General features: G+C 38.6%; 45 protein-coding genes and 1 pseudogene (1 of these 46 running past the window's edge). 28 read left to right on the plus strand and 18 right to left on the minus strand.

What is annotated here, in order from left to right:
• On the plus strand, positions 1-105 hold the final stretch of the coding sequence (locus tag B0B05_RS05490; protein WP_076782478.1) for an ABC transporter permease. It extends 1,206 nt beyond the left edge of the window; the window shows 105 of its 1,311 coding nt (coding positions 1,207-1,311); the start codon falls outside the window, past its left edge; the stop codon is at positions 103-105.
• On the opposite strand, the gene B0B05_RS05495 is transcribed toward B0B05_RS05490, so the two are convergent.
• Genes B0B05_RS05495 through B0B05_RS05505 form a run of 3 tightly spaced genes read right to left on the minus strand, consistent with a single transcriptional unit; the run spans position 95 to position 3,590 of the window.
• Positions 95-1,030: an MBL fold metallo-hydrolase gene (locus B0B05_RS05495; RefSeq protein ID WP_076782479.1), complete on the minus strand. Its 936-nt coding sequence runs from the start codon at positions 1,028-1,030 to the stop codon at positions 95-97. The genes B0B05_RS05490 and B0B05_RS05495 overlap by 11 nt on opposite strands.
• A 9-nt stretch (positions 1,031-1,039) precedes the next feature.
• Positions 1,040-2,392, minus strand: coding sequence for a DEAD/DEAH box helicase (locus tag B0B05_RS05500; RefSeq protein WP_076782480.1), 1,353 nt, complete (start codon positions 2,390-2,392; stop codon positions 1,040-1,042).
• Between the two features lie 31 nt (positions 2,393-2,423).
• On the minus strand, positions 2,424-3,590 hold the full coding sequence (locus B0B05_RS05505) for a sensor histidine kinase (RefSeq protein ID WP_076782481.1): 1,167 nt from the start codon (positions 3,588-3,590) through the stop codon (positions 2,424-2,426).
• Positions 3,591-3,737: 147 nt separating this feature from the next.
• Here B0B05_RS05505 and B0B05_RS05510 point away from each other — a divergent pair, with 147 nt between their 5' ends.
• From B0B05_RS05510 to B0B05_RS05520, 3 genes are all read left to right on the plus strand, one after another.
• Positions 3,738-4,604 carry an aldose 1-epimerase family protein gene (locus B0B05_RS05510; protein WP_076782482.1) on the plus strand — a complete coding sequence of 289 codons (867 nt, stop codon included), beginning with the start codon at positions 3,738-3,740 and terminating at the stop codon, positions 4,602-4,604.
• Positions 4,605-4,674: 70 nt separating this feature from the next.
• Complete coding sequence (locus B0B05_RS05515; RefSeq protein ID WP_076782483.1) at positions 4,675-5,877, plus strand: Pycsar system effector family protein; 1,203 nt, start codon at positions 4,675-4,677, stop codon at positions 5,875-5,877.
• Between the two features lie 73 nt (positions 5,878-5,950).
• Positions 5,951-6,763, plus strand: a complete 813-nt coding sequence (locus B0B05_RS05520; protein ID WP_076782484.1) for a 5'-nucleotidase, lipoprotein e(P4) family — start codon at positions 5,951-5,953, stop codon at positions 6,761-6,763.
• A gap of 22 nt (positions 6,764-6,785) precedes the next feature.
• Here the strand turns inward: B0B05_RS05520 and B0B05_RS05525 are convergent, their stop codons facing one another.
• Positions 6,786-9,116, minus strand: coding sequence for a hypothetical protein (locus B0B05_RS05525; RefSeq protein ID WP_076782485.1), 2,331 nt, complete (start codon positions 9,114-9,116; stop codon positions 6,786-6,788).
• A gap of 310 nt (positions 9,117-9,426) precedes the next feature.
• Between B0B05_RS05525 and rlmN the strand changes: the two genes are divergently transcribed.
• The 6 genes from rlmN to B0B05_RS05555 all read left to right on the plus strand — a co-directional run bounded on the left by rlmN (position 9,427) and on the right by B0B05_RS05555 (position 13,803).
• The gene (gene rlmN / locus B0B05_RS05530) at positions 9,427-10,461 is read left to right on the plus strand and encodes a dual-specificity RNA methyltransferase RlmN (RefSeq protein WP_076782571.1); all 1,035 of its coding nucleotides are present in this window, start codon (positions 9,427-9,429) and stop codon (positions 10,459-10,461) included.
• Between the two features lie 101 nt (positions 10,462-10,562).
• The gene (locus tag B0B05_RS05535) at positions 10,563-10,802 is read left to right on the plus strand and encodes a hypothetical protein (protein ID WP_076782486.1); all 240 of its coding nucleotides are present in this window, start codon (positions 10,563-10,565) and stop codon (positions 10,800-10,802) included.
• Between the two features lie 15 nt (positions 10,803-10,817).
• Positions 10,818-11,078, plus strand: coding sequence for a Txe/YoeB family addiction module toxin (locus tag B0B05_RS05540; protein WP_262488140.1), 261 nt, complete (start codon positions 10,818-10,820; stop codon positions 11,076-11,078).
• A 72-nt stretch (positions 11,079-11,150) separates the two neighbouring features.
• On the plus strand, positions 11,151-11,663 hold the full coding sequence (locus tag B0B05_RS05545) for a 5' nucleotidase, NT5C type (protein WP_076782488.1): 513 nt from the start codon (positions 11,151-11,153) through the stop codon (positions 11,661-11,663).
• A gap of 9 nt (positions 11,664-11,672) precedes the next feature.
• Positions 11,673-12,554: a hypothetical protein gene (locus tag B0B05_RS05550; protein WP_076782574.1), complete on the plus strand. Its 882-nt coding sequence runs from the start codon at positions 11,673-11,675 to the stop codon at positions 12,552-12,554.
• Positions 12,555-12,825: 271 nt separating this feature from the next.
• Positions 12,826-13,803 (plus strand): polyprenyl synthetase family protein, encoded by a 978-nt coding sequence (locus tag B0B05_RS05555; protein WP_076782489.1) that lies wholly within the window; start codon positions 12,826-12,828, stop codon positions 13,801-13,803.
• A 3-nt stretch (positions 13,804-13,806) separates the two neighbouring features.
• Here B0B05_RS05555 and B0B05_RS05560 read toward each other — a convergent pair whose 3' ends face one another.
• Together B0B05_RS05560 and B0B05_RS05565 are read right to left on the minus strand one after the other, a co-directional pair.
• Positions 13,807-14,019, minus strand: coding sequence for a helix-turn-helix domain-containing protein (locus tag B0B05_RS05560; protein WP_076782490.1), 213 nt, complete (start codon positions 14,017-14,019; stop codon positions 13,807-13,809).
• A 3-nt stretch (positions 14,020-14,022) separates the two neighbouring features.
• A complete protein-coding gene (locus B0B05_RS05565) occupies positions 14,023-14,559 on the minus strand; it encodes a DUF2975 domain-containing protein (protein ID WP_076782491.1) in 537 nt (178 codons plus the stop codon).
• Between the two features lie 136 nt (positions 14,560-14,695).
• Between B0B05_RS05565 and B0B05_RS05570 the strand changes: the two genes are divergently transcribed.
• The 5 genes from B0B05_RS05570 (at position 14,696) to B0B05_RS05590 (ending at position 20,085) form a co-directional block, all read left to right on the plus strand.
• A complete protein-coding gene (locus B0B05_RS05570) occupies positions 14,696-15,976 on the plus strand; it encodes a replication-associated recombination protein A (protein WP_076782492.1) in 1,281 nt (426 codons plus the stop codon).
• Positions 15,977-16,069: 93 nt separating this feature from the next.
• A complete protein-coding gene (locus tag B0B05_RS05575) occupies positions 16,070-16,750 on the plus strand; it encodes a DedA family protein (RefSeq protein ID WP_076782493.1) in 681 nt (226 codons plus the stop codon).
• A gap of 212 nt (positions 16,751-16,962) precedes the next feature.
• Positions 16,963-17,937 carry a 2-hydroxyacid dehydrogenase gene (locus B0B05_RS05580; RefSeq protein WP_076782494.1) on the plus strand — a complete coding sequence of 325 codons (975 nt, stop codon included), beginning with the start codon at positions 16,963-16,965 and terminating at the stop codon, positions 17,935-17,937.
• A 66-nt stretch (positions 17,938-18,003) separates the two neighbouring features.
• Positions 18,004-18,300, plus strand: a complete 297-nt coding sequence (locus B0B05_RS05585) for a hypothetical protein (RefSeq protein WP_076782495.1) — start codon at positions 18,004-18,006, stop codon at positions 18,298-18,300.
• Positions 18,301-18,669: 369 nt separating this feature from the next.
• Positions 18,670-20,085: an APC family permease gene (locus tag B0B05_RS05590; RefSeq protein ID WP_076782496.1), complete on the plus strand. Its 1,416-nt coding sequence runs from the start codon at positions 18,670-18,672 to the stop codon at positions 20,083-20,085.
• A gap of 141 nt (positions 20,086-20,226) precedes the next feature.
• On the opposite strand, the gene B0B05_RS05595 is transcribed toward B0B05_RS05590, so the two are convergent.
• The 6 genes from B0B05_RS05595 to gldB all read right to left on the minus strand — a co-directional run bounded on the left by B0B05_RS05595 (position 20,227) and on the right by gldB (position 26,626).
• Positions 20,227-22,410, minus strand: a complete 2,184-nt coding sequence (locus B0B05_RS05595) for a DUF2339 domain-containing protein (RefSeq protein ID WP_076782497.1) — start codon at positions 22,408-22,410, stop codon at positions 20,227-20,229.
• Between the two features lie 44 nt (positions 22,411-22,454).
• Complete coding sequence (gene pheA / locus B0B05_RS05600; RefSeq protein ID WP_076782498.1) at positions 22,455-23,321, minus strand: prephenate dehydratase; 867 nt, start codon at positions 23,319-23,321, stop codon at positions 22,455-22,457.
• A 26-nt stretch (positions 23,322-23,347) separates the two neighbouring features.
• On the minus strand, positions 23,348-23,842 hold the full coding sequence (locus B0B05_RS05605) for a GNAT family N-acetyltransferase (protein ID WP_221406969.1): 495 nt from the start codon (positions 23,840-23,842) through the stop codon (positions 23,348-23,350).
• A gap of 60 nt (positions 23,843-23,902) precedes the next feature.
• Complete coding sequence (locus tag B0B05_RS05610; protein ID WP_076782500.1) at positions 23,903-25,063, minus strand: cystathionine gamma-synthase; 1,161 nt, start codon at positions 25,061-25,063, stop codon at positions 23,903-23,905.
• Positions 25,064-25,156: 93 nt separating this feature from the next.
• Positions 25,157-25,483 (minus strand): gliding motility protein GldC, encoded by a 327-nt coding sequence (gldC, locus tag B0B05_RS05615; protein WP_076782502.1) that lies wholly within the window; start codon positions 25,481-25,483, stop codon positions 25,157-25,159.
• A 159-nt stretch (positions 25,484-25,642) separates the two neighbouring features.
• Positions 25,643-26,626 carry a gliding motility lipoprotein GldB gene (gldB, locus tag B0B05_RS05620; RefSeq protein WP_076782504.1) on the minus strand — a complete coding sequence of 328 codons (984 nt, stop codon included), beginning with the start codon at positions 26,624-26,626 and terminating at the stop codon, positions 25,643-25,645.
• Between the two features lie 280 nt (positions 26,627-26,906).
• Between gldB and nadE the strand changes: the two genes are divergently transcribed.
• From nadE to B0B05_RS05675, 10 genes are all read left to right on the plus strand, one after another.
• Positions 26,907-27,698, plus strand: coding sequence for an NAD(+) synthase (gene nadE / locus B0B05_RS05625; protein WP_076782507.1), 792 nt, complete (start codon positions 26,907-26,909; stop codon positions 27,696-27,698).
• A 217-nt stretch (positions 27,699-27,915) separates the two neighbouring features.
• On the plus strand, positions 27,916-28,566 hold the full coding sequence (locus B0B05_RS05630) for a hypothetical protein (protein WP_076782511.1): 651 nt from the start codon (positions 27,916-27,918) through the stop codon (positions 28,564-28,566).
• 487 nt (positions 28,567-29,053) lie between these two features.
• On the plus strand, positions 29,054-30,091 hold the full coding sequence (gene ribD / locus B0B05_RS05640; protein WP_076782517.1) for a bifunctional diaminohydroxyphosphoribosylaminopyrimidine deaminase/5-amino-6-(5-phosphoribosylamino)uracil reductase RibD: 1,038 nt from the start codon (positions 29,054-29,056) through the stop codon (positions 30,089-30,091).
• A gap of 97 nt (positions 30,092-30,188) precedes the next feature.
• Complete coding sequence (locus tag B0B05_RS05645) at positions 30,189-30,761, plus strand: hypothetical protein (RefSeq protein WP_076782520.1); 573 nt, start codon at positions 30,189-30,191, stop codon at positions 30,759-30,761.
• A gap of 48 nt (positions 30,762-30,809) precedes the next feature.
• A complete protein-coding gene (gene ubiE / locus B0B05_RS05650; RefSeq protein WP_076782521.1) occupies positions 30,810-31,535 on the plus strand; it encodes a bifunctional demethylmenaquinone methyltransferase/2-methoxy-6-polyprenyl-1,4-benzoquinol methylase UbiE in 726 nt (241 codons plus the stop codon).
• Positions 31,536-32,348, plus strand: coding sequence for a type IX secretion/gliding motility protein PorT/SprT (gene porT / locus B0B05_RS05655; RefSeq protein ID WP_076782524.1), 813 nt, complete (start codon positions 31,536-31,538; stop codon positions 32,346-32,348).
• A gap of 229 nt (positions 32,349-32,577) precedes the next feature.
• On the plus strand, positions 32,578-32,880 hold the full coding sequence (locus B0B05_RS05660) for a hypothetical protein (RefSeq protein WP_076782527.1): 303 nt from the start codon (positions 32,578-32,580) through the stop codon (positions 32,878-32,880).
• A 2-nt stretch (positions 32,881-32,882) separates the two neighbouring features.
• Positions 32,883-33,170 (plus strand): cell division protein ZapA, encoded by a 288-nt coding sequence (locus tag B0B05_RS05665; RefSeq protein ID WP_076782530.1) that lies wholly within the window; start codon positions 32,883-32,885, stop codon positions 33,168-33,170.
• A 321-nt stretch (positions 33,171-33,491) separates the two neighbouring features.
• Complete coding sequence (gene rny, locus B0B05_RS05670; protein ID WP_076782533.1) at positions 33,492-35,063, plus strand: ribonuclease Y; 1,572 nt, start codon at positions 33,492-33,494, stop codon at positions 35,061-35,063.
• Positions 35,064-35,239: 176 nt separating this feature from the next.
• Positions 35,240-35,695, plus strand: coding sequence for an Hsp20/alpha crystallin family protein (locus B0B05_RS05675; protein ID WP_076782537.1), 456 nt, complete (start codon positions 35,240-35,242; stop codon positions 35,693-35,695).
• A gap of 54 nt (positions 35,696-35,749) precedes the next feature.
• Here B0B05_RS05675 and ggt read toward each other — a convergent pair whose 3' ends face one another.
• Positions 35,750-37,438, minus strand: coding sequence for a gamma-glutamyltransferase (gene ggt, locus B0B05_RS05680; RefSeq protein WP_076782540.1), 1,689 nt, complete (start codon positions 37,436-37,438; stop codon positions 35,750-35,752).
• A gap of 186 nt (positions 37,439-37,624) precedes the next feature.
• Between ggt and B0B05_RS05685 the strand changes: the two genes are divergently transcribed.
• Positions 37,625-40,489, plus strand: a complete 2,865-nt coding sequence (locus tag B0B05_RS05685; protein ID WP_076782544.1) for a TonB-dependent receptor plug domain-containing protein — start codon at positions 37,625-37,627, stop codon at positions 40,487-40,489.
• A 107-nt stretch (positions 40,490-40,596) separates the two neighbouring features.
• Here B0B05_RS05685 and B0B05_RS05690 read toward each other — a convergent pair whose 3' ends face one another.
• Both B0B05_RS05690 and B0B05_RS05695 read right to left on the minus strand, forming a co-directional pair.
• Positions 40,597-41,157: a pentapeptide repeat-containing protein gene (locus B0B05_RS05690; protein ID WP_076782547.1), complete on the minus strand. Its 561-nt coding sequence runs from the start codon at positions 41,155-41,157 to the stop codon at positions 40,597-40,599.
• Positions 41,157-42,080, minus strand: a complete 924-nt coding sequence (locus tag B0B05_RS05695; protein WP_076782550.1) for a bestrophin family protein — start codon at positions 42,078-42,080, stop codon at positions 41,157-41,159. The genes B0B05_RS05690 and B0B05_RS05695 overlap by 1 nt, the downstream gene beginning before the upstream one ends.
• Positions 42,081-42,169: 89 nt before the next feature.
• Between B0B05_RS05695 and B0B05_RS05700 the strand changes: the two genes are divergently transcribed.
• Both B0B05_RS05700 and B0B05_RS05705 read left to right on the plus strand, forming a co-directional pair.
• Positions 42,170-43,474 (plus strand): glycosyltransferase, encoded by a 1,305-nt coding sequence (locus B0B05_RS05700; protein WP_076782554.1) that lies wholly within the window; start codon positions 42,170-42,172, stop codon positions 43,472-43,474.
• A gap of 261 nt (positions 43,475-43,735) precedes the next feature.
• Positions 43,736-43,972, plus strand: a complete 237-nt coding sequence (locus B0B05_RS05705; protein WP_143745953.1) for a YtxH domain-containing protein — start codon at positions 43,736-43,738, stop codon at positions 43,970-43,972.
• Between the two features lie 106 nt (positions 43,973-44,078).
• On the opposite strand, the gene rpsA is transcribed toward B0B05_RS05705, so the two are convergent.
• The 3 genes and pseudogenes from rpsA to B0B05_RS05720 all read right to left on the minus strand — a co-directional run.
• Complete coding sequence (rpsA, locus tag B0B05_RS05710; protein ID WP_076782556.1) at positions 44,079-45,875, minus strand: 30S ribosomal protein S1; 1,797 nt, start codon at positions 45,873-45,875, stop codon at positions 44,079-44,081.
• 323 nt (positions 45,876-46,198) lie between these two features.
• On the minus strand, positions 46,199-46,408 hold the full coding sequence (locus tag B0B05_RS05715; protein ID WP_076782559.1) for a helix-turn-helix domain-containing protein: 210 nt from the start codon (positions 46,406-46,408) through the stop codon (positions 46,199-46,201).
• 131 nt (positions 46,409-46,539) lie between these two features.
• Positions 46,540-46,801 (minus strand): annotated as a pseudogene (locus tag B0B05_RS05720) (IS4 family transposase); the annotation flags it as partial.

Here is a 46,801-nt window from a genome sequence, read left to right on the forward strand (position 1 = left end):
ACTCTACTAATGGTTTATATCGCAGCGAAAATCTACAGGGTCGGAATCCTGATGTATGGAAATAAGGCAACTTTGAAGGAAATCTGGAAATGGATCAGAAACTAAGCAGACTGCCCTGAACAGGATATATATATTGCAATTGCAGCGGATTATTCTGCTGCAATTCCTGTTTTATAATCTCAGGGTTTTTACCGGAAGGTTTGATGTGTGTAATGATGATCTTTAAACCCTTTAAATTCTCTTGGCCGGCAAAGGCTGATAATTTAATAAATTCTTCCTGCAGCAAGTTTGGGGTGAGATGCCCAAATAAAAGATTTTCCGGTTGCGAATTGGGAAAAGACACTTCTATCATAATCGCTTTCAGCTGTTTATTTTTAATCAGCGGAGCGATACTTTTCCATAAAATTTCCAGGTTTTTGCTGTTTTCGATGCGGTCTGCACCAGTGTCGCCCAAATACAGAATGTAATCATCATGAGAACCTACCAGCACTGCAGAACTTTTGTAATCTTTCGTATGGCTGAGTTCAAATGCCTTTATACTAAGTCCTGTACCAGTAACCTGATGTTCTGCTCCAAGTTGTAAGGGTATCAATTGGTATTTGCCTATCGGATTATTGCCTTTATCAGTAAAGTTAACCCAAGTATCTTTGGAAAAATAATAATTGACCAAAATATCCTGTACAAACGGGATTGCATAAATATTTTTCTTAGAGTCTGCCGGCGAGTTAATCACCAAGCCAGACAGATGATCCAGATGCCCGTGCGAAATAAAGTAACCTTTGATATAATCCCGGAGTACTTTTTCTTCCTCAACATCAAATGTTTTTAAAGCGATAGCTTTTCTAATTCCTGCATTGATGGTTCCCGCATCCAGAGCCAAAAATTCGTTTTTTTGATACTGAGAGATCAGATAAGAAGAAAGATTATCTTCCCGCTCTCCGCCGTAAACCCCCAAAGGCACTATATCAAAAGTTTGCGCAGCAGCTGCCAGGTTCAACAAAACGGACGAAGCAAAAAGGAATTTTTTCACGATTTTCTGTTATTTTTTTCGCTTGGCTTTTGATTTTGCCTTCTGTTGCGCTCTGTTGGCCCCGAATTTCTTTGGTGCTTTTCGTTTGGTTGGCCCACCCAGATTAATTTTTTTATTCTTGTCTTTTTTCTCGTGGAAGGCCGATTCGCCTTCGTTAAGTTTGGCGGTAGTAAGATGTTTCATCTTGACCTCATCTTTTTCCGAAGCAATCTTCACTTTGGAGATTACAACTTCTTGCGGGAATTCGGATTTATTGATTTCTTTATCCATCAATAATTCGATATCCAACAGCTGGGATTCTTCTTTCTTTGTAAAGAAACTGATAGCAATCCCCTCTTTATCAGCACGGCCCGTCCTACCAATCCTGTGAATGTACTGTTCAGGGACTTCAGGAATCTCAAAGTTGAAGACATGGGAAATATCAGGGATATCAAGACCTCTTGCCATAATATCCGTGGTAATCACGCCACGCAATTGCTCTTTGGTAAATTCTTGCATCACTCGCAGACGGAAATTCTGAGATTTATTGGAATGGATGACACCAAACTCGCCAGGAAATTCATGATCCAGTTTTTCAAAAATAAGGTCAGCGTGCTTTTTATTATTAGCAAAAATCAGGATTTTCTCCAGATTATCTTCAGTTTTCAGAAGATGGATAAGCAGGTTCAGTTTGGTATTGAAGTTCTCTACCGGGATGGCCGATTGTGCAATTTTCTCCAGAGGTGTACCGGATCTTGCCAGTGAAATTTCTAAAGGGCCTGCAAAATATTCATTCAGCATCTCATCCACAGCATCTGTCATAGTTGCAGAAAACAGAATGTTCTGGCGTTTTTCCTTCATCATTTCAAAAATGTGAGTGAGTTGCGGGCGAAAACCAAGATTCAGCATTTCGTCAAATTCATCAATAATCAGTTTACCCACTTCTCTCAGAGAGATGGCGTTATCAATCGACAAATCCATCACTCGTCCCGGTGTTCCTACCAGAATATCACACCCGTTATTGAACAGCAGTTTCTGCGTATTAATATTTTTCCCACCATATACGCCAATCACTCTTGCCGTTAGATTCTCTGTTAGTTTTTCGATAACTTCTGTTACCTGCACCACCAGCTCGCGGGTAGGAACCAAAACCAAAACGGTTGGGTTTCCTGTTTTGTTGTACTTCCAGGCTTTGAGGACAGGCAGCAGATAAGCCAGCGTTTTGCCGGTTCCGGTCTGTGCAATTCCCATGACATCACGGCCAGATAGTATGGGCTTGATGCTTTTCTCCTGAATCGGCGTTGGCTCAAATAAATCTAAGTCGGCTAAAACATCCAGGACCTTTTCCGGCAATTCGAAATCTGCAAAAGTGGTTTTCTTCATTTTGCAAAGATAAACTTATTTTTTTGTTGGATTACTTCTGCCCTTCCTTCAGGATAATGCGAAAAGTAGTGCCTTTCCCCACCTCTGACTGCGCAATTCTCACCTCGCCATTGTGGTACTCTTCTATCACCCTTTTTGTAAGCGACAGCCCCAGTCCCCAACCCCGTTTTTTGGTGGAAAACCCTGGTTTGAAGGCATTTCTCATCTGCTGCTTGGTCATACCGCTGCCATTATCTTTGACATCGATATAGACATTCCTGTTTTTTTTATAGAGGGATATTTCCAGGCGCCCTTCTCCCTTCATAGCATCCACCGCATTTTTCACCAGGTTTTCTACAATCCAGCTGATCAGGATTTTGCTGTGTGGCACCAGGATAGGCTCATAACTTTTCTTGAATGTGAAATGCACTTTTGTAGAGATCCGACTCTTGAGGTAATCATAGTTCTGCTGAATCGTCTCATTAAGATCCAGATCATTCAGTTCCGGAACAGATCCAATTTTGGAAAATCTTTCTGAGATGGTCTTTAGCCGGTCGACATCCTTCTCCAGTTCTTTTACGCCCAGGCTGTTCTCATCTTCCAGCTTCATAATCTCTACCCAGCCAATCATGGATGACAGCGGTGTGCCAATCTGGTGCGCCGTTTCTTTGGCCAAACCTGCCCATACAAAACCTTCATCGGTTTTCTTGAGCGTTCTTAGAAACCAAAAGGAGAAAAGCAGATAAGCGCCAATAAACAACGCCAATATATAAGGATAATACCGGAAATAATTGAGCAAATCCGAGTTATCATAATAGATATACTGATTTTGTCCCGAAGGTAATTCTACAACAAAAGGCTCGTAAGAGTTTTCCATTTTCTGGATAAGACTTTTGAGTTTAACAGAGTCCTGTTCTACATCTGATGGGATATTAGCCTGGAAAATAGGGGTTTTCTTTTTATCGGTGACAATAATCGGCAGATTGGTATTATCCTGCATTACAGCAAGATACAATTCCTGAATCTTGGGATCTGCCGAGATCTCATCATCTGTGTAAGCTTTAAGCGCTGCCGCAATCAGGTTAACCTTCTGGATCTCCTGCTTACGAAGTTGACTGATCATCAGGAACGAAGAAATGGCAATTCCGAAAACAATCGCGGTAAGTGTCATATAAACCACCCAACTGTTAATCCGCTTCAGAAAATTAAATCCGTTCATCTGTTTTTGCTTATTGTTGCCAAAAGTTACAATTCAAACGGCAATTTAGGGATTTATTGTATGAGAGAAAAATAATGTAGTGTTATGATTTTGTTACCCCATAATCAAAGTTTATTATTGATATTTGTACTGGAAAAATTAAGATAAATGATCACGATTCAAAATGATAAACTCAGGGCAACATTCAACAATTTGGGAGCAGAACTGGTTTCCCTTATCAATATAGAAACCGGAAAAGAGATTATGTGGAGCGGCAACCCGGATTTTTGGAGCGGGATAAGCCCTGTACTTTTCCCAATCATTGGGGCATTGAAGAATGAGCAATATATTTTTGAAAACCAAACTTATGAATTGCCTCGCCACGGTTTTGCAAGAAGGAGAATTTTTGCAGTAAAAGAATCTTCTGAAAATGAAGTTGTTTTTGAATTAACTTCTGATGAAGAATCTCTGAAAATCTATCCATTCCAATTTAGTTTGGAAATCAAATATACTTTGGCTGCTAATAAACTTACTGTGGATTACCTGGTAAAAAACCTTTCCCAAAAACAAATGTATTTTTCTCTGGGAGCACATCCGGGGTTTGCAATTGATACAGAAAACGGATTGAATTATAACGATTACGAAATCGCTTTCTCTAATGATGATGAACTGCAAATCCACCCACTTGTCGACAACCTTATTAGTAATCAAACAAAAACAATAGACTTAGAAAACAAGGTACTTCCTTTGTCCTACGAATTATTCTCAAAAGACGCGCTTGTTATGACCAATATGAGAAGCAAAGAATTGATCCTGAGAAATAACAAGAACCATCATAAAGTAATTTTTATTTTTTCAAACTTCCCTTATTTTGGGATCTGGGCAGCCAAAAATGCCGATTTTGTTTGTCTCGAACCTTGGCAGGGCATTGCAGATCTGGAAAATCATAATCAGCAATTAACAGAAAAATTTGGGATTCTAAGACTAGAAAAAGGCGGAGACTGGACGGCAAACTGGGCTGTTGAGATTATATAAATCTAATTTTTTACAAAAAATTGACTGATTAGCTAAGATGACTTTACTAAATTTGTTTAAATAACTCTTTATGGATATTTTAAAAATCACAGAAGACTATGTAAGAAATTTATTGAAAGATAAGTTATCTTCTTCCTATTCTTATCATAATCTGGAGCACACCATTCAGGTTGTGGATAAGGTGAAAATCCTTAGCAAAGAAGAGCATATTAATCCCGAAGACACAGAAAATCTGCTTTTAGCAGCTTGGTTCCACGATGTCGGCTATATCGTTGACTGCGAAAACCATGAGGAAGAAAGTAAAAAACTGGCAGAAACTTTTCTGAGGCAATATCAGCTGGATGAAGGACGTATCTCAAAAATCAGCGAGTTGATCCTGGCCACAGACAAATTCTATAAACCCAAAAATCATCAGGAAGAGATTATCAAAGATGCAGATTTGTACCATCTGGCCTCGGATGACTATTTCAGGATTGGCGAAAACCTGAGACAGGAGATCAAAGAGGTGCATCATCAGAAATTCAGTAAGTTAAAATGGGCTGAATTAAATATTAATTTCTTTGCAAAACACCAGTTCTATACCAATTTTGCAAAGGAAAACTGGCAACCGGAAAAAGAAAAAAATGTCGAAAAAATACTGGCAAAAATTAAAACCCTGAAACAGGAAAAAAAAGAAAAAGACAATCTGGAAAAGGATAAAGCACTTCTAAACAAAAAAAAGCTTGAGAAGATGGAAACGCCGGAACGTGGCATAGAAACGATGTTCCGCGTGACACTCAGCAATCACACCAAGTTGAGCCAGATTGCCGACAGCAAGGCTAATATCCTGCTTTCCGTTAATTCCATTATTATTTCGGTGGCACTTTCTACATTGGTACCCAAACTGGACGCGCCCAGCAATTCGCATCTTATCATCCCGACTTTTATTATGATCATGTTCAGCGTGGTATCCATCATTCTTTCGATTATGTCAACGCGCCCCAAGGTCTCCAGCGGCACATTTACAAGAAAAGAAATCGAAGATAAAAAAGTCAACCTTCTCTTCTTCGGAAATTTTTATAAAATGCCTGTTGATGAATATGTCTGGGCGATGAAGGAGATGATGAATGACCGGAAATACCTGTACGACGCCATGATAAAAGACCTCTATTACCTGGGGGTGGTTCTCAACAGAAAATACAAATTATTGCGGTTAACTTACACCGTTTTTACCATTGGCATTGTCGTTTCCGTTATCACTTTTGTAGTGGCCTTCAGAAACGTGACCTTGTAATGTATGACCAAAAAATAATCTAGTTGATGACACCTGTTTTCCATTGAGTTAACATCAAAATTTTTAAATCAAAATGAATTATATAAAAAGTATCGCTTTGCTGGGAATTGTAACTGTATATTCCTGCACTTCTCAACAAAACATCCAAAATACGGCTGAGAAAAACAACCAGCTGACTGTCGGAGGCAAACTGTTTACCTCATTTTTTCAGCAGAAGGCGGCAGAATATAAAGCACTGTGCTTTCAGGCCTATAACATTGCCACGCTGCGGCTGGATGAGAACCTGAACAATAATACCGACAAGCGCCCAAAGGCCGTTATCACAGATATTGACGAAACGGTTTTGGACAATTCTCCCTACGCTGTACACCAGTCATTACTGGGAAAAGATTATGATGCGGACTCTTGGCGTGACTGGACCAGCCGGGCCATAGCAGATACTGTTGCCGGCGCTCCAAAATTTTTTAAATACGCTGCATCCAAAAATGTAGAAGTTTTCTATGTGTCCAATCGGGACGAGAAAGAAAGAACAGGTACACTGGCAAACCTTAAAAAATTTGGCTTGCCTTATGCTGACGACTCGCACCTTATCCTGAGAACCACGGCTTCCAGCAAAGAAGAAAGACGGCAAAAACTGGAAAGCTCTTATCATATTTTACTTTACATTGGTGATAATTTGGCGGATTTCAGCAATCTTTTTGATCATAAAACCGAAGCAGAAAGAACAGCCAATACGCAAAAACTGGCCAGCGAATTTGGCAAAAAATTCATCGTCTTGCCCAACCCTAACTATGGTGACTGGGAAAGTGCACTGTATCAATATAATTACAAATTATCACCTGCACAAAAAGAGGCTGCGATCAAAGCTGAACTGAAAAATTATTAAGCTATTTTTTCCGCTTATTTAATTATAGATTTTCCACAAAATCGTACGTTACGTGTTCCGCTTGATAATTCACGGCGACACGCAAAGCCCGTAATCCATTAATGCCCTGCAAATCTTCTACTTCCAGCTCTTCGACCTGAGGTTCCAGGATATGCTGGTTTTGTAGAAGTTTGATCAGTTTCAGGTATTCATTACGTTCCTTTTCCTGAGAATAGATGATACTGATTTTTCCCGGCTGGGTAACACGTTCCTGAGAGTTTTTCACGATTGATTTATCAATACGTTTTTTGATCATTTCGTAGCGTGCATTGTAGCTTCCGTCCACATCAAAACGTTTCTCGTCCATACGGAATCTGATGCTGATCGGCGTGCTGTAAACCAAAATCAACGAAGAAACATCCATCGGATAAGTCAGTCGTTTTTTGTGTTTTGCGTAATCTATCTCTGTCTCGCACAGTACACGCAACTGCCATAGGCGCAGGTTTTTAAGAAAAACAGGATCATAACTCAAATCCGGATCTATCGACGAGCCAATGTATATATTATGCTCTACGCCATCCGTTTTGAACCGTTCATAATAAAACGGAAATCGGTGCTGTTGTTCTTCCTGACGTTTATCCAGGATATCAGCCAAATGCTTATTGATGGATGACAAACTTTCATCAAATTTTTGGCGGAAATTATATACCAATCCTGTTTGGGGATCCAGCTGCTTATAATATTCGGTTACGCTATAATTGTAATGGGTATTTTGCAGCTTTATCGATTCCAGCAATGGATGGACTTCTGTCAGAATAAAATTTTGGACTATGCTTTCTGTATCGGCTTTCAGACCATTATTTAACAGATGCTGCGTATTAATCAGTTTTTGATTAACAGCATCCAGGTCATTATCAGAACTCAGATTTTTGAAAAGGTCGGAAATCAGCATAAGATTGATTTCCAAATCTTTTTTTATGGCCAGATTTCGGGAAACCGAAGAATTACGGATGTCCGTTTGCCCAAACAGTGGCGTAAGGTTTTGGAAAGTGATATTGCGGTAAGGCAGATCAAATCCTTCTTTATAAAAACCGATATGGCGCTCGGCTTCCTGACGGAATTTCCAGTAAACACTTGGATGGATGGCCGTATATTCCCTTTGGATAATTGCCTGGATTCTTGTCTCGATGCCGTCGTAAAGCCTGTCCATCGTATCTTCCAGATAAGGCATTACGATTTCCATTTTGTTAGCATTAATGCTGTTCAGCATTTTTTTTCGGGAAACCAGTTCAATAATCCCAAGAATTTTTTTGTCTTTGATAATAGGCGCAAAAATAGCACTTTGAAACCCCGATTTGTAGAACTGCTTTGCCAATTGGCTTTCCGGAAATTCACGATAGGTTTTCTCGACATCAGAAATGCTGAAAAATTTCCTGGATTCTAGCAGGCTGTTGAAATTTTTTTCACATAACAGCTCATTGCTGAAATCTTTTGGCGTACCTGATAGTATAAAGCTGTCAATCACGCCATTTATAGAATTTCTTACAAACTTATTTTCTTCGATATCAATTGCCGTATAACCTAACTCCAAATCCGGAACCTGAAAAATAGAACGGAAGATCTTGTTAAGTTCCGGTTTTAGGTTTTTATCATCTTCCAGATTTATAAGTTTGGTTTTAAGGTTAGAAACAGCAATTTCTGTTGTTGCATCAAAAAAACTGATGACAGCAAAACCCTTGAGCTCCCAGCTTTTAGGTGGGAATTTTTCTTTCCAAAGCTCATAATCATCAAAATTATCCAACAATTCTGCAATTTCGTCCTTGGCCAGATTTCTATAATTATCTAGCGGGTTGACCTCTATAAAATCGACATTATTAAGAAAACGGTAATGGTTGACGACACCTTCTTCATTAGGAATATCAAAGATAAACGGCATCGACAGATTGAGTGGCACTTTGTAAAAATCCCTCAAAATAATACAGCAGCTCATTACATAAAACCGATGCGGATCTAAGCCTTTGATAAACATATCAAAATTTTCTCCTGCACTTTTTATGATCTTTTGAAACCGCTCTGTAGGATTAAAAAAGAAATTATAAAAAGGAAAACCAATGGCTTTGATCTCGTTACCTGTAAGCATTGGCGGGAAAAGATCGCGTAAAAGCTCCTTCATCAGCAACTCATTCTTTTCAAAAAAAACAAGGTTACTGACACCATTGATAAGTTCAGGAAATTCTTTAGCTTTATCCAGAATCCGTTGATGCGAAAGCGCATATTCCTGATTTACAGAAGCTTCAACTTCCATTTTCCGGATGAGTTTTTCAAAAGAAAACTTCAGTACAAAAGGGCTTTCGTAAAAGGCTTGGAATTCCATATCAGTAAAAATCAATGCAAATGTAAAAAATTATCGGATTATAAATAAAGTCGGATTATAATTCAAAATACTTTAAATTGTTTGGCGCTATTTTTCGTCTTCCGCTTCCGCTTTATCACTATGAGCTAGTCGAAGAGTCCGCTCAAATCTAGCAACGAAGTCCATCGATTCATATAGAAAAATACAAAATTAAGATAATCCGGGCGCTTCATACTATTGAAATTTTCTAATAAACCCAACCTTATCATAAATTATCACATTTTTAGTTTATCTCCCTAAAACCTTATCTTTGCAAAAATTTCAGAACGTTTTGAAAGACATCCGCACACTTTCCCTGGACCAGCTCAAAGATTACTTTAGCTCGATTGGCGACAAGCCATTCCGTGCCAAGCAGGTTTATGACTGGCTTTGGAGCAAGAATTTGCATTCTTTTGATGAGATGACGAATCTTTCCAAACCGTTGCGTGAGAATCTGACACGTGATTTTTTCATCAATCCAATTGCGGTTGATTTATTACAAAAATCAACGGACGGGACTATAAAAAACGGCGTCAAACTTCACGACGGATTATTGGTAGAATCTGTTCTGATTCCCACTGAATCCCGAAGTACAGCCTGTGTTTCTTCACAGGTAGGCTGCTCTCTCAACTGTGAATTTTGTGCCACTGCCAAGCTCAAAAGAATGCGAAACCTGGAGGTGGCTGAGATTGTTGATCAGGTTGCGCTGATTGACCGCCAAAGCAAAGAATATTTTGACAGGCCGCTCACCAACATCGTGTTTATGGGAATGGGCGAACCGATGATGAACTACAAAAATGTTGTAGAAGCCATCCATAAAATCACAAAGCCAGAAGGTTTGGGAATGTCACCTAGAAGAATTACGGTTTCTACATCCGGGATCCCGAAGATGATAAAAATGCTTGCTGATGAAGAACTGAAAGTAAAATTAGCACTTTCTCTTCATTCCGCAATTGAGCATAAACGCAACGAAATAATGCCTTTTTCTGAAAAGTTCCCTTTGACAGATATTATGGATTCTTTGCAATACTGGTATCAGAAAACCGGCTCCCCTATTACTTTTGAATATTGCGTCTGGAAAGGCATCAATGATGGTGATGAAGACATCAAAGCTCTGATAAAATATTGCAGACAAGTTCCAAGTAAAGTCAATCTGATCCAGTACAATCCAATTGGTGAAGGGAAATTTGATCACAGAAGCATCGCTGCCGAAGAAAAATACGTGCGCGAACTGGAAAAAGCAGGCATTACGATTGTTGTGCGTAAAAGCCGTGGCAGCGATATTGATGCGGCCTGCGGGCAATTGGCGAATAAATCTGCAGAGTAAAATTCTGTATATAAAAAAATACACCGATTAATTTAATAGTAAACCATTTGGTTTATTTTAACCGAATAGTTTACTATATTTGAGTTTAAATTAAATTCAAAATGGGAACAATCAAAGTAAAATACACGAGTAAAAAACAGCTTTCTACGCTGAAGAAAGTTCTTTCCGCATTGGATTTCGAGTTCTCCGAAGAAGAATTTAAAAACCCAAGCCCAAGCGGTGACAAATGGTTTGAAAATCCGAAGAACCTTGAAATGATTGATATAGGTATATCAGATTTAAAATCAGGAAAGAAAACAGTTCTTACTAAGGAACTTCAAAAGGAACTTTTGGGATTATGAGTTTTTTTATTAATTATTTCCGACGAAGCTAAAGAACACTTGAAAAAGCACAGAAAAGCGGGTTCAATAATTTTATTAAAAAAGATCGACAAAATTTTAGACGAATTAAGAGAAACTCCTTTTGATGGAATAGGAAAACCCGAGCCATTAAAATATGGAAGAATCGGTCAATGGTCTCGCAGAATAGATCAAAGGCACAGATTAATCTATGAAGTTTTTGAAGATGAAGTTCTGATAGAAGTCATCTCGGCATTCGGGCATTACGATGATAAATAATCTCAAAATTCTTTTACAATCTTTTAATCATTTAAATTTCCCGCTCAAAAAATCTCTTCCTATTTTTACAATATGAAGACGATTCTTGTAGATATGGATGGCGTTTTAGCCAATACCAACCAACATTTCATCGATTACGAATACCAAAGAAGTGGTGAAAAAATCCTGTGGGACAACATTTCCGGATTATTGGAGGAGGAAGCTTTCCCTAATTTTTTGGAAGATGTCAATACCAAAAACTTCTTCCGCACTGTTCCTGTGATGGAAAATGCATTCCAAGGCCTTGATTACCTTAATAAAAAATACAATGTTCTTATAATTTCATCTGCAACAGAATTCCCGAATAGCCTGACCGAAAAAGCAGAATGGCTGGCTGAGCATTTCCCTTTTATCAGCTGGAAACAAATGATGTTCTGTGGCAGGAAGGATTTTATAAAAGGTGATATTATGATTGATGACCATCCAAAAAACCTGAATATTTTCCCCGGACAAAGAGTCCTGTTTTCTCAGCCCCATAACAGCAATCGGGATGTAGAAAAGGCCACAAGAGTTACAGGCTGGGATGATATCATTAATATCCTTTAAATGACTGCGATGAAAAAACAGATTCTATTTTTTTTATTAATCCTGCTCAACGTTCCGCTTTTTGCACAAAGCGTTAAAAAACTAAATCTCAAAAAATACCATATTGCAGTGCTTAGCGATTCGTTGAGGGAAAGCTCTGGCCTGACCAATTTTGACGGGAAGCTATTCTCCTTCAATGACAGTGGTAATAGCAGCGAAATATTCGAAATAAAACCAGGAAGCCCGCATATTGAAAAAACCTTCCAAACCGGTCTTGCCAACATCGACTGGGAAGCCATTACCAATGATGGCAAAGATTTTTACATAGGGGAATTTGGGAATAATTTGGGAAACCGAAAAGACTTAAAAGTTTATCAGATCCCTTTCAGAAATGATTCTTTGGTTGTTGATTCAATTAAAACCATTCCGTTTTTTTATCCTGAACAAACTGATTTTACGCCCAAAAACATTAACAATAATTTTGATGCTGAGGCGATGATTTTTTTGGATGCCAACATTCATCTTTTCACCAAAGAATGGGTGACAAACACCGTTACTCATTATTTGATTGATAAAAATCTGAAGGAAAATCAACCGGCGCAAAAGCTGGAAAGTTATAATACCGGATTTGTTGTGACAGATTCATCGCTATGGGAAAACAAACTGTATGTGGTGGGGTATACCAAAAAAGCAATGGTTTACCTGATGATTTTTGAAAAAGATGATACTGGCAACCTTTTCTTTAACCAACCCGCTAAAAAATATTTTCTGGGAAGAGCTTATAATATAGGCCAGATTGAAGGCGTTACCGCCACCGAAAAAGGAATCTATATCTCCGGCGAACGTTTCTCTATCAAAATCAAAAAAGTGCCGCAAAGTCTTTATTTTATACCGTTTAAAGATTTAGAATAATTATATTTGTAGGATAATAAATAGATGTAAGACGTGAAATATTAGATGTTAGACACCTGTATTTCTCTCAATTTCATCTATCATTTTGGGGGCGACCGACAGACAACACCTGAACATAGCCCCGATGGAAGCGGCATCCTTTTTTATAAATTGTCATTCTGAGGCTCTCGAAGAACAATTTATAAAAAAGATACAGCGGACAGCGGGTTGGGAAGTTCATTAAAAGTTGAATGTTCTTGCTCCAAAAAACATCAATCTATAAACGCAAAACGTGGCAAATACAGTAGAACTCATCAAAGCACCGATCTCTGACGAAATGAAACTTTTTGAACAGAAGTTTTATGAATCTATGAAAAGTAATGTGCCGCTGCTGGACAAAGTGACACGTTTTATTGTAACCACAAAGGGTAAACAGATGCGCCCAATGTTTGTTTTTCTCTGTGCGAAGCTGGTGGGTAATGTGAACGAAAAAACCTTCCGCGGCGCCAGTATGATTGAGCTGATCCACACGGCAACACTGGTGCACGATGATGTGGTGGATGAGAGTTTTAAACGCAGGAATTTCTTCTCGATTAACGCCCTTTGGAAAAACAAAATCGCTGTATTGGTAGGCGATTACCTGCTATCGAAATCGGTTTTACTTTCTACAGACAACCGTGATTTTGACCTTTTGGCTGTGATTGCGAGAACCATCCGGGAAATGTCTGAAGGTGAACTGCTGCAGTTGGAAAAGGCTCGAAAACTGGACATTACAGAAGATGTCTATTACGAAATTATCCGTCAGAAAACAGCCACGCTAATTGCTGCCTGTTGCGAAGTGGGCGTTTTATCCAATGGTGTAGATGAGGCAACGGCGAAAAAAATGCAGCAATTCGGGACTTATACCGGGATGGCGTTCCAGATTAAAGATGACCTTTTTGATTATCAGACGAGCAACATCATTGGGAAACCGGTCGGGATCGACATCAAGGAACAAAAGATGACTCTGCCGTTGATCTATACGTTGAAAAATGCCAATCCAGAGAATTACAAAAAATATTTTGCCACCATCAAACGATACAACAACGACAGCAAAAAAGTGCGTGAACTGGTCGAATTTGTAAAGTCATCCGGCGGTATGGATTATGCGATAACAGTGATGAAAGACTACCAGCAAAAAGCATTGGATATCCTTGCGGAGTTCCCCGATAACGAAGCCAAAAAAGCAATGAAACTAATGCTGGATTATGTGATTGCGAGAAAATTGTAAATCTTATTTTTCTTCTTCTCGATATTCTAAAATATCTGCAGGCTGACAATCCAGAGCTTTGCAAATCGCTTCTAACGTACTGAAACGAACAGCTTTAGCTTTTCCTGTTTTCAGGATTGAAAGATTAGAAAGCGTTAAATCTACTTTTTCGGACAGCTCATTCAATGACATTTTCCGTTTTGCCATCATCACGTCTAAATTTACAATTATTGGCATAACTTAAATGGTAAGGTCGTTTTCATTTTGTAATTCGATTCCTCTTTTGAAGATCTGTGCTATAACATAGATGATTCCGGCAAGGAAAATGAAACTTCCTGCAGAGTCTAAATGATTTTTGATTGTAGAAACATCGTAACCACTTTTGACCAAACCTTCTATATATTGGTCAATAACTACCCAAACAATCCAAATTTCAAAAGAGACGTAGCTGATTTTTAAAATCAAATCTGAGATAATTTTATTGAATGGATTTTCTAAATTAATTTTCTTCAAAATTTCAGTAGTCAGATAAAATAAATAAGCTTTTGATGCTGAAAAGAAAATAAGAATAGAAATGAGGTAGATAAAATTGGTTTTGGTCTGAAAATGTAAATCTGAGAAATCATAACCAATCACTGCAATTTTTGATTGACTAGTTCCTTCAAACATAAGACCTGTAATACCTGCAATCAGAAAAGTTCCTGTTTGGATACATAGCCCTATAAATGCTATCCAAGCAAGTACATTCAGAATAGAAAGAATTTGTTTTGTTTTCATTCAAAATAATTTTAATCTTACAAATATCAAAAAATATTTATTGATAAACAATAAATATTTCATCTTTAACATTAAAATCAACTATTGCTTTAATTTATATTTTTCGAAAAGTATATAATTTCCGTAATTTTGAAAGATGAACAATTCGCCTCTTGCCGAAATTCTGCGCCCAAAAACGCTTGATGATGTTTTGGGACAGGAACATCTGACCGGAAAAAACGGGACGATCCGCAAAATGCTGGAAAATGACACCATCAATTCCCTTATTTTCTGGGGACCTCCGGGAACGGGTAAAACCACGCTTGCAGAGATTATCTCAGAAAAATCAGGGCGTAAATTTTACAAACTTTCTGCAGTATCATCCGGTGTAAAAGATGTAAGAGACATTATCGAAGAAGCCAAAAAACAGAATCTTTTCTCCGGCAAAAGCCCGATTCTGTTCATTGATGAGATTCATCGTTTCAACAAATCCCAACAGGACTCCTTGCTTCACGCCGTAGAAAAAGGATGGATTGTCCTGATTGGTGCTACTACAGAAAACCCGAGCTTTGAAGTGGTTTCTGCCCTACTTTCCCGTTCGCAGGTTTATATCCTGAAGGCTTTGACTTTTGAAAAACTGGAGGAACTGGCCAACATCGCCACAGCAAAATATAACGAACTCAACAACACCAAATTTTACCTCGAAGAGAAAGAAGCCTTCATCCAATATTCCGGTGGTGACGCGAGAAAGCTGATCAACTCTGTAGAATTGGTTCTTAATCAATACAAATCTGCTGAGAAAAATAAAATCACTAATAAGAATGTGCTTTCTGTTTTGCAGGAGACTATGGCCCTGTATGACAAAAATGGTGAGCAGCATTATGACATTATTTCGGCTTTTATCAAATCAATGCGCGGCTCAGATCCCAACGGTGCCGTTTATTGGCTCGCGAGAATGCTGGCTGGCGGTGAAGACATCAAATTTATTGCCCGGCGGATGCTGATTCTGGCCGCAGAAGACATTGGACTTGCCAACCCCAATGCACTGGTAATGGCTAACAATTGTTTTCAGGCCATTAACATCATCGGTAATCCCGAAGCCAGAATTATCCTGAGCGAAACAGCGGTTTATCTGGCCGTTTCACCAAAAAGTAATTCAACATACAATGCGATTAACCAGGCTCTGGCTTTTGTAAAAAAAACCGGAAACCTGCCCGTGCCGCTCCATCTGAGGAATGCGCCAACCAAACTGATGAAAGATCTGGACTATGGCAAAGATTACCAGTATGCACACTCATACGAAGGTAATTTTGTAGATCTGGAGTTTCTGCCGGATGAGATCAAAGGAACCGCTTTTTACCAGCCCGCCAATAACTCAACCGAGAAAAAAATCAAAGAGCAGCTGAAAGAAAAATGGGGAAAAAAATATGATCTCTAAGCTACCATTATTTCGCAAAATAAATTGTAAAAATCGCATCTGAACCGGGTTTTTCAATTTGGTTTTTAATATATTTGCGAAACACACAATTATATGGATCACTTTGAAAGTTGGAAAGACTTACTTAACCCCGAATTTTATATTCAATTAGGCGGATTTTGGCTGATATTATTTATCATTTTTGCTGAGACAGGCTTATTCATTGGTTTCTTTTTGCCTGGCGACAGTTTGCTGTTTATCTCCGGTATCTATGCCGTGGATATTATCAGCACAACATTCGGTTCTACAGGCTCAGATTTTCTGGATACTACAATTTTGGCGACTGCCGTAGCATTGGCAGCGGTTATTGGGAACGAGATTGGATACTGGTTTGGATACAAAAGCGGGCCTATGCTTTATGAGAAAAAAGATACTTTCCTCTTCAAGAAAAAATACCTGTTCAAAGCGCATGATTTTTTTGAAGACCATGGGACAGTTGCCGTTATATTAGCCCGTTTTCTCCCAATCGTAAGGACTTTTGCACCTATTGTTGCCGGGATCGTGAAGATGGACAAAAAGAAGTTCTTTTTACACAACATCATTGGCGCAGTGGCGTGGTCTTATATTCTCATTTTTGCAGGACATTACCTTGATAAATTATTTATGGACCAGTTTGATATCGATCTTAAGAAAAAACTGGAACTGATTATCATCGTCATTGTTTTGGTAACCACCCTGCCAATCGTCATCAAGTTCTTTTTCACAAAAGATAAAGAAAGACCAACACAAGACTAAATTTGACAATACAATAATAGAAACCGGGATTCATTTTCCGGTTTTTTTTTATTTGGGCAGCTTATCCGTCCTCCATTCCCGCTATCCCAAAAACTCAGCCGCCAATCCCCAGCTGATTTTCGTGATGAGCTCCATTCAGGCCGGGCTGCACAATTCGATGCTGAAAAAACAGCCTGTGGTAGACTATTTGATAACATTTGTAAAAAATTAAAATGAAAGTATTCATCAACAAAAAAATCCCGCAAGTAGGAATCGACATACTGAGAAAAGCACAATTAGACCTGGTATACCCCGAAAACCGAGATTTTTCTAAAGAAGAAATACAGCAGCACCTTCAAACCGCTGAGGCCTTCCTGAATGTAGGCGGAACAAAAATTGACTCAAACTTTTTGGAAAATTACCCGAATATAAAAGCCATCGCGCTCTTCTCCGTGGGTTATAATAATGTGGATATTGCAGAAGCTTCCAAAAGGAAAATCCCTGTGGGCAACACACCGGAGGTTCTCAGCAGAGCAACATCAGACGTCGCTTTCCTCCTGCTGCAAATGGTTTCCCGAAAAGTAAACTATAATATAGAGAAAGTCAAATCCGGCAACTGGAAAGACTTTGATGCGCTGGAAGAACTCGGTCAGGAATTATACGGTAAAACGCTTGGTATTTTTGGATTGGGCAGAATTGGTTTTGAGATGGCAGAAAAGTGTAAAGCTGCTTTTGGGATGAAGATTATTTATCATAACAGACATCAAAACAATGATGCAGAAAAAGAACTCGATGCAGAATATGTGAGTTTTGATCAATTGATTCAAAAATCTGATGTGATCAGCATCCATGCCAATTATACGCCAGACCAGGCCAATCTCTTTGACCAAACTGTTTTTGAAAAGATGAAATCCAATGCCATTTTTGTCAATACTGCAAGAGGCGGTTTTCATAATGAAGATGACCTGTATCAGGCACTCATCACAAACAAAATATGGGGTGCTGGTCTGGATGTTACCAATCCTGAGCCGATGAAAAAAGCAAACCCGTTACTTTTGCTCCCTAATGCCTGTGTGCTGCCTCATATAGGTTCTGCAACAGTAGAGGCACGCGATGGCATGGCCAGATTATCTGCTGAGAATATTGTTGCCTTTGCATCGGGCAAAACAATGCCAAATTGTGTCAATCCGGAAGTTTATAATATTTAGTTGACAGAATCCAATAATGGAACTATATTTGTCTTAATCAATAAAAATTAATCAAACAATATTATTATGATACCAGAAGATAACATTAATGAACAAAACAGGAATCTGAAAGAAATGAACTATAAATCCAGTGAAGATGTTTTTAACCAGGAAAAACCAATTCCTCTGGATGAAAACGGAAATCCTATCTACGACGAAAATGAAACTAACGAATACGATATGGAAATGGATCTGGATGTTCCCGGATCTGATGCCGATAACGACAGCGAAGAAATAGGCTCCGAGGATGAAGAAAACAATTACTGGAGCGAATCTGACCAGGATGACGATCACGAAGAAGAAAACGACGATCTCTTGGAATAAATTTATTGAGGTCGGAACTTAATTTCATATTGGGAAAACAGTTATCCTCGCTGATTTTACAGATTGAGCATATTCAAAGTTAAGGATCTGCATAATCGTAAGAATCTGCGAGAATTGAAAGATTACCGAAGACTTGCTATTTTTAAATTATCAGGTGAGCCTATAAAATCATAAGACTGCTTTTTTGAGTAGTCTTTTTTTTATTCATTTACAAACCAATGGTATCATACCATTAGATTGAACTATTTTCAAGATTATGTGAACTCATTGACAGTATTTTTATCTTTATTCTATCTTATTTCTTTTGGCTAAAACTATTCTGACACAATCATTCATTAGTTTTTATATATTTGATTTATAAATAAAACTATGGAGAAAAAGCTCAAACTTTGGGACGCCGTGATGATTGTGATGGGATCGATGATCGGGAGTGGGATTTTTATCGTGAGTGCAGACATTATGCGGAATCTTGGTTCCGGCTACTGGCTGATCATTGTTTGGCTAATCACCGCGGTGATGACTGTTGCCGCAGCTATCAGTTACGGAGAATTGTCGGCGATGTTCCCAAAGGCGGGCGGGCAATATACTTATATTACAGAAATCTTTGGAAAACCAATGGGATTCCTTTACGGCTGGGGCATGTTCACGGTCATACAAACCGGTACCATTGCGGCTGTTGCGGTTGCTTTTGGGAAGTTTACCGCTTACTTAGTTCCCGCACTTAATGATGCGGCACCCATTTTCCAAAGTGGTGAGTTTAAAATTACCTGGATCCAAATCCTGGCAATATTTGTAATTCTTTTTCTGACGTTTATTAATACAAAAGGCGTTGAAAGTGGGAAAATCCTGCAAAATATTTTCACCTCATCCAAAGTCATTGCATTGCTTGCATTGATTATTCTCGGCTTTGTTTTGATAAAACAATCTAACTGGAGCTCCAACATGAGTTTTGGTTTTGATGCCTTCAATAATCTGGCAAAGGACGACAAAGGTAATTTTCTAAAACTTGGCTGGCAGCAGATTACCGGGACAACGATCTTGAGCGGCATTGCAGCGGCGATGGTAGGTTCTGTATTCAGTTCGGTGGCATGGGAAAATGTGACTTTTATTTCTGGTGAGATCGAGAATCCGAAAAAGAACGTGGTAAAAGCAATGATCCTGGGAACTTCTGCCGTAATGTTGCTGTACCTACTTGTTAATTTTGTTTACCTGAATGCATTGGACAGAGACTCGATCGCATTTGCGGCGAATGACAGAGTGGCAGTTGCCGCGGCAGAAAAAATGTTTGGTAATGCCGGAACGGTGATTATTGCCATCCTCGTAATGATCTCAACATTTGGCTGTGTAAACGGCATTGTTTTGGCCGGAGCCAGAGTTTTCCAAACCATGGCCAAAGACGGCCTATTCTTAAAACCAGCCATCGAAAACAATAAAAATGGTGTCCCTGAAAAATCACTTTGGATGCAGGGCATTTGGGCGAGTTTGCTTTGTTTAAGCGGCCAATACGGCGACCTGTTGGATATGATCTCTTTTGTAATCGTTCTGTTTTATATGATTACGGTTTTTGGTGTGATCTATCTGAGAATCAAAAAGCCTGATCTGGAAAGAGGATACAAAACTTTTCTTTATCCCTTCACGCCGATTCTTTATCTTTTGATCGGAACGGGATTTTGCATCCTTCTATTCATTTATAAGCCTCAATATACCTGGCCGGGATTAGGATTGATTTTACTCGGTTTGCCGGTTTATTTTCTGATTAACAGAAGAAACAGAGAGAAATTATAAGTTAAGTTTATACGCCTGAATTATTGTAAAAGGAAGTTTAAGTTTTTTACAATTGTTTTGATTTTGAAGATGCTAATTATTACTTTGACAACCATATCAATATCATTAATTTTGATTTGATATGGCAGGTCGCCAGATCAGTTATGATTCGCTATTTTTATCTTTATCGATAACCTTTCTCAGCATCAATTTCAACTTTTGAAATGTGAATGAGCTAATCAACAAAATCAATCCAAGCGCAATAAATGCGATGATTCTGGAAATATTATCCATCTTCCAAATATCATAAGCATACAGCTTAATAATCATCAATCCTATCAAGGCAAATCCGCATTTCGTCAATTCCGGCAGAGATCTTCGGATGCCAAAGTATATCATAGAGACACCCAAAACTGCCCATATAATTGGCAGGTAGAAGACAACAAAACGCTCCTGCAGATGCACTATTTCCTGTAGTTTCCCGATAGAATAAACCAAATACAGATGATTGATTTCGCAGCAAATCACAAATATGACAGTGAACATCAACAGCCAAACGTTGTAATCTGCTGTCAGAAATGCTTTGTTTCTGAAAAGCTTCTGAATAAGATAAACCAACGGGATAAGATACAACAGGTATAATCCAAAAAAGCCATTGGAAGCCCTAAAAACCAGTATGGAATCGGTAACTGTTGCAAAGCCTGACAAACCGATAAACAATCCTAAAAGCAAATAACCCAGACCCGAATCCCAATAATCGCCAATCTTAACAAAAGATTGTAAAACCAAAACTGCAGCAGCATAGTAAACGCTGTAAAAAAGCATCAATATGATGATCCTGTTGTTTTCGAGTTCCCGAATATGATAGTATAATTCAAACAAAAATATGAAGTAGAATAATAAAAATGCTGCCAGACTAAGCAACCCAAAAGCTCTCCCGGATCTTGATTCTTTATTTTTATCGAAATAATTGACCACTATCAAATTAGCAATAACGGACAAACCTGTCCAGAAGCTTGTTATAAATACCTTATTAGCTATCAATGGCAAATTGTCGGAATCATAATAATGGCTCCACGTAAAAATCTGTGCAATGATCATCAAACAGAAAATGTATTTGAAAAACCGTTTAAAGATGGATTGCCCTGTTTTTTGCCAAAGAAACATCAGCAAGACGCTCTCTGTTGCCCAAAAACTTGTCATGACATAATTATTGAGATAGACGGCTACCGAAAAAGTCAGAAGACTAATAATCAATCCCGAAAAAACAGAGAAGTTGGTATCGTAATTTTTCGACTTGATTTCTCTTAATAAAAATACCGCATTGATCACCGCAAAAGATATCGGAATAAGAATGACAGGTTCATAGTCAAGCACTTTGAATACATAAACCAATGCTGCAACCACAAAAATATTGATCAAAACCAGCATCAGTATATCGAATTTTTGTAATACTTTCTGCCTGAACATATCTGCCAGCGCAAAGGCATAAAATGTGAAATAAAAAAGATAAAGATAAATTGTACTAATCATTTGCGGTTCAGAAAAAACCCAGCCAGAAAAGTAAAGACTGCTGAGAACGAAACAAACCCAACCAAGGCTTTTCCAGTTTTTCAGGAACGTAATAGCCAACATCCCAAAATTGAGTAAGGTGATATAACCGAAGAGAAATGGATAATTGCTCTCGCCAGTGCTCACCATCAATGGCGCACAAAAACCGCCGATGGTTGCGATGAGAATCAGAACTTCGCTGCTGTAAAAATAGGCCAGAGCGATTGCGAAAAGCGTAATACCAATCAGAACAATAAAAGCGGAAGTTTGAGAAAATAAATGATATTCTCTAAACCCAAGGGTAATACTGAAGTAGAGCATCACGACTGCGCCACCTGTAAGAATGTAGGAATAAATCCTGTAATTTTTGCGCAACAGAAAACCTGTAAAAGCAATAGCCAATCCCGCAAAAATACCTATAGAAACTCGCGCCGTCTCCCCTATCCAGTTTTTATCAATAGCATATTTTACAAAATAACCGACCCCTAAAATGAGGGTTATAATCCCCAGAACTGTGAGGATATTTTCTCTGATGAAATTGGAAAACAGATCTATCCAATTGGTTTTGTTTTCGGATATCATATCCTCGGAACGTTTGTTTTGGAGAATAACCGGGTGAGAATCTAAGTTCGTAGCAGAAGGCTTTTCTTCTTTTGGAACTTCAGCTGTCGGTTGAGCAGTACGATAACCTTTGAGATCATCAATTTGTTTTTTCAGCTCATCAATCCTGTTCTGTAATTGATTGTAGAAGTAAAATCCGATCAGGAGAAGTAAAAGAAATAGAGCAACAGTCATCCGTTTTTTTTATAAAGATAAAAATATCATTACAAAAACCGAACCTAAGACTCCAGCAAAAACTCCTTATAATTCCCCAGGAACTTAACATCAGCGCCTAAGGCCTGCAATTCGTCAACCGAATTGATGTAAAGCAGGTCATCCCATCCGCCAACAACTGTTACAAAGAAAAAATAATGGCCCAGCCCTGTTTTCAGCGTTCGGGATTCTATTTTACTAAGGTTCATTTTGCGCCATGCAAAGACCGATAAAACCTGATGCAGACCACCGGGATGATCCTGCGGAAGCGTAATGAGAAGACCTGTTTTTTCTCCGGAAGTTTTTAGGTTGCTGTCAAAATTCTCCTCTGTATTGAGTGAAACAGAACTATTTGAAATAACAATGAACCGTGTATGATTCTGCTCGAAGTCGTGGATGTTTTCATTGATAATTTTCAACCCGTATAGCTGGGCTGCAAACTTATTGGCCACGGCGGCCATTTTACGATCCGGATTTTCGGAAACCCGTTTTGCGGCAGCTGCTGTAGATGCAAAATCCTGTTTGGGAACTTCGGGATAATGCTGATTCAGGAAATTAAAAGTCTGCGCCAGTGCCTGCGGATGAGAATAGATTTTCTCAATAGCCTCACCATTATCCTGCCCGGGATGTATCATCAGCTGGTGGGCAATCGGCATGATTGCTTCTGCCTCAACCCTGATATCCGGCGTCTGGAATAGGTAATCCAGCGTCATAGAAACCGTACCTTCTATCGAGTTTTCCAAAGGTACAACCGCCTTATCTACTTCGTTATTCTGAACAGCCAAAAAGCAATCTAATATATTGGCTTTGGCAATCAGATTTTCGTTTGGAAATAATTGCGTGGCTGTTAACTGTGTAAAAGAGGCTTCGGGACCCAGGAATGCTATTTTCATTAATAAAATTAAAAAACAAAACTACGTTATATTAATGATTTCCCAAGAATAACAAGGCTGCTTTTTTCGCCATCCAGTTCTGCGATATTTTTGAGATTGCCCCATAATTCGAATCCAAACTTCTCAAACAGAGTAAGGCTTGCAAGATTATGAGCAAAAATAAAAGCCAAAATATTTTCTATTCCCAAAGCGGGACATTTTTCCAAAGACAGTTCCAGAACCTTCTTTCCAAAACCTTTCCCACGGTATTTCTCATCCAGATAAATACTGATTTCCGCTGTTTTCTGGTAAGCCGGGCGTCCATAAAAATCCTGAAAACTCACCCAGCCCACTGTATTTTTATCCGAATCTAAAACGATCCAAAGCGGACGAAAATCGGGATTATGCTGATGAAACCAACCGAGTTTGCTCTCAACCGAGACAGGTTCAAGATCAGCAGTAACCAGTCGTGATGCCACTGTAGAATTATAAATTTCCACAATTATGGGAAGGTCTTCTAAAGTAGCATCACGAAAAGTCATCTTAATTGGGTGATAGTTGTTGGTTTATAGTTGATAGATTTTTTAGTTTGCTGTCAACAATCAACTGCCAACCGACAACTTAGAAAATGCCTGTTCCAGATCAGCAATCAGATCTTCTGCATCTTCTATCCCAACGCTTAATCTCACCAAGTCATCGGTGATCCCAAGAACGGCTCTTTTATCCGCAGGAATAGATGCATGCGTCATCATTGCAGGCAGATTTGCCAAAGATTCTACGCCGCCCAGAGATTCTGCCAACGTAAATACTTTGATATTTTCTAAGAATTTTATTGCATCTTCTTTTTTCCCGGACTTGAATGTGAAAGAAACCATACCGCCAAATTCGGTCATTTGCCTTGTTGCCAAATCATATTGCGGATGAGACGATAATCCCGGATAGAAAATCTTATCCACCAAAGAATGATTCTCCAGATACTTTGCAACCTCAAAACCGTTATCGGAATGTCTTTGCATTCTCAATGCTAAAGTTTTGATACCTCTCAAAACCAAATAAGAATCGTGAGGTCCCAAAATTCCACCACTCGCAAACTGGATAAAATGTAATTTTTCTCCCAGTTCTGCATCTTTTGCAATCAAAGCACCAGCGATCACATCAGAATGCCCGCCGAGATATTTGGTTGCAGAATGCATTACAATATCAGCCCCCAGATCCAATGGTTTCTGGATATAAGGGCTTGCAAAAGTATTATCTACCGCCACCAGAATATCTTTTCCTTTGACGGCATCAGCAACCATTTTGATATCTACCAGTTTCATCAAAGGATTGGTTGGTGTTTCCAGCCAAATCAGTTTTGTTTTATCTGTAATGGTACTTTCCAGTTCTTCCACATTATCAAAACCGATGAATGTAAATTTGAGCTGATATTTCTCAAATAATCTGGTGAACATCCTGTAAGAACCGCCGTAGAGGTCATCCACAGCAATCACTTCATCACCGGGATTCAGCAATTTCAAAACACAATCGATAGCAGCCAGACCGGAACCGAAAGCCAGACCTCTCGCTCCGTTTTCGATACTTGCCAGAGAGTCTTCCAAAGCCTGTCTTGTAGGATTAGCACCTCGCGAATATTCGTAACCGGAGATGAGTTGCCCTGGGCTTTTTTGTGCAAATGTTGATGTTAAAAAAACGGGAACATTTACGGCACCTGTTACCGGCTCGTGGTGTTGCCCGCCGTGTATTACTTTTGTATTGAATTTCATATTATAATAATTTAGCAATATAACAATGTATCAGTTTACCAATGCTTTAAGATTGTTACATTGTTATACTTTTACATTCGTACATTATTTTTTTTACATTTTTATCGCCGATTTCACAGCAAATTCTTCTGCAACCTCACCCATCCATTCTGCTACATCATCTTCGCTGGTGGCACGCTGATAAGTGTGTCCGATAGAAACTAAAATCTGATGAAAAAACCGCTTCATTTCATCTACAGGCATATCTTTTGTCCAAAGGTCGATCCTAAGCGCTTCCATTGCTTTGCTGTCCCAAACAGAGATCATTGCTGCTTTGGTTTCCTGTCTTTTGATACCGCCATCTTCGGCTTTCCAAAATATTTTTTCCGGGACGTGATTATCGTCCAGCTCTACATCTATAACTATTTTTGATTTTTTCATTGATTTTATTTTTAATATTTACATTCTTATTTGGACACAAAGTCCATAAAGTTTTTTTTAAAATTATTAACTGGTTTTTAGGTTTACAAAGGAGCTTCGACAAACGTAGAATCAACTTCGAACTTAGCAAAAGAAAATTTCTTTCTCAACTCTAAAACTCTACTTTGGCCTGTAATCCGATCCGTTAAAGATTTCAGTTGCATTTTTCTTCAAAAAGACCTGCAGCTTTTCTTCCGGATGCGCTTTCAGGTAATGTTTGCAAATTTGCCAGCCTGTCCAGATGGCAATTTGGGGAGAACTTTCCCTGTCCACTTCTGTATAGAATTTTGAAAATGGCCCAACGGTAATAAAGCGCTCTGCCAAATTAGGATCCGGGCTAAACAACAAATCATTTTCCACAAAATAATTCCAGATGTTGGCTTCGTTGGCGACAGCCCACTGGTATTGTTCTTTGGTATAATTTATCTTGAGATAATCCGGTGTTTTCGGAAGAAATGCATCCTGCAAAATCTGCATCTTGCCCTGATAGATCATCTGATCCAGAAACTTCTGCTGATCTGCCTGCACAGGAACTAATCTGGCGGCAAAAAAAGCTGAAATCTTCGGCACCAAATTATCAGGATTCATTGATTTCTGAAAATATAATTCCAAGCCTTTATAATTGCTGTTGCCGTCTCCCATAAAAGCGGTAATATCTACAAACAGCATATTCTGGTCTTCCCGCAAAAATATAGGATCTGTAACATTCTGAGGATCAACAACGGATGAATACAGATAGACATGAGGCGGGACAAAAGCCGGAAAATAATTCCTGATGCGGGAAAATAGATCATCGAGATCCGTTTTCAGTTGATTTTTATTGATTTTAGCAATAGCTTCTTTATATATTTTGATTTCTGCGGTATCTTTTCTTCGGACCTGGTAATCAGCATCCGGGACAGAACCCTGAAACCACGGATATTTTTTCTTAAAATCGTCCAGATTAACGGAAGGATTATAAAACTCTCCTGACAAATCTGTAACCTTCACATTTTTGACAGGATTTTTGATCTCGACATCCCAGGGATTTACAGAATCTTTTTTGCAAGCCCACAAACTGGAAACAATTATTGCCGAAAAACAGATATATCGGAAAAACTTCATTATTTTTACATTACGATTTTGGAAAAACAAAAATAATGCTTTTGAGACAGTTTAAAAGAAGCGAAAGCTCATAATTTTCGTTAATGTTTCAAAAGTTGCGCAGCGCGTGAGGGCGCAGGGCATTGTTGGAGCTCCTCGCCTAAGCGAGAGCGACTGCCCGGAGCCCGGCCTTTTTGTTTTATCCTCACCCTAAATCCCTCTCCAAAAGAGAGGGACTTGCCCTTCCCAAAACAAAAAGGGCACGCCAAAAAATTGAAATTTTTAATTTGAAAATAAAAGAATGCAGACACAAAAAGTAATCGATCATATCGTCAACTGGCTAAGGGATTATGCGACAAACGCAAAGGTAAATGGTTTTATAATAGGAGTTTCCGGAGGGATTGACTCCGCGGTGGTTTCTACATTAGCGGCGAAAACCGGGCTGAAAACGTTGGTTCTGGAAATGCCAATCCGCCAAAAGGCAGATCAGGTGGACAGAGCGCAGGATCATATCGAATTCCTGAAAGCCAATTTTTCTAATGTGGAAGGTTTTACAGTCAACCTTACAGATGTTTTTGAAAGTTTTGAAACTACTGTCAACGATTACAAGGAAGGAGCCTGGAGCAAAAATCTTGCGCTGGCCAATACCCGCTCGCGCTTCCGAATGGTGACACTTTATTATTACGGTCAGCTGAACGGCCTTCTGGTAACGGGAACAGGCAATAAAGTAGAAGATTTTGGTGTTGGTTTTTACACCAAGTACGGGGATGGCGGTGTGGACATCTCTCCTATTGCAGACCTCTACAAAACTCAGGTTTATGAGATCGCAAAAGAGCTTAATATCCTGGAAAGTATCCAAAAAGCAGCTCCTACAGATGGCCTTTGGGATGCTGACAAAACGGATGAAGATCAGATGGGCGCCACTTACCCGGAACTGGAATGGGCGATGGAACAACAGGCTGACGGGAAAACCGCAACAGATTTTGAGGGCAGGCAAAAAGAAGCGATGGAAATTTACCTGAAACTCAATAAAGCAACGCAACATAAGATGAATCCAATCCCTGTTTGCGAAATCCCGAAGGAACTGAAATAAAAGGTCCATCAACCACAAAAGTGAAAAAGTAAATACTGAAACAGATTTTCCTATAGTTTTGCTTTTGTGGTTGGCCTAATTCGAGATGTACGATATTGCAATGATTGGGGAGTTCCGTTGTCATCGAACTTCGATTTAAAAATATCAAAAGAGTAATATCAACACCAATGAAGATCAGGCGATTGCATATAAGCTTTGAAATAAACAAATATCTAATATGAAAATAAAAAATCTACTTGCAGTTTCTTTCTGTATGGGAATTTCCGCACTGTTCTGCGCTCAGGAAACCCAAAAAGAAGAGAACATTACAAGCCCAACAGAAACTGTTGACCGGCTGAATATCCCAGGGCCGCTGACTTTTGACAGCAATGAATATTTTCTGACATGGAGCAAACAAAACTCGCCAACGTGGGCGCAACAGCAGTATATGTTGCGGGATGATGATTTTAAGAATTACAAAGAACTCATCAATATTTCTTATTTTGATAAAGAAATTGATCTTGATAATGCTGTAAGGCAAAAGGTAGATTATGTCCAAAACCGAAAAGATCGTTCCCAAGACAAATATTCTTTCACTAACGTGACCGAAAGCCCTGATGGCAAAGAGATTATCGTAGATTACCTGGTAACGGTCGTACCAAAAGAAGGCGAATCTTATGCAGAATATAACTTTGATCGTTTTAAAAATCTGGAGACTGCCGGTAAAAAGACATTTGTCATATTTTCGTATTCCAAAAGGTTATCCGGCGATCTGAAATATGCTGTAAAATCCTTATCAAAAGACCGTAGCCGGCTGATGGAAGCGGTGATTAAAACTGCCATTCCCCCAATAACCTACAAACCGACCGCTTTAGAAGCCAAAAAGTGATAGTAATGTGATTTGAATGAAAATATTATTATCTAAAAGTATCATTGCTTTTACAATCATTATTATATGGAATATACTTACAAAATATTTTTTTTCTGAAATATGCTATTATTTTGGTTGGTTTGCTTACGGAAAAGCTATTTTTATTTTGATCAATTTTTTAATATTATTTTTTTTCAACTTATTATATAAGTCTATGAAAAAATCAATTATTTCAAAAATTGAACAGTATTTTATCCTTAATTATATTGTATTTTTATTTTACACATTATTATTGGGGATTTATTTCAGTTTTAATAATGTCGATCGGTTTTGCCACGCGTACGAAGGCGATGCAAAAGTGATATTCTATAACTTTTTCTTTGGAATAATATTTAATAGTTTATTCGTCATTACAGCAACATTCTTTTTTTCAAAACACAAATTTTTCACTAAGGAAAATTCAATAATTTTCTTAGGATTCTTAATCGCTGATTTTATTATATAAATGATTGACAAGCATTACATCAATCGCTGTACAGAACTGGCGAAAAAAGCATTAGGGAAAACCTACCCCAATCCTTTGGTTGGCTCGGTGATCGTCTATAATAACCGGATTATCGGCGAGGGATTTCACAAAAAAGCCGGTGAAGCGCACGCAGAGATCAATGCCATCAATTCTATAAAAGATGAAGATCTACACTTGATCCCCGAATCTACCATCTATGTCTCTCTGGAGCCCTGCGCTCATTTTGGGAAAACGCCGCCTTGTGCAATGAAGATTGTGGAATTAGGCTTTAAAAAAGTGGTAATTGGCGCTATGGACAGCCATGACAAGGTAAACGGAAAAGGGAAAAAGATCATAACAGCCGCCGGGATTGAGGCTGTTGCTGGCATTTTAGAAAAAGATTGCAGAGAACTCAACAAAAGATTTTTCACTTACCACGAGAAAAAACGGCCTTTCATTATCCTGAAATGGGCACAATCTGCGGATGGTTTTATGGATAAAAATTTCAGGCCTTATCAGATCAGCAATTCGCTTTCGAAACAGTTTGTACATCAGTTAAGAAGTGAAGAACACGCAATATTAGTTGGAAAAAACACGGCACTGCATGATAACCCAAGCCTTACGGTGAGAGAAACGGAAGGCAGAAACCCGATTAGGATTTTAATCGATCATAATCTGGAAGTTCCTGAGAATTTCAATATTTATAATGAGGAAGCTGAAACCATTATTCTAAACTCGATAAAGAATTCGGTGGAGAAAAACATCCGCTTTATTAAGATTGAAAAGGAAAATTCTCTTATTACAATCTTAGAAAAACTTTACGAATTACAAATCCAGTCTGTCATAATAGAAGGCGGAAGATTCACGCTGCAGCAATTCATCGATCAAAACCTTTGGGATGAAGCCATTATCCTTAAAAACCCAAACCTGATATTAGAAAACGGAACCCAAGCGCCGGACTTTAAATTTAATCCTCAAAAAACCGAAAACCTGAGAGACACTGAGGTTTTATTTTTCAGTAATTCTGCGTTTGATTAATATCAAATTTTTATCAATCGAGGCTGAAAAAATTTTCCTTAAATTCGCATCTTCAACAGGATGCTTAAAAAACCTGCTGAAATAATAAAATCTTCTTATGAAAAGTCTGAGTGCGCCTGTAAAAGGTTTGATTTTTTCCGTCCTGGCGGTAGTTTTGGCCTTTGGTATCTATTTCCTGTTCCTTGCAAAACGCAATTATTACCTGGTAGACAACCCAACTCCGGAGACTTACTATTTCAAAATCAACAATGGCGAGCAAAAGATCCTTTCGGCCGGCCAGTACCTGAAAGTAGATCTTAACCAGGGTAAAAATAACATTCAGGTTTTTGACCAAAACAAGCGCATGATTTACGATTCTGCCTTTACGGTTGAGAAAATCAGAGGCCTTATCAATATCACTCACAAAGATTATTATATCAACAATCAGTACTATGGCTATGGCCTTAACAAGGATTCTCTGATGGCTACAAAACCCGGGATTGAGATTGATAATAAGATCTATATCGGTGATGTGAAGAAAACCAACCGCCTGTATACAGAGGATTTCTACTACAATCTGGATGAGGATTATGACCGTGTTATCAAGAATGTAGCAAAGGTAGAGAGCCGTTCAAAGATTTTCAGAAAACAGGATTTTATCAATTATTACAAGAATTACTATAAATTTTGATATCAGTGTAAAAAATTTTTCATCACTTATCATCTATCAATAATAAAAATGGATCACAATAAAGTAACACCCTATAATACCGAGTACAGCAAAAAAAGCCAGGTAGAAGATATGTTTGACAATATCGCGCCTAAGTATGACCTTCTTAACCATGTCTTATCAATGAAAATAGATGTGCTCTGGAGAAACAAACTGGTAGATATGCTGAAAAAAGATAAACCTGAACTGGTCCTGGATGTGGCAACAGGCACGGGAGACCTTGCCATTGCTGTGCAAAAAGGGACCAATGCGCATGTAGTGGGGCTGGATCTCTCTCAGCAAATGCTGAATGTAGGAATCGAAAAAATCAAGAGACTGAACCTCGACAGCAAAATCACCATGCAAAAAGGCGATGCAGAGCAACTTCCTTTCGAGGACAATAAATTTGATGGTGTTACCGTTGCATTTGGAGTAAGAAATTTTGAAGATCTGGAAAAAGGATTGTCAGAACTGAGAAGAGTCGTTAAAGAAAACAAAAGCATCTACATTTTAGAATTTTCTAAAGTTGAAGGCTTTCTAGCACCGTTTTACATGTTTTATTTTAAGAATATACTGCCGGCTATCGGGCGACTGGTATCCAAAGATAACAGAGCTTATACTTACCTGCCGGATTCTGTAAATGCCTTTCCTTTTGGAGAAAAAATGAAATCCATCCTTTTGAAAACCGGTTTCAAAAAAGTAGAATACACCAAATTAAGTTTAGGAATAGCCACCATTTATAAAGCCACCAAATAGATGAAGCAGCGCATTATCAAGATCGTCTCATTGTTTGTAATAGTCCTGGGTACCAATGCTCAGGCACAGACCTTCAATAACCTTTTTAAGACAAAAGACAGGCAGGATCACCTGGAGGATTTTGATTTGCAAAAATTCAGCTGGGGATTTTATCTGGCCGGCAACAATTTCGATTACAAGATGGTGCTTAACCCGACTTTTGGGATGGACGGTAACAAAAACCTGGTAGACTCCAAAGCTACTTACAGTTTCGGAGCGGGGCTTATTGGTAAAATGCGCCTTAATGAGTTTTTTGATCTTAGGATAGAACCGGGTTTACATTTTGTACAAAGAGATTTAACCTTCAATACCTTTGATCATGTCAACAACCTCTATCCGGGAGGCTATCCTTTACCAGACGGCACTTACACCGATGTGATAACCAATCCGGATATCACCCATACCAACAAATCCGTTAAATCCACCTATCTGGATGTGCCAATTTTACTGGAAATCCATGGTGACCGCTGGTATAACTCAAGACCCTATGCAGCAGCTGGCATCAATTATCTGATGAACCTGCAATCCAACGAAACCTCAGAAGGAGACAACAGTGTCAATACATTCCGCACCACCACGCACAACTTCGGCTGGTCTGCCGAGATTGGCATCCAGTTCTACTTTAGCCGTTTCAAGCTGACACCGGCCATTAGGGGGACATTTTTCACCAATAACGAGCTGGTACAGGACAAGGCCACTACGCCACCCTACTGGACGCCGGCCATCTCCACCATGCAGACCAGGGCATTTATGTTTGTCCTGAAATTTGAATAACAACCCAAGAGCTTTCCCCGAAGCTCTTTTTATTTGGGCGTGCCCATCCGCTACGCCACATTGTGACCTTGCCCAAAAACAGTTTGTTTTTAATATTATAGATAAGAATTACAAACTTTAAACACTTATCAATCAAACAGAAACAATTCTGTTAACAGAAAAGCGTAATATCCTGTACAATCATCATTAATTTTTCCTATTTTTGTAAAAGTTAGAATTAACTCTGGTGATGCTAAGCGAATTAGAAAACAATTTTTCTGTTTTGGAGAAAAAGATTCTCAGTCTGTACAAAAGCTACAGGAATCTTTCCGAAAAACATGCAGAATTGTCAGACGAATTGCAAAAACTGAAAGAAGATTATGCCGAAGAAAAACGCAGAAACCAGATATTAGTAGAAGAAAATAAAGAATTAAAGCTCTATTCAGCAATATCAGGAAACGCAGAACACAACCGGCTGATGAAAAACCATATCAACAGGCTGGTAAAAGAAATTGACATGTGTGTCTCCGAGTTACAAAACAACGGTTTATAACAATGGATTTTAGAAGAATCACCATCAATATTGCCGGACGTAATTATCCGCTGAATGTCCCTGCTGCCGAAGAAGAAACCCTTCGTAAGGTGGGCAAGCAAATAGAAACAATGATTAAGGATTTTGAGGCCAGCTTTGATGTAAGAGATAAACAGGATGCTCTTGCCATGTGCGCTTTGAAACTGGGAACCAATGCAGAAGTATATTCTTTAAACAACGAGAAAAATATAAAAAATACAAACGAGCGTATTACCAAAATTAATACACTCCTGGAACAGCTGGAAAAGTAATTTATCAGCTTACAAGTTGCCTACAATAGTTCTAACACAAAGAAGTAAACTCAACAATTAAAAATTACCGGACAAAAGTTCATTAGATGGCGTGCTGCCCTGCGCAGATTACAGATAATGAAAATCAGTCCAAATCGTGTTTTTATGGAGTTTACTCTATAACTGAACTGTTGTAGGTTTTTTTATTTTCCGTCAGAGGTCAGAAGCTGGTTGATGGAAGTTTATTAAAAATTGGAAAAAGAAAATCTTTGTAGAAGAATGAAAATCATCTGACTTCAAACAATTAAAAAGAGACAATTAAAACTCAATATATATAAATTTATGGACACAATTACCATTATTATCGGTGTTGTAGCACTTATCATCGGAGCCGTGGCAGGACTTTTCTTTGGGAAAAGCGCCATCAATTCCAAAGCGAAATACATGATAGAAGATGCTAAAAAAAGCGCTGAAAACATTATAGAAAAAGCCAATGTGCAGGCAGAAGCAGTAAAAAAAGAAAAACAACTGCAAGCCAAAGAAAAATTTCTCGAGCTTAAGTCTCAACACGATGCAGACATCCAGCAAAGGGAGAAAAAAATGCAGGATTCTGAAAAACGAATCAAAGACAAAGAAAGCAAACTCAATGATGAGCTGAGCAAGGCCGGAAAACTGGAAAAAGATCTGGAAAGACAACTGGCAGACTACAACAAAAAGCTGGACATTGTACAGAAAAAACAGCATGACCTGGATGTTGCAACGGCACAAAAAGTAGAAATGCTGGAAAAAATCTCCAATTATTCTGCTGAAGAGGCCAAAAACGAACTCGTGGAATCATTAAAAGCGGAAGCTAAAACCAAAGCCCAGGCTCACGTCCAAAGCATTATGGAGGAAGCCCAACTGAATGCGAAAAACGAAGCGAGAAAAATCGTCATCCAAACTATCCAAAGAATTGGAACAGAACAGGCGGTAGAAAACTCGGTTTCTGTATTCAATATCGAGTCTGATGAGATCAAAGGTAGAATTATCGGGCGAGAAGGTAGAAATATCAGGGCGCTGGAAGCTGCAACTGGTGTAGAAATCATCGTGGACGATACGCCGGAAGCTATTTTACTTTCCTGTTTTGACCCGGTGAGGAGAGAGATCGCCAGATTGTCCCTACACAGATTGGTAACCGATGGCAGAATCCACCCGGCAAGAATCGAAGAAGTAGTGGAAAAAACCAGAAAACAAATCGAAGAAGAAATTATAGAAGTTGGTAAAAGAACGATTATCGATCTTGGTATCCATGGTTTGCATCCTGAATTGGTGAAAATTGTTGGTAGGATGAAGTTCCGTTCTTCTTATGGGCAAAACTTACTGCAACACTCCAGAGAAGTGGCAAACATTGCCGCAACCATGGCAGCAGAATTAGGACTGAATGTTAAATTAGCAAAAAGAGCCGGTCTTCTTCACGATATAGGGAAAGTTCCTGAGCAGGAATCTGAATTACCTCACGCACTCTTGGGTATGCAATGGGCTGAGAAATTTGGTGAAAATGCCGAAGTTATCAATGCTATTGGTGCTCACCACGACGAGATTGAGATGACTTCTCTCTTATCACCGATTATTCAGGTAGCGGATGCCATCTCCGGTGCGAGACCAGGCGCAAGAAGACAGGTTTTGGAATCTTATATCCAAAGGCTAAAAGATCTGGAAGCGGCTGCATTAAGCTTTGACGGTGTATCCAGTGCTTACGCCATCCAGGCCGGCAGAGAGCTGAGAGTTATGGTAGAAAGCGGGAAAGTAAATGACGAAAACGCTTACCAATTGTCTTATGACATCTCAGAAAAAATCCAAAATGAACTGACTTATCCGGGACAGGTAAAAGTAACGGTCATCAGAGAAACAAGAGCCGTGAATATCGCAAGATAATCAAAATTTCATAATATAAAAACATTGGGCTTCCGAATAAGGAAGCCTTTTTTCATGAATGACAAATTTTCACCTAAAATGACAGAATTTCATAATAAGAACAGTTGGCATACCATTGGAATTTATGGAATTGAGTTTACAAAAAATATTGTTTAACCTTTTAAAATCAGTTTGTTATGTCAATTGTAAAAAGAAACACTGGCGATTTGTTCCCTGCCAGTCCGAGAACATTGTTCGATGACTTTTTCAGCCGCGAACTTTTTAACTGGGGCAATAATAATTTTTCTTCAACAAGAACCACACTTCCATCTGTAAACATCAAGGAACTTGATGATTGCTTTGAAGTGGAAGTAGCTGCACCGGGATTGGAAAAGGAAGATTTCATGATCACTTTGGAAGGTAATCTTCTGACAATTTCATCTACCAAAAAAAATGAAACAGAAGACAGAACCGGCCAATATATGAGAAAAGAATTCAGCTACCAGTCTTTTTCGCGTAGTTTTGAGCTGGCAAAAGATGTTGTGGATGAGGAACGGATCCAGGCAAAATATGAAAATGGTGTACTGAAACTCAACATCCCGAAAACAGAAAAAGCAAGAAAGCAAGAACCTAAACTTATTGAGATTCAATAATAAAAAGGCTTCCAAAATTGGAAGCCTTTTTTCAATATTAACTCAAACTCTCTCTTATTCTACTCCTACAGAGTCATCGCCTCGCCCATCTGCAACAGCATGGATATTTTGATTCTCATCAACAAGGATGGCTTCTGTCCTGCCAATTTGCTTAATCTTCTCGAATTTATAATTCTTTTTCTCCAATGCTTTAATCGTTGTTTCAGGGAAGTTGTTTTCGACTTTTACAACTTCCGGTAGCCACTGGTGATGAAATTTGGGGGCATTAACAGCAAAATTGGCATTCTGACCAAAATCTACGACATCCACAATCGCCTGAAAAACCGATGTTGGTATAGTAGTTCCGCCCGGTGTACCAACAACCATTTTAACTTTATTATTTTTTAAAACCACTGTTGGAGCCATAGATGATAACATCCTTTTTCCCGCTTGTATTTTGTTGGCTTCGCCACCCACAGCGCCAAACATATTAGGAACGCCCGGCTTGATAGAGAAATCATCCATCTCATTATTCAGGAAAAAACCCGCGCCGGATACCACTGTCTTACTTCCATATAAACCATTAAGAGTGGTCGTTACAGAAACAGCATTTCCAAATTTATCAAGAATAGATATATGAGTGGTTTCCGTGCTTTCTTTCTGAGCGTTCATAATTTTACCGACATCTTTGCTTGGTGTTGCCTGTTTCGGATTGAATGACTTCCATCTGTTTTTAAGATACTCATCCGATATCAGCATTTGGGTTTTATCCTGTATAAAATCCGGGTCGCCCATATATTCCGCACGGTCTGCATAAGCTCTGCGTTCTGCCTCTATCATAATCTGCACTGCTTCTTCAGAATTAAGTTGATATTTTGAAAGGTCTTCATAAGAAGCCATTCTCAACATCTGAGCCAACAGAGGGCCACCGCTGGACGGCAAAGGCATTGATACAATATCATGGCCTTTGTAATCAAAAACCAAAGCCTTTCTCTCCTTCGTTTTATAATTTTTGAGATCAGCAGACTGGATGATTCCGTTGCCATTTTTCATTTCATCAATGATCAGTTGAGCCGTTTTTCCTTCATAAAACTCTTTTTCTCCTGATTTTTGGATTCTTCTAAGCGTCTCTGCCAATTCTGGCTGGATGAGAAGGTCGCCTGTTTTCCAATCCTGATTTTTTACAAAGGCCACTGTATTTTTGTTATGTTTCAGGAAATCATTTTTGTGTGCATTGAGCAAACCTGCCTCCTGCTCTGTGATTGCAAAACCTATTGCAGCCAAATCAATAGCCGGTTCTATGAGTTTTGAGAATGGCAGCTGTGCATATTTCATCGTTTCAAACATCCCGGAGATACTCCCAGGCACTCCTACTGCTAACCTTCCGTTCTGGGAAAGATCCGTGTTGGCATTTCCCTGCTTATCCCAATACATATCGAAACTTGCTTTAGATGGTGCAGTTTCCCTGTAGTCCAAAGCCAGCTTTCTTCCATCAGCCGTTGCAGCAACCAAAAAACCACCACCTCCAATATTGCCGGCCTGAGGATAAACTACCGCCAAAGCTAGCTGCGTTGCGATAGCCGCATCAAAGGCGTTACCACCCTGTTTCAGTATTTTAGCACCAGCCTCACTGGCGAGTGGATGCGCAGAAACTACCACACCTTTGTTTTTAACCTTTACTTCTTTTATAATATTAATATCGGTATACTGGGCAAAGATCCAAGTGGAGTTAAGAACCAGCAATAAAAAGAATTTCTTTTTCATATAATTTTTTATCAAAGATAATCATTGAACTAATAAAATATCAGAACAATTAAAAAAGTTAATTTAACATAAAACATTAGTTATATATTACTAATTATATATATTAATTAAAATTAATTTACTTTTATTTTATTAATATTATTTAATGTATAATTTTATTTATTACTTTTATTTAAAATTTATACTATGAAGAAAAATTACCAAAAGATTATCACATTAGGAATCATCTTTTTTGCTATCTCCGAAGTGTCTGCACAAGTCACAGATTCTACAAAGGATAAAAGTATCGAGGAAGTTGTTGTTTTGGGATCCAGAGCAGGCAGCAGAATTAAAACAGATACACCTGTACCTGTAGATGTTTTTGATGTCCAAAAAATTGCTAAAGAATCACCTCAAACAACCCTCAACCAAATACTCAACTTTGTTGCGCCATCCTTTACATCCAATACGCAAACTGTAGCTGACGGAACAGACCATATCGATCCTGCACAATTGCGCGGATTAGGGCCTGATCAGACTTTGGTTTTACTTAATGGTAAAAGGCGGCATACCTCTTCGCTCGTTAACATTAACGGGACACCGGGAAGAGGCTCTGTTGGGACCGACCTCAATGCTATCCCTGCTTTTGCGCTTTCAAAAATAGAAGTTCTAAGAGACGGTGCAGCAGCCCAATACGGTTCCGATGCCATTGCGGGTGTCATCAACCTAAACTTAAAAAGATCAACCAACGGATTATCAGGCGCATTAACGGCAGGTGCTAACTTCTCATCAGAATCTAATAACCTGACAGGAGGTGTAGATGGTGAAAATTATCAAGTGGATCTTAATTATGGTGCGAAAATTGGCAATAAAGGAGGATTTATTAACCTAACAGCTTCTGCTGTTTACCGCGACCCGACTTCCCGAGCCAGTGCCTATAGTGGATCAATATATAATATCTTTAATGCTATAGAAGGGCGTGCAAGACAAAATGGTTTTGATTTTAACAATTATTTCACCAATATCACCACTGTTTCGTCAGCTAACGCTTCAACCATTATCAATGCGATCCATCAGTATGCACAACAAGTTACTTACCTAGATCCCGTAACTCAAGGAAAAATACAAGACGCTACCAGCATAAGTACATTACAAGGCTTATTAAGTGCTGATGTCACCAATAACGAATTAGCTTACCGTGGCCTTACCAGAGAAGATTTTAACATGCGCGTTGGGCAATCTTCACTTAGAAGTGGGCAGCTTTTTGCCAATGCAGAAGTCCCTTTGGGAGAAAACTGGAAAGCTTACGCTTTTGGTGGTTATGGTTACAGGGGTGGTAACTCTGCCGGATTCTACCGAAGACCTGTGCAAGCCAATACTTTTTCCAGCATTTATCCTAATGGTTTCTTACCAGAAATTGGTTCTACCATTCAGGATATTTCATTTGTTGGAGGAGCCAAAGGTAAAATGGGCGAATGGATTGTTGACCTAAGCAATACCTTTGGTAAAAACAGCTTCCGATACGATATCAAAAATACTGGCAATACCACGATGCGATTTGCTTCTCCTTCCGAATTCTATGCCGGTACAATGGGTTTCAGTCAGAATACAATCAATCTTGATATTTCGAGACCATTTGATGTCCTAGCAGGGCTTAATTTAGCTTTTGGTGGCGAGGTAAGATTTGAAAATTATAAAATCACCGCTGGTGATGTAGATTCCTACGCACGATACGACGTAAGCGGCAACCCTCATTATACCAATGACGGCACGCCTATAACATCGTTTCCTACAGATTTTTTTGGAGCTTACAGGCCGGCAGGCAGCCAGGTGTTCCCGGGTTTTACACCTACCAATGCCATCAATAAAAACAGAACCAGCGAAGCCATCTATGCCGATGCAGAACTTAATTTTACCAAAAGATTCCTTGCAGATGTTGCTTTGAGATATGAGAATTATTCGGATTTTGGATCTACCTTCAACTATAAGTTAGCATTACGGTATAAGCTTCTGGATAATCTCAACGTAAGAGCTGCTGCACAAACCGGTTTCCGTGCACCATCCTTACAGCAAAAATACTTCAGCAACGTATCTACACAGTTTATTGCAGGCGTAGGTTATCAGGTAGCCACGTTTGCGGATGGCTCTCCAATTAAAAATGCTTTGATAGGATCCGAATTAAAACAGGAAAAATCAAAATCCTATTCTGCTGGTTTCACTTATAAAATCCCGTCACTCAACCTGACATTTACCGCAGATGGTTATTTTGTTAAAATCAAGGACAGGATTACACTCACAGACGTTTTTGCCAGACCTACAGGACCATTTCCTAACGGCTCTCAATTGGCTATGATTCAAAAAGAGTTTGATGCAGTTGGAGCCAGCCAGGCTATTTTCTTCGCTAACTCTATTGATACCGAAACAAAAGGCCTTGATCTGGTCATCAGCCACAAAATCACTTTTAGCGAAAAGGTATCTTTAACCAATGATTTTGGGATGAATATCAACAAAACGGTCAATGTTGGCGGCATCCATGCTTCAGATATCCTGGCCAACAACGGTTATATCAACAATTATTTCTCAGAATCATCCCGTGTTTACCTGGAAGAAGCCATCCCAAGAACCAAAATGAATCTCGCCCACAGTTTAAAAGTGGGAGATTTCAGCTTCTTTGTCAGGAATGGATTTTTTGGAAAAATTACGGATCCTAATGCCGGCGATGCCAACAAAGACGGAAGGATTGATGCGATCATCGTCAATGGAAAACCTGTTGAAATTGAACATCCTGTTTGGACTGCCCGTGTGATTACAGATCTTTCTGTAGGCTACAGTTTTACAAAATCCGTACAGCTTGTAGTAGGCGCCAACAACCTATTTGATGTATATCCGGCACATAACTATACTTCCGCAAAAGTATCACGCGCAACGGGGATTACAGATGGGCAAATTGTGTATGGTGCACCGGTATCATACGATTTATCTAATGCCGATCAGTTTGTCTATTCCAGAAACGTATCCCAGTTTGGGATGAACGGCCGCTATCTTTTTGCAAGAATCAATTTTGACTTTTAAGAAAAGATAGTTTAAAATCCAAGAAACAATTTTTTATTATTTGGCCCGAGAAGCAGTGTTTTATAACATCTTCTCGGGTTTTTTGTTTCAGTTATAATCAAGTCAAATTATTCTATCACAATATTCAACTGATCCAGCAATCCCATCAGATTATCTTTTGAAAACCTGGTTTTTTTGAGTTGATTTTGATTAGGATTAATAGAAAAATGCTCTGCATTCCTAAAATCTGTACCATCCAGCACCGATCTTTCGAAAACTGCATTCAAAAGATCTGAATGATCAAAAACAGAATTTGACAAATTACTTTCGGTAAAGTCTACCTCTCGCATGGTACAATTTTTAAAAACTGTTTTGCGAACATCCAACTGGTAAAATGATGAATGGTCTAATATACAATCATTGAACCTGAAGGAGATATTGAACTGATTGCAATCCTCAAAATTAACCCCAATCATCTTACAGTTTTTGAAAACCACATCCCGGAAAACCGCCTGATGAATTTTTACGTTACTTAAATCACAATCCCGGAATTCGCAGTCAGAAAATTGGTAACCTGATAAATCTTGCTCTGCAAAATTGCAATTTTCAAAAATACAGTCATTATAATCAGCCTTGATAAATTCGGATGTAGTAACTTTTGTAAAAGTCTGTTCAGCAAAATAATCCATTAATCTATAAAATATTGGGTTGGTACGTCCAGCGTCGGTTGTTTTATATCCGCCTGCTCAAAAATAGAAAACTGAATGGTTGTACAAATGCTATTAAGAGCCAGGTCATTCTCCTCTTCGCCAAAAGGCTCCTGAATCTCCTGGATTATGGCATCCAAAGCGATAAAAGTATAGCTGATAAAAAGGACGATTACAGGCATCATCCATCCCACCACATCTACAAGACCAAATGGCAACCAAAAGCAATATAAATAAACTGTCCTGTGCAGCAATACAGTGTAGGCAAACGGCAGCGGTGTATTGGCAATCCTTTCACAACCACCAATAATCTGGGACATCATATTGAGCTGATTATCGATGGAGGCCAGCACGATCGTATCCATCTTCTTATCCTGATTCTGTCTGTTAAGCCACGCTCCCATCAAATCAAGCAAAATAACCGGTTTAAATTTTTTGTCCTTTACACGCTCAAAGTTTTCTGCAGAAAGAAGATTCTTAAGCTTTTCATTTGCATTTTTGTTCCTTAACTGATAATTGAGCGCCCAACAGAAAGCAGAAATCATCCTGACGAATTCCTGTTTTTTATCTTTTGCGTTTGGTTCGTCATCATTGATCAATGTCAAAACCTCGCGTGTCAGAGATCTTGTTTCGATGACCAAAGATCCCCAAAGCTTGCGGCCTTCCCAAAAACGGTCGTAGCTGGCAGAGTTGCAAAACCCCATAAATATTGCCAAAGAGAGACCTAAAAGCGTAAAAATGGCAGGATTAAGATGAACTTTGTATTCATAGATGTTCCCTTTAAAGTATAAAATCACCAATGAAAATAAAGTAATCATTGCCAGTTGAGGGATAATCTTGCGCAAAACAGAACCTTTCCAGATAAAAAGCATTCTGAACCAGTTGGTTCTTTGTCTAATAATCATTTTAAAATCAAATTACAGAGCCTTGTATTGTAGGACGTTTAAAAAACAGATAAATTTACAGAATTGTACGAGGATGAAGAAATTCTGAAATGGAAAATCAAAAAAAAGTTTTAATTGTCACTTATTACTGGCCACCTGCGGGCGGCCCCGGTGTACAGCGCTGGCTGAAGTTTGCCAAATACCTCCCCGAGTTTGGCTGGGAACCGATTATCTACACACCGGAAAATCCGAGTTATCCCTTGGTTGACGAAACATTACTCAACGAAGTCCCAAAACATCTGAAAATTATCAAAACCAATATCTGGGAACCCTATCAGATTGCTGAAAAACTAAGCAAGAGCAACAAAAAATACAAAGGTGGGCAGTTTGATGTCGGTAAAAACCAGTCGTTTTTTTCTAAGCTTTCAATTTTTATCCGGGGTAATTTTTTCATTCCTGATGCCAGGAAATTCTGGGTAAAACCGTCTGTCAAATTCCTGAAAAAATATCTTAAAGAGAATAAGATTGATGTTTTGGTAACCACCGGGCCTCCCCATAGTCTGCATCTGATTGGGCTAGGACTCAAAAAAGATTTGCCGGAGCTGAAGTGGATCGCCGATTTCCGTGACCCGTGGACAGAAATCTCTTACTACAAACACCTGAAATTAACCCAATGGGCAGACCAAAAACACAGACAACTTGAAAAGGCAGTTTTTGAAAATGCGGATATCACGCTAGCCACAAGTTATACCGACGCCAAAAACTTCCGGAAAAACGGCGCAAATGCCTACTGCATTACAAACGGATTTGATAAAGAAAACACTTCGACTCCGCTTAGTGCGACAGAAGGGAAATTAAATTTTACATTGAGTTATGTTGGGGTTCTTGAACAATTGAGAAATCCTGAGAATCTTTGGAAAGCGTTAGAGAATTTATGCAAAACCAATTCTGATTTTGCTAAAGATTTTGAACTAAAATTTGTGGGGCGAGTAGATGATAAAATTTTGAATGAGATTGAGAGCTCAGTTTTGAAAAATAATATTAGAAATCTTGGTTATCTCTCTCACAACGATTCTGTCCAAGAAATGCAAAACTCTGATCTTCTGCTGATTACCAATTTTCCTAGTGAAAGCTCTAAAGGGATTATCCCCGGAAAATTGTTTGAATACCTGGCCACAGGAAAAAAAATTATCTCCTTTGGGCCAACTAATGCTGATGTCGAGACAATCTTATCCAAAATCAATGCGGGAAAGCATTTTGATTATACAGAAACCAATTCTGTAAAAGACTATATTTTTTCTTTGTATGAAGATTGGAAAAACGATAAACCGATTACCAACGCTGCCAACATCAGTGAATTCAGCCGGCGTGCTCTCAGCGAAAAACTGGCAGGACTGATGGACAACCTGCTGTAAACCTCAGTCTGCGGCGCAGCGCGTGAGCGATGGCAGTGGTTATCCTTTTTATTTTTTACCTGAAGCAATCTGTCAAAAAATCAAGGTTTGTGAAAAAATAAAAAGATAGGAACGGACAGCGCGGCCTGCTTGTTTTTGCATGGGATGGAGCCTGGAAAAACAAAAGGACACGCCCAAAAAAAATATTATCTATTTGGTAATGATGGCATGCATTTTTCTATTATATTTATAAATCAAATTATTAATATAAAAAATCAAATCATGGGAAATAAGACAAACGGCTTATTAGCTTTATTAGGATTGGGCGCTTTAGCTTGGTGGAAATACAAAAAATCTTCTCCTGAAGATCAGCAAAAAGTGAAAGATACCATCAACACAGCAAAGAATAATCTTACAAAATTTGGTAACGACCTAAAAGGCAAAGCCAATGACACTGTAGATCAACTGAAAAACAAAGCTGAAGAGCTGAAAAACGAAGCTCAGCAATCTGCTCAGTAAAAATAAAAAAAGCCGGAAAAATTAATTTTTCCGGCTTTTTTTGTAAAACAAACCGCCACATTTTTGCAAATGTGGCGGTTTTTATTTTGAGAAAAGATTCGGTAAATTATTTACCTTCTTCCATTTTTCTTTTAAGTTCTGCTAATGCATCGATATCACCTAGTGTAGATCTTTCTTCGTTATTAGAAGATGCAGATGTACTGTGAGATCTGTTGTTAGACTCTCTTACGTTTTTCTTCTCTTCATCACGGAAGATACCTGTATGAGAAACAACAACTCTTTTGAACTCTTTGTTGAATTCGATTACTTTGAATTCAGCTGTTTCACCTTTTTTGATTTTAGATCCGTCTTCCTTCTCTAATAATCTTGATGGGCAAAATGCTTCTACCTCAGCATCTTCGAACTGTACAGAAGCACCTTTGTCGTGAACTTCTACTGCAGTACCTGTATGAACAGTACCTTCAGCATATTTAGTTTCGAATTTATCCCAAGGGTTTTCTGTCAATTGTTTGTGACCTAGAGATAATCTTCTTGCCTGAGTATCTAACTCAAGAACAATAACATCTAATTTATCACCTACGTTACAGAATTCTGATGGATGCTTGATTTTCTTAGTCCAAGAAAGATCAGAGATGTAGATCAAACCGTCGATACCTTCTTCTAACTCTACGAATACACCAAAGTTTGTGAAGTTTCTGACAGTTCCTACATGCTTAGAACCTACCGGATACTTAGCTTCGATATTTTCCCAAGGATCTTTAGATAATTGTTTCATACCCAAAGAGATTTTTCTGTCTTCTCTATCCAAAGTTAATACTTCAGCTTCTACCTCGTCACCAACTTTTACGAAATCTCCGGCACTTCTCAAGTGAGTAGACCAAGACATTTCGGAAACGTGGATCAATCCTTCTACACCTGGAGCAATTTCTACGAATGCACCATAGTCAGCAAGAACGACTACTTTACCTTTTACTTTGTCACCTACTTTAAGATCTGCAGACAGAGCATCCCAAGGATGAGCTTCTAACTGCTTCATACCCAATTGGATTCTTGTTTTCTCATCATCAAAATCAAGGATAACCACTTTTACAGTTTGTCCGTCTTCCAGGATTTCTGATGGATGGTTCACTCTAGACCAAGAAAGGTCTGTAATGTGGATCAATCCGTCAACACCACCTAAATCTACGAATACACCGTAAGACGTGATGTTTTTAACAGTACCTTCAAGAACCTGACCTTTTTCAAGCTGCGCGATGATTTCTTTTTTCTGACCTTCGATATCTGCTTCGATCAATGCTTTGTGAGATACTACTACGTTTTTGAACTCTGGGTTGATTTTCACAACTTTGAACTCCATAGTTTTACCTACGAACTGATCGTAATCTTTGATTGGCTTAACGTCGATTTGAGAACCTGGCAAGAATGCTTCGATACCGTAAACGTCAACGATCATACCACCTTTAGTTCTTGATTTTACAAAACCGTTTACGATTTCTCCGGTTTCGTGCAGTTCATTTACTTTATCCCAAGCTTTAAGCGTTCTAGCTTTTTTATGAGATAACTGTAACTGTCCTGATTTATCTTCTCTCTTATCCACCATTACTTCTACCACATCACCTACTTTAAGGCCTTGGTTGTAACGGAACTCGTTAAGAGAAATAACACCTTCTGATTTGAAGTTGATATCAACAATCGCTTCTTTATCAGTTAATCTTACCACTTTACCAGTGATGACATCATTGTCAGTAAGATCGTTAAGAGAACCGTTGTAGATCTCTTCCAACTCTTTCTTCTCGCTTCTGTCTTCTGCGTTAAGTCCTGATTCGAAAGATTCCCAATCAAATTGTTCTGGTGCTACGTTTTGGTTCAAAAGAACCTCTGCTGAATTTGTCTCTTTTGACATTTTCTAAAAAAATTTGTATTCCTATTTACTCAGACTTTGGCTTTGCTGTGAATCCTGAAAAATACGGAAGTTGTTAATTGTTAATGGTTTACTTCGCCCAAAGTGCGTTCACAAAAGTGGTGCAAAATTAAGAAAAATATTTGAAATGAACAATATTTTCAAAGAACTTGAATTTAATTATAACTTACTGATAATCAAATAAATATTATGCGAATTTTTAGGAGCTATTTCCCGCTATCCACTATTACTCCTCGCGCCAGGGCTTTTGTCCATCGCTTGCTGTGGGGTAACCGTTATTATCGGGGCTATTTTATAAGATGACATTAAACAAACTGACTGATAAACTCAGTCACTTCAACACAAAAGCAATTACAAACACCTAAGATTAAAACCATATTTGCCTTTAATCTTCCATTTTCTATTTTGGAAAGTTTACTTTGGGAGATGTTAAGCTGAATAGCTAACTCTTCTTGAGACATATTTTTCTCCTCACGTAACTTTTTTATCTTAGAGCCAAAATCTTTTTCGGTCATTAGTTAGTTCATTTGTGAATAACAAAATTAAAAAATTATTTTTCATTAAAAACCAATCCTGTCCTAAATAAAATTTATCATACATTATTTAGACTATTTCATTGTGTTTATCCATTGAAATTTGCCAATTTTTAAAATAGAACCCCCTGCTGGAATTTTGGTGGTGGTTCTATGTGCTCCTCGAAGGGTTTATCTAGCCATTTTTGCAAGTCGATTTTAACAAAGAGATTCAGTCGTATAAAAGCTACCAAATTGGATAAGTACCAGTCGAATTTTGATTGCGCCTTCAAAGCCTTAAGGATGAGAATGGTAATCAAGGCAGTCCAAATTTGTATCATCACCGCATTTTCTGAAGTTCCGATAAAAGATTTTATATGAAGTAATTGTTTAATG

Origin of the sequence: Epilithonimonas bovis DSM 19482 (assembly GCF_900108115.1) — a bacterium.
GTDB classification, from domain to species: domain Bacteria; phylum Bacteroidota; class Bacteroidia; order Flavobacteriales; family Weeksellaceae; genus Epilithonimonas; species Epilithonimonas bovis.

Bases quoted from the DNA above. Each gene is read 5' to 3' on its own strand.
- B0B05_RS05580 (WP_076782494.1), top strand. From the start codon at position 16,963: ATGAAAGTATTCATCAACAAAAAAATCCCGCAAGTAGGAATCGACATA.
- B0B05_RS05685 (WP_076782544.1), top strand. From the start codon at position 37,625: ATGAAGAAAAATTACCAAAAGATTATCACATTAGGAATCATCTTTTTT.
- pheA (WP_076782498.1), bottom strand. From the start codon at position 23,321: ATGAAAATAGCATTCCTGGGTCCCGAAGCCTCTTTTACACAGTTAACA.
- B0B05_RS05590 (WP_076782496.1), top strand. From the start codon at position 18,670: ATGGAGAAAAAGCTCAAACTTTGGGACGCCGTGATGATTGTGATGGGA.
- B0B05_RS05510 (WP_076782482.1), top strand. From the start codon at position 3,738: ATGATCACGATTCAAAATGATAAACTCAGGGCAACATTCAACAATTTG.
- B0B05_RS05500 (WP_076782480.1), bottom strand. From the start codon at position 2,392: ATGAAGAAAACCACTTTTGCAGATTTCGAATTGCCGGAAAAGGTCCTG.
- B0B05_RS05610 (WP_076782500.1), bottom strand. From the start codon at position 25,063: ATGAAATTCAATACAAAAGTAATACACGGCGGGCAACACCACGAGCCG.
- B0B05_RS05565 (WP_076782491.1), bottom strand. From the start codon at position 14,559: ATGAAAACAAAACAAATTCTTTCTATTCTGAATGTACTTGCTTGGATA.
- ggt (WP_076782540.1), bottom strand. From the start codon at position 37,438: ATGAAAAAGAAATTCTTTTTATTGCTGGTTCTTAACTCCACTTGGATC.
- porT (WP_076782524.1), top strand. From the start codon at position 31,536: ATGAAGCAGCGCATTATCAAGATCGTCTCATTGTTTGTAATAGTCCTG.
- B0B05_RS05575 (WP_076782493.1), top strand. From the start codon at position 16,070: ATGGATCACTTTGAAAGTTGGAAAGACTTACTTAACCCCGAATTTTAT.
- B0B05_RS05505 (WP_076782481.1), bottom strand. From the start codon at position 3,590: ATGAACGGATTTAATTTTCTGAAGCGGATTAACAGTTGGGTGGTTTAT.
- rpsA (WP_076782556.1), bottom strand. From the start codon at position 45,875: ATGTCAAAAGAGACAAATTCAGCAGAGGTTCTTTTGAACCAAAACGTA.
- B0B05_RS05520 (WP_076782484.1), top strand. From the start codon at position 5,951: ATGAATTATATAAAAAGTATCGCTTTGCTGGGAATTGTAACTGTATAT.
- B0B05_RS05695 (WP_076782550.1), bottom strand. From the start codon at position 42,080: ATGATTATTAGACAAAGAACCAACTGGTTCAGAATGCTTTTTATCTGG.
- B0B05_RS05715 (WP_076782559.1), bottom strand. From the start codon at position 46,408: ATGACCGAAAAAGATTTTGGCTCTAAGATAAAAAAGTTACGTGAGGAG.
- B0B05_RS05690 (WP_076782547.1), bottom strand. From the start codon at position 41,157: ATGGATTATTTTGCTGAACAGACTTTTACAAAAGTTACTACATCCGAA.
- B0B05_RS05570 (WP_076782492.1), top strand. From the start codon at position 14,696: ATGAACAATTCGCCTCTTGCCGAAATTCTGCGCCCAAAAACGCTTGAT.
- B0B05_RS05700 (WP_076782554.1), top strand. From the start codon at position 42,170: ATGGAAAATCAAAAAAAAGTTTTAATTGTCACTTATTACTGGCCACCT.
- B0B05_RS05545 (WP_076782488.1), top strand. From the start codon at position 11,151: ATGAAGACGATTCTTGTAGATATGGATGGCGTTTTAGCCAATACCAAC.
- ribD (WP_076782517.1), top strand. From the start codon at position 29,054: ATGATTGACAAGCATTACATCAATCGCTGTACAGAACTGGCGAAAAAA.
- B0B05_RS05560 (WP_076782490.1), bottom strand. From the start codon at position 14,019: ATGCCAATAATTGTAAATTTAGACGTGATGATGGCAAAACGGAAAATG.
- B0B05_RS05705 (WP_143745953.1), top strand. From the start codon at position 43,736: ATGGGAAATAAGACAAACGGCTTATTAGCTTTATTAGGATTGGGCGCT.
- gldB (WP_076782504.1), bottom strand. From the start codon at position 26,626: ATGAAGTTTTTCCGATATATCTGTTTTTCGGCAATAATTGTTTCCAGT.
- rny (WP_076782533.1), top strand. From the start codon at position 33,492: ATGGACACAATTACCATTATTATCGGTGTTGTAGCACTTATCATCGGA.
- B0B05_RS05595 (WP_076782497.1), bottom strand. From the start codon at position 22,410: ATGACTGTTGCTCTATTTCTTTTACTTCTCCTGATCGGATTTTACTTC.
- B0B05_RS05605 (WP_221406969.1), bottom strand. From the start codon at position 23,842: ATGACTTTTCGTGATGCTACTTTAGAAGACCTTCCCATAATTGTGGAA.
- B0B05_RS05665 (WP_076782530.1), top strand. From the start codon at position 32,883: ATGGATTTTAGAAGAATCACCATCAATATTGCCGGACGTAATTATCCG.
- B0B05_RS05535 (WP_076782486.1), top strand. From the start codon at position 10,563: ATGGGAACAATCAAAGTAAAATACACGAGTAAAAAACAGCTTTCTACG.
- B0B05_RS05675 (WP_076782537.1), top strand. From the start codon at position 35,240: ATGTCAATTGTAAAAAGAAACACTGGCGATTTGTTCCCTGCCAGTCCG.
- B0B05_RS05550 (WP_076782574.1), top strand. From the start codon at position 11,673: ATGAAAAAACAGATTCTATTTTTTTTATTAATCCTGCTCAACGTTCCG.
- B0B05_RS05525 (WP_076782485.1), bottom strand. From the start codon at position 9,116: ATGGAATTCCAAGCCTTTTACGAAAGCCCTTTTGTACTGAAGTTTTCT.
- nadE (WP_076782507.1), top strand. From the start codon at position 26,907: ATGCAGACACAAAAAGTAATCGATCATATCGTCAACTGGCTAAGGGAT.
- gldC (WP_076782502.1), bottom strand. From the start codon at position 25,483: ATGAAAAAATCAAAAATAGTTATAGATGTAGAGCTGGACGATAATCAC.
- B0B05_RS05515 (WP_076782483.1), top strand. From the start codon at position 4,675: ATGGATATTTTAAAAATCACAGAAGACTATGTAAGAAATTTATTGAAA.
- B0B05_RS05645 (WP_076782520.1), top strand. From the start codon at position 30,189: ATGAAAAGTCTGAGTGCGCCTGTAAAAGGTTTGATTTTTTCCGTCCTG.
- B0B05_RS05630 (WP_076782511.1), top strand. From the start codon at position 27,916: ATGAAAATAAAAAATCTACTTGCAGTTTCTTTCTGTATGGGAATTTCC.
- B0B05_RS05660 (WP_076782527.1), top strand. From the start codon at position 32,578: ATGCTAAGCGAATTAGAAAACAATTTTTCTGTTTTGGAGAAAAAGATT.
- ubiE (WP_076782521.1), top strand. From the start codon at position 30,810: ATGGATCACAATAAAGTAACACCCTATAATACCGAGTACAGCAAAAAA.
- B0B05_RS05585 (WP_076782495.1), top strand. From the start codon at position 18,004: ATGATACCAGAAGATAACATTAATGAACAAAACAGGAATCTGAAAGAA.